The sequence below is a fragment of the Streptomyces sp. CA-294286 genome (assembly GCF_050947155.1).
Lineage (GTDB): Bacteria > Actinomycetota > Actinomycetes > Streptomycetales > Streptomycetaceae > Streptomyces.
In genome coordinates this window covers 395670-453090 of record NZ_CP192004.1, presented here as the reverse complement: position 1 = coordinate 453090, position 57421 = coordinate 395670, and the positions used below count along the sequence as shown (strand labels likewise).

Below are 57421 nucleotides of genomic sequence, written 5' to 3'. Positions count from 1 at the left end.
AGAGACTCCCTGACGGCCCGTAGGTCCGCATCGGTAGCCAAGCCCGCGTGATACAGCCGGAGTTCGTTGGCACCAAGGGTCTGTGCGCGTCGGACGTCGGCAACGAGCGTGTCCGGACTGCCACCCATCCCGGCGACCACGGAGAAGTTGGCCGCGATGACGGAACCTTGTTCGCGGTGGGGAACGAACGGCGGAAGTACCGTTTCAGCTCCGCCCCCACCGCAGGGCAGCACCGCGCCGTCGGCGATGGAGAGCAGGTGCGCCGGGTCTGCGCCCGGGTTGGGGCCACTGCGATACGGGGCGGGGTCGGCATGCAACAGCACCTGGAACCCCGGAGCCGCGGCGGCTCGCACGGCGCCGACCACCAGTTCCTGAAGGCCACGGGCCGTCCCGGTACGCCAGGTGAGGGTGGCAGCCGCGAGACGGGCGCCGAGCAGGTCCACCACGGCGGGCCATCCGGCTGCGGACGTGCCGCCCGCGGACCAGAGCGGTTCCAGGCACTGCCGCACGGTGCAGGCCAGCAGGTCGGGGTCCACACCGTGTTGGGTATATCCGATGCGGCACGCCGTACAGAAGCAGAGGGACATCAGGTACTGGGCGGCATCGCCCAGCGCGACGCCGCCCGTCTTGTCGTGGGCGTGCAGGTGCGCCAGTCCGTACCAGCCGCAGGACTCCAGCTCGGTTCCTCGCGCGCCGGGCCGCACCGCCGCTTCGGCCGCCAGAGCGGCCAGATACGCCTGGACTTCCGGACGGGCGATGCAGGGCGCCCACGGGTAGCGGTCGCCGTAGGCGTTGCGTACGACGATGTCGGGGTTCTCCGTACCCAAGCGGGAGTTGTGCGCCAGAACCACCCAGCTGTGCACGTCGATGCCGGCGCCTCGCAGGGCGTCGGCCGCTTCGGCATACGTATCGCCGCAGGCCCACGCACCCGCCGGATACGGCCGCAGGCGGTGGCCCGACCAGCGGGCGGCGTCCGGTTCGTAGAGCACCGCGGAGTGGTCGGCGGTAACGATCCGATGGCGTGGGTGGCGGGGGGTGAGGGCGCGAGTGGAGTGGTACGCGGCGGCGAGAGTCACCTGGTGCACACCCAGATCCGCGATGCGGGCTGCGGCGTCGGGGTCGTCGACGACGTCCCAGGGGTAGAGGAAGACGGCTGTTCGCATATCGGCTGACGGTCCTTTCACAAGGGGCGGTTCACATCGATCCGCCTTGTCACGGTCGCTGTTGAGGAGTGCTTCCTCACTTGACGGGAGTAGAAAGCGCTCTCTACCGTCTGCACCCATCCGACCCCGCCGCAACGCCCAGCGCAAGGAGTCTCCGTCCATGCCCGTCCCCCGCACCGTCCTGCTCACTGGTGCCGCCGGAGGTCTCGGCACGCTGATGCGGGACCTGCTGCCCGCATACGGGTACCGGCTCCGGCTCCTCGACCTGCGGCCCGTCCCCGGCGAGCCGGACGCAGTCGTCGCCGACCTCGCGGACGAGGACGCGGTCCGCGAGGCGGTTCGGGGCGTGGACGCGATCATTCATCTCGCGGGCATCTCGCAGGAGTCCACGTTCGAGAGGATCGTGCGCGCCAACATCGAGGGCACGTACCACCTGTACGAAGCCGCCCGCGAGGCCGGCATTCCGCGTATCGTCGCCGCCTCAAGCAACCACGCGGTGGGCTTCACCCCGCGTCCGCGCGGCAGCACGGCCCCCCTCTCCCAGGAGGCCCTGGTGCCCGTCGGCACACCGCATCGCCCGGACACCTTCTACGGGCTGTCCAAGTGTTTCGGTGAGGACCTGGCACAGCTCTACTGGGACCTGCACGGCCTGGAGACCGTCTCCGTGCGCATCGGCTCGTGCTTTCCGGAGCCCACCTCGGTACGGATGCTGTCGCTGTGGCTGAGCCCGGCCGACTGCGCGCGGCTGCTGCACGCCGCGCTCACCGCCGACAGCGTGCAGCACTCGATCGTGTACGGCTCGTCCGCCAACACGCGTACCTGGTGGGACCTTTCGGAGGCGCGGGCGCTGGGATACCTGCCGCAGGACGACTCCGAACCGTACGCCGCAAAGCTCATCGCCGAGCAGGGCGAGCTGTCGGACGAGAACCCGGCGCACGCGCGGCTGGGCGGGCACTTCTGCACCGAGCCGACCTGGTGGCCGTACTGAGCACGCCCTGAGCACGTCCTGATTCCGTCCTGACCACGCACGGACCCGTGCACCGATCCACCGACTGACCGGGTCGTGGGAGAGATGACGCACGCAGGCCGGCGTACGCCGTACCTCATGCGCGATTCCTCATACATCGTGCAGGAGACGTCATACATCGCGCCTCATGCACCGTCGTACCCCACGCCACGCGTGGATGCCGCATCTCAGCGGATCACCCGGTTCGGAAGCAGTCGCTGGGTGCGCAGCTCGCTCAGTACGAGCTGCGCGTACTCGGTCGCGCCTCGCACTGAGGTGTGCGTGTTGTCCCGCTTCTCGGCGGTGAGGTAGAGGGCTTTGGATGCCTCCGGGCCGAGTTGCTCGACGCGTGCCTTCGTCAGGGCGGTGAGGTCGATCAGCGGCGCACGCAGAGTGGCGGCCAGGGCGCGGATCTCGGCCGGGTGGTCGACACCGAGGCCGTTGACGAGCAGTGCGGTGTCGTTGTTGAGGGTGCCGTCGGTGTGGAACCAGCGGCGGACGATGGGGGTGACCAGGACGGGATTGCCGCCTCGTGCGCGTACTCCCTCGACGAGCGCGGCGAGGTTCGCCCGGTAGGTCGCCGCATCGGTCTGCTTGTCGTTGTGGGCGAGCTGGATCAGGGCGAGATCGCCACGGCGGATCTTCTGCTGCACGGTGGGAAAGAGTGCGGGGTTCTCCCGGTACGACACCGAACTCTCGCCGGAATCGGCGTAGTTCGCCACGGAGAAGCCACGCTTCAGGTACTGCGGAAGCTGCTGGCCCCAGCCCGAGTACGGCTCGCCGGGCTGGTCGCACACCGTCGAGTCGCCGAGGAGGAGCAGTTGACGGGCATGGCCTGCCGGGCGTACCCGGATCGAGGAGAGGGCGGGGGCAGAACCACCGAAGGTGAGGTCGAGGCCGGGAGTTCCGGCGGGGCCGGTCGGCTCACCCTCCGGGGTACGGACGTCGACAGTGAAGGTGCGGCGGACGGCGACACCCGGGGCGGTCGCGGTTTCGTGGAGCACCGTGCGCCGGGCTTCGGCCTGGACGGAGGTGCTGGCCGCTTCGGCGCCGCCGAGGGTGACGGTCACGTCGTACGTGCCGGGGGCGACATCGAAGTGGCAGAGGGTGGTCGCCGCCCCTGCGTTCGCTGGCCCGGCCGCGTCCGAACCTGCACCGGAAGTGGTGCAGTGATGCAGGCCGTGAGAGTGGGCGCCACGCGCGGGGGCAGCTACCGCAGGGGTGGTGGCGACGACGCAGGCAGCCACCGCGAGGGCGGCCACGAGGGCGGGGCGGGATCTCATACGTACTCCTTGGGTAGGGGCAACCGGTGCCGGAGGAGGAGTTCAAGAGCTACGCAGTCAGGCGAGGTGGAAGACCTCGGTCAGCGGGGTCATCGCTTCGTCCGGATTCCGGCCGTCGAGCTGTTCGAAGAATCCAGCCATCGACTTCTGCCAGCGGGCGTTGACCTCGGTGGAGGCGATAGCGGCCTGGGCTGCGGCGAAGTCGGGTGTTTCCAAGTAGCCGACCAGCAGACCGTCTTCGCGGAGGAAGAGCGAGTAGTTGTGCCACCCCGCGGCGGTGAGCGCGTCGAGCATGTCGGGCCAGACGGCCGCATGCCGGGTGCGGTACTCGTCGAGGCGGTCGGGGCGGACCTTGAGCAGGAAGCAGACACGCTGCACGGCGGTCACCGGCCTCTCCGAAGGGAATCACTGGACTGAAAGGATTCATCCGCGACGTCAGAAGGGAGGCTAGGTCCGGTCCGTCGGGAGCGTCAACCGATCGCACACGACTGCCGGACTTCAGACTTCTCGACAGCGGGAATCGCTGCGAGCAAGCTTCCGATGGGCACGACAGCAAGAAAATGGACATCGATCGACGACCTTAATGAAACGTTCAAGCACGGTCGGCGAGTGGCGATACACGCCGGGGCATACAGCAGGGCGCCCACTCCCCCGGGGGACGCGCGGGCCCGCGCATCGACCTCGACGAGCCTTGCACCGTGGACGACCACCACTGGAGCGCGGTCGCACAAACCTGCACACGCGTCGGCCGCCGACTGTGCTCTCGTTACCCGCACCGCCACCGTCCCCAGCGCAGCGAGCAGGACATCGGACAGGAAAAGGGCCGGGCGATAAGCCCGAGTGAGAGGCTCGTCGAGGGCGTCACGGGGGGAGGGAGTCAACCCGCGGACGCCTGGTCTTCGCAGGTTCTGGCTGCTTGCGCCGCTTCTGGGTTTCTCCCGGACTGCGGGGTACCCGCACCGACATGACGGGCAACGACAAGGCACACGAGCGCAACAAAGGGCACGTATCGGATAAATCAGACGTAGGGGATGGCCCTGGTTCCCCGCGCGTACCGGGACCGTCCCCCGAGCCGGGCACAACGCCTGAGCAAGGCACGACGTCTGAGCCGGGTACGACGCCCGAGCCGGGTACGACTCGCGATCCCGACGGGGAAGCCGATGCGCCCACCGATCTGCCCAAGCGCTCCTGGTGGGCAGTCATGCGGCGTACCGGCAAAGAGTTCCTGGACGACGAACTGCCGGACCGGGCGGCCTCACTCACCTATTACGGCGTACTCTCCCTGTTCCCGGCGATGCTGGTGCTTGTTTCGCTGCTGGGTGTGATGGGCGAGTCGGCGACGAAGACGGTGCTGGACAACGTCCAGAAACTCGCGCCCGGCGCGGTGCGGGACATCATCATGCAGGCCGTGCAGCAGCTCCAGAACAGCGGAGGGACCAGCGGTGTCATCGCGATCGTCGGTCTGCTGGCGGCGGTGTGGTCGGCGTCCGGTTATGTCGGTGGGTTCATTCGTACATCGAATGCCATATATGACATGCCGGAGGGTCGCCCGGTGTGGAAGGTGACTCCGCTGCGGGTGGGGCTCACAGTGATCTTGATGGTCATGCTGGCGCTCAGTGCGCTCATCGTGGTCCTCACCGGCTCCGTGGCCGAGTGGGTCGGCAAGACGGTCGGACTCGGCGAGGAGGCGGTGACGGTCTGGTCGATCGCCAAGTGGCCGGTGCTGCTGTTGCTGGTGGTCCTGATGATCGCGCTGCTGTTCTGGTCGGCGCCGAACGTCCGGGGCCGCGGGTTCCGCTGGGTGAGTCCGGGGAGCGTGCTGGCCGTGGTCCTCTGGCTGGTCGCGTCCGCCGGTTTCGCGCTGTACGTCGCGAACTTCGGCTCGTACAACAAGACCTACGGGACCCTTGCGGGTGTGATCATCTTCCTCGTATGGCTGTGGCTGTCGAACCTGGCGGTGCTGTTGGGCCTGGAGTTCGACGCGGAGCTGGCCCGGCAGCGTGCGATCAGCGGGGGGCTTCCGGCGGAGACCGAGCCGTACGTGGAGCCGCGCGACACGAAGAAGTGGCCGGCGAAACTGCGCAGGAACCGAAAGAAGCAGCTGGAGCAGGAGCAGGAGGCTGCACGGGCGTGACACTCCGATGCCTCCGCGAGCACGCCCGGTAGAGGTCGCCGGGGTGGTCGGGCCACCCCACACCCCACCGCCCCGGGACTCCGTACGTGGTCCTTCTCGCGCAGTGCTTGACACGTAGTGACGCAGGGCTTCGTACGCCATCCTTCAAACACAGTGCTTCCCACGCGATCCTTCATACGCAGTGCTTCGTACACAGTCCTTCATGCGCGGTGCTTCATACGCGAGGCACCGTGCACGATGCGCCCTACGCTCCGCACCATGCGCGGGACTCAGGCGCGCCGCCTGAGATAGACCCCCCAGGTGATCGCCAGGCACAGCACGTAGTAGGCGAGGAACGCCAGGTATGCCGCGTCGCCCGTCCCCTCGGTGAGGAAGGACTGGCGGAACGCGATGTTCACCAGCACCCCGCCCAGTCCCCCGACCGCGCCTGCGATGCCGATCACGGCGCTCGCGCGGCGGCGGGAACGGCTCTCCGCTTCGGCCGGGTCCGTTCCCGCCGCTGTTTCGCGTGCCGCCTTCGCGTGGAAGATGCCGGGGATCATCTTGTACGTGGAGCCGTTGCCGATCCCGCTGAACACGAACAGCGCCACGAATCCGGTCAGGAACAGGGGCAGCGAGCCCTCGCGTGAGGCGATCAGCACCAGCAGTGCGCCCGCCGCCATGGCCACGAAGTTCCAGAAGGTGACCTTTGCCCCGCCCCAGCGGTCCGCCATCGCGCCGCCCACCGGTCGGATCAGCGACCCGAGAAGGGGGCCGAGGAAGGTGAGGTACGCGGCGCTGACCGCCGTCGGGAAGTCGGCCTCGAACTGCACGAGCAGCACCTGACCGAACGCGAAGCCGAATCCGATGAACGAGCCGAAGGTGCCGATGTACAGCAGCGACATCACCCAGGTGTGCGGCTCGCGGGCGGCTTCACGCAGGGCGCCCCGGTCGTTGCGCAGCACGGGCAGGTTGTCCATGCGCAGGGCCGCCGCGACCGCCGCGAGCACGATGAGGGGGACGTAGATCAACGGGACCAGGCGGGGGTGGGCCGCGCCCGCCGTGGCGAGGACCAGCAGGCCGAGGAGCTGGACCGCCGGTACCCCGAGGTTGCCCCCGCCGGCGTTGATGCCCAGGGCGCGGCCCTTGAGGTGCTGGGGGTAGAAGGCGTTGATGTTGGCCATGGAGGAGGCGAAGTTGCCGCCGCCGATGCCCGCGACCGCGGCCACACACAGGAGTGTCGTATACGAGACACCGGGTTCGAGGACGTAGGCGGTGAGCAGGGCCGGTAGCAGGAGCGCAAGGGCGCTGATCACGGTCCAGTTGCGGCCACCGAAGATCGCCACGGCGAAGGTGTACGGGATGCGCAGGGCCGCGCCGAGCAGGGTGGGTACCGCGGTGAGGACGAACTTCCCGGCGGGGTCGATGCCGTACTCCGGGCCCAGGAAGAGGACGAGAACCGACCACAGGCTCCACACCGAGAAGCCGATGTGTTCGGAGAGCACGGAGAAGACGAGGTTGCGGCGGGCGACCTTCGCGCCGGTGGCGGCCCAGAAGGCGGGGTCCTCCGGCCGCCATTCCTCGATGACCGGGCGTCCCCCGGGAGGGGCCTGAGAGGGTTGCGGGGTGCGTACCGAGGTGGTCATGGCCGCCTAACTTGCTGAACCGACAGGGGCGTTGGTGGTACGGACGGGCCATACCGGCAGCGCCGCCGGTGAGCCGTCAGGGGCCTCCTCCTCGTCGAGGCAGGCGCCGGTGCGCAGGTCGAAGGCCTGCTTGTACATCGGGGACAGGACGACAGGGACGCCGTCCCGGCTGCCGAGGATGCCGCGCGAGATGACGTGCGCGCCACTGAAGGGGTCGCGGTTGCCGACGGCGTGGACGGCGCCCGTGCGGTCCCGGTAGAGGGCGATCTGGCGGCCGTCGACGAGGGCGGCGACGCCCCGGCCCGGAACGAGCGCGTCGTACGCGCAGACGGTGTACCACCGCTCGCCCACCGCCACTTCGACGACTGCCGTCTCCCCGGCGATGTCTTTCGTTCTCACCACTGCCGTGCTCATACGAGGCTCCTCACTTCCAGGGACGGGCCCGCGACGAAGGTCTGCGTCGAGGCGTCGGAGGCGTCGTGGGCCTCGGGGTGGGCGGGGCGGATCTGTTCGCGCTCCGGGACGAAGCGGATGGTGGGGTCAGGGGTGCCGGGTGCGTTGACGAAGGAGACGAAGCGGCTGAGCCGGTCCGGGTTCTCCAGGGTGGCGCGCCATTCGTCCTCGTAGGACTCGACGTGACGGCTCATCAGTTCGTCGAGTTCTGCGCAGATTCCCAGGGAGTCGTCGACGATGACGGCGCGCAGGTGGTCGAGGCCGCCCTCCATGCGCTCGATCCAGGGGGCGGTGCGTTCCAGCCGGTCGGCGGTGCGAACGTAGAACATCAGGAAACGGTCGATGGTGCGCAGCAGGGTGTCGCGGTCGGCGTCGACGAGGAGGAGATCGGCGTGGCGAGGTGTCATGCCGCCGTTGCCGCCGACGTAGAGGTTCCAGCCGGCGGAGGTGGCGATGATCCCGAAGTCCTTGCTCTGCGCTTCGGCGCATTCGCGGGCGCAGCCGCTGACGGCCGACTTGAGCTTGTGAGGGGCGCGCAGCCCGCGGTAACGCAGTTCGAGCTCGATGGCGAGGGCGACGGAGTCCTGGACGCCGTAGCGGCACCAGGTCTGGCCCACGCAGGACTTGACCGTGCGCAGGGACTTCCCGTACGCGTGGCCGGACTCGAATCCGGCGTCGACCAGACGCTTCCAGATGTCCGGGAGCTGGTCGACGGAGGCACCGAACATGTCGATGCGCTGTCCGCCGGTGATCTTCGTGTAGAGGCCGAAGTCGCGGGCGATCTCGCCGATGGTGATGAGGCCGTCGGGCGTGACTTCGCCGCCGGGGATGCGGGGGACGACGGAGTAGGAGCCGTTGCGCTGGAGGTTGGCGAGGAAGTGGTCGTTGGTGTCCTGGAGGGCGGCCTGTTCCCCGTCCAGGATGTGCCCGGAGACGGCTTCGCCGAGGGCGGGGCTGAGAGAGGCGAGGACGGACCCGACGACTGGCTTGCAGACGTCGCAGCCTTCCGCACCGGCCGCCGACTGGCCGTGGTCGTCGATGAGTTGGGCGAAGGTGGTGATGCCCTTGACGCGGACGATCTCGTAGATCTCGGCCCGGGTGTGGGTGAAGTGCTCGCACAGGCCCCGGCCGACCTCGACGCCCTGCGCGGCGAGTTCCTCTCCGACCAGGGTGCCGAGGAGTTTGACGCACGAGCCGCAGCCGGTGCCGGCGCGGGTGCATTTCTTGACGGCGGGGACGTCCGCGCAGCCCTGGTCGGCGACGGCCGAACGGATGGCTCCCTTGGTGACGTTGTGGCAGGAACAGACCACGGCCTCGTCGGGCAGGGCGACGGGGCCGGGCGCCGCACCGATCGAGGAGGGGAGGACGAGTTGCTCGGGCGGGGCGGTGAGAGGGGCGCCGTTGAGGGCGAGGGGACGCAGCAGGTCGTACGAGTCGGTGTCGCCGACCAGGACTCCGCCGAGGAGTGCGCCGTCGGTGCCGATGACGAGTTTCTTGTAGACGCCTTCGCGGCTGTTGGCGTACAGCACTTCGAGGGAGCCTTCGGTGGCGCCCTGCGCGTCACCGAAGCTGGCGACGTCGACACCGAGCAGCTTGAGCTTGGTGGAGAGGTCCGCTCCAGTGAACTCGCCATCGGCTGCCGTGATTTGACCAGCGACGGTCTCTGCCATCGCGTAGCCGGGGGCGACCAGTCCGTACACCCGGCCGTCGCAGGCGAGCGCGCACTCGCCGATCGCCCAGACGGCGGGGTCCTCGGTCCGGCAGGACGCGTCGACGACGATGCCTCCGCGTTCGCCGACCGGGAGGCCGCAGTCGCGGGCGAGCTGGTCGCGGGGGCGTACACCGGCGGAGAAGACGACGAGGTCGGCGTCGACGGTCGCACCGTTGGAGAGCACCATGCCGCGGACGGCGCCGTCGGCGTCGGTCTCGACGGTCTGGGTTCCCGCCCCGGTGTGCACGGTGACTCCCAGCTCCTGGATCTTGTCCCGGAGTACGGCGCCGCCTCCCTCATCGACCTGAAGGGCCATCAGGCGCGGCGCGAATTCCACCACATGGGTGTCGAGGCCCATCGCGCGCAGTGCGCCCGCGGCTTCGAGGCCGAGGAGGCCGCCGCCGACGACCGCGCCGGTGCGGGCGTCGTCGGCGGCGGCGCGGATGGCTTCTAGGTCCTCGATGGTCCGGTAGACGAAGCAGCCGGCCGCGTCGTGGCCGGGCACCGGCGGTACGAAGGGGTACGAGCCGGTGGCGAGCACGAGTGCGTCGTACGGGAAGACCTGACCTGATCGGGCGGTGACCGTGCGCGCCGTACGGTCGATCTTGTCCGCCGGGTCGCCGAGCCGCAAATCGATGCCGTTCTGTTCGCCGAACTCGCGGTCCCACATGGAGAGTTCGTCGGCGGTGGTGCCGGAGAACCACGAGGTGAGGTGAACCCGGTCGTAGGCGGGGCGTGGTTCCTCGGCGAGGACGGTGACGTGCCAGTCGCCCTCGGGTCCGCAGCCGCCCCGCTCGGCGAACGCTTCGAGGAAGCGCTGGCCGACCATGCCGTGGCCGACGAGGACCAGGTTCCGCGGGGTCTTCGGGGTCTCCGTCACAGGACTGCTCCTTCAAGGGGGGAGAACAGGTCGAGGGGGCGGGACGGCAGCGGCTCGCCCCTCTCGTAGGTGCGGGTGAGTTCGCCCACGGCGGCGAGGTCGCCGACGAGGATCGCGCCGACCAGCCGGTCGCCGCGCATCACGAGCTTCTTGTACGAGCCGTACGCGCCGCGGGTGCCGTCGGCGAGCCGCAGGGCGTCCCCGTCGGTGTCCGCGACCTCGCCGAAGGCGGCCACTTCGAGGGCGCCTGCGGTGAGTCGGGCCACTCCGTGCACTCCGGTGTACGTGGCGTCGGGGTCCGTTCCGGAGAGCCGGGCGGCGAGCACGTCGGCCTGCGCCCAGCCGGGTCCGGTGAGTCCGTGGACGGCGCCCCGGTGCTCGGTGCAGTCGCCGATCGCGTACACGCCGGGTGCGGAGGTGGCGAGGGTGTCGTCGACGACGATGCCGCGGCGCACCTCGATCCCGGCGGCTCGGGCGAGTCCGGTGCGGGGGCGGACCCCGCAGGTCAGGACGACGAGATCGCAGTCGAGTACGTGGCCGTTGGCGAGCCGGACGCCGGTGACGGCGGTGTCCCCTTCGACGGCGCGGGCCCGGTTTCCGGTGTAGACGGCGGCCCCCATGCCTTCGAGGGCGCGTCGTACGGTGGCTCCGGCTTCGTCGTCGAGGTGGCGCTCCATCAGATGTGGTGCCTGATGTACGACCTCGACGGGGAGGCCGAGGGCGGCGAGGGAGCGCGCTGCGCTCACCCCGAGGACGCCGCCGCCGACGACGACGGCGCGTCGGGCGTCGCGGGCGGCTTCGGCGAGGCGGACGCAGTCGGCGAGGGTGCGGAAAGCGTGCACGCCTTCCTTGAGCTCGCGCCCGTTGGACCCGTGCCCGTCCGTCGCGTGCAGCCCGCGGATCGGTGGCAGTACCGGGTTCGCACCGGTGGCCAGGACCAGCGCGTCGTACCGGACGCTCTCGCCGAGGTCGGTGCGCAGAGTGCGGGCGCCCGTGTCGACGGCGACGACCTCGGTGCCGGTGCGGACGGTGGCTCCGCCGGTGGGGAGGGCGAGGGCCTCGGGGGCGTAGCGGCCGTCGAGGACTCCGGCGAGCAGGGCACGGTTGTAGGGAGCGTGCGGCTCGTGCCCGTACAGCGTGACGTCGATTGCTTCAGGCGGTAGTTGAACGAGCGTCTGGCGGGCGAGTCGAGCGGCGGCCATACCGGCGCCGACGACGGCCACTCGGGTGCGTACGGTCATGACGCCTTCTCCACTCGTACCGCGCACACCTTGAATTCCGGCATGCGCGAGGTGGGGTCCAGGGCGGGGTTGGTGAGGGTGTTCGCGCGGCCCTCGCCCGCCCAGTGGAACGGCATGAACACGGTGTCCGGGCGGATCGTGCTGGTCACCCTCGCGGGTGCGCTCGCCCGTCCGCGTCGGCTCGTCACCACGACCACCTCCCCTTCGCTGACGCCGATGCGGTCCGCGAGACGGGGGTGCAGCTCGACGAACGGGCCGGGGGCGGCGCCGTTGAGCGCCGGGGTGCGACGGGTCTGGGCACCGCTCTGGTACTGGGCCAGGACGCGGCCGGTGGTGAGGTGGAGGGGGTAGTCGGCGTCCGGTTCCTCGGCGGAGGGGCGGTGCGAGACGTCGGCGAAGCGGGCACGGCCGTCGGGGGTGGCGAACGCGTCGAGGAAGAGGCGGGGGGTGCCGGGGTGGGGGGTGGTCGGCCGTGGCGTGCCGGGGTCCAGGGCACCGGGGGGCGCGGCGTCGTCCTCCCGTACGGCGGGGCAGGGCCAGAAGACGCCGTCCTCCGCGCGTATCCGCTGGTAGCTGATGCCGGAGTAGTCGGCCTGGCCACCGGCGGACGCCTCGCGCAGCTCGGCGAACACTTCTTCCGGATCGTACGCAAACCCCTTGTCGCGGCCGAGGCGGGCGGCGAGTTCGTGCAGGATGTGCAGGTCGGTGCGGACCTGGTCGGGGGGCCGGATCGCGGCCTGGCGCAGGATGACGCGGCCCTCCAGGTTGGTCATGGTGCCGGTCTCCTCCGCCCACTGCGCCGACGGCAGCACGACGTCGGCGAGCGCGGCGGTCTCGGAGAGGACCACGTCGCAGACCACGAGGGCGTCGAGGGCGCGCAGCCGCTCGGTGACGTGGCGGGCGCGGGGGGCGGAGACGACCGGGTTGGAACCCATGAGGAAGAGGGCGCGGACGCCGCCTTCCGTGCCGAGCGTGTCGAGGAGCTCGTACGCGGAGACACCCGGCCCCGGCAGCTCATCGGCCGCAACGCCCCATACCGCGGAGACGTGTTGGCGCGCCGCGGGGTCGGTTATCGACCGGTAGCCGGGGAGTTGGTCGGCCTTCTGGCCGTGTTCGCGTCCGCCTTGCCCGTTCCCCTGCCCGGTCAGACAGCCGTAGCCGGACAGCGGGCGTCCGGCCCGTCCGGTGGCCAGGCACAGGTTGATCCACGCGCCGACCGTCTCCACGCCCTTGGACTGCTGCTCGGGGCCACGCGCCGTCAGCACCATCCCGGTCCCGGCTCCCACGAACAGCTCGACGGCGCGGCCAAGTTGGGCGACGGGGACTCCGGTGAGGGCTTCGACCCGCTCGGGCCAGTGCGCCATGGCCGCTTTGCGGGCCGCTTCGTACCCCGTCGTACGGGAGGCCACGAACTCCTCGTCGACGTGACCGCCCGCGATCACCAGGTGCAGCAGCCCGAGCGCGAGCGCCAGGTCCGTACCGGGTGCTGCGGCCAGGTGGAGATCGGCGAGGTCGGCGGTGCGGGTGCGGCGCGGGTCGACGACGATCAGCTTGCCGCCGCCCTCCTGCATCTCGCGCAGGTACCGGACGGCGGGCGGCATCGTGTCGGCGAGGTTGGAGCCGACGAGCAGGACGCAGCCGGTGCGCGCCACGTCCGCGAGGGGGAACGGCAGCCCCCGGTCGAGGCCGAATGCGGCCTTGTGTGCGGCCGCCGCCGACGACATGCAGAAGCGTCCGTTGTAGTCGATGCGCGAAGTGCGCAGGGCGACGCGGGCGAACTTGCCGAGCAGGTACGCCTTCTCGTTCGTCAGCCCGCCGCCGCCGAACACGCCGACCGCGTCCCGCCCGTACCGTACGCCCGCCGTGGTGAAGGCGGCCGCGGCCCGGTCCAGGGCCTCGTCCCAGCCGGCCTCCCGCAGCGGGCCGCCCTTCTCGTCCCGTACGAGAGGGGTGGTGAGGCGGACGCCGGGGGCCAACACGGCGGCGGCGTTGTGGCCCTTTCCGCACAACGCCCCCTCGTTGACGGGGAACTGGGGCCGCTCGACGATTTCCACCGGGATGCCGACGGTGTCCCCGGTGGGGCGCAGCCGCATCCCGCACTGCAACGAGCAGTACGGACAGTGGGTGTCCACCGGGGTGTCGACGGGTGCACCGGGGGTGGCCGTCGTGGTCGCGTTCATGGGCCCCACCGTGCCCGCGCGCCGTTACGCCCCCGCATCGCGCACGTTGCGCGGACGGTACAGACGACTCACTTTCCGCAGGTCAGCCTGCGAGATGCAGGACACATGCCCGTAGCGCAGGGCTAACCCCCAGGAGACACTTCGGCAACAGGGGCTTAACACGCCTCGTCCACTGTCGGTTCATGACAACAGCGATGCCCGCCACCCCCGTTCCGCCGGAGGGCTCACTGGCCGGACTGACGGTGGGAGTGACCGCCGACCGCCGCCGGGACGAACTTGAGGCCCTCCTGCGCCGGCGCGGCGCGAAGATCGTCTCCGCGCCCGCCCTGCGCATCGTGCCGATCGACGACGACAGCGTCGTGCGGGAGGCCACCGATGCCTGCCTGGCCCACCCCCTGGACTACGTGATCGCGACGACCGGCGTCGGCTGGCGCGGCTGGATCAGCGCGGCCGAGGGCTGGGGGACGGGCGCGCGGCTCGTCGACGCGTGCCGTGCGGCGACAGTGGTCAGCCGGGGCCCGAAGGCCACCGGTGCGATCCGGGCCTCCGGGCTGCGGGAGAGTTACGCGCCCGCTTCCGAGGCGGTCGACGAGATGCTGGAGTGGCTCCTGGAACAGGAGTTGGACGGCAGACGGATCGCGATCCAGGAACACGGAGCACCGCTGCCGGACTTCACGGCGGCTCTTCGCGAGCGCGGTGCGGAGGTCGTCGAGGTCCCGGTGTACCGATGGGGGCCGGCGGTGGACCCGGACGCGGTGCGGCGGCTGGTGGAGTCGACGGTACGGGGCGAGGTGCACGCGCTGCCGTTCACGAGCGCCCCGGCGATCGAGGCGTTCCTGGCGACGGCGGACGAGATCGGCCGCCGGGAACAGGTACTGGACGTGCTGCGTACGGACGTGCTGGCGGCCTGCATCGGCCCGGTCTGCGCACGGCCGCTGCTCGCGGAGGGTGTGCCGTGCGTGTGGCCGGAGCGTGGGCGGCTGGGCGCCCTGGTCCGTACGCTCGACCAGGAGCTGCCCGCCCGGCACCGGCAGGAGTGCACCTTCGAGGGTGGCCGGCTGCTTCTCCAGGGCGGGGTCGTATCCGGTACATCAGGCACGGTGCACCTGACGCCGCTGCCCGCCGCGATCCTGCGCGCGCTGGCTGAACGCCCCGGCACCGTCCTGAGCCGTGCCGAACTGCTGCGGCGGGCGTGGCCCACGGACACCCCCGCTGCTGCTGTTGCTCCGCCCCCCGCTTCCTCCGCTGCGGCCGACGCTGCGTCCGCCTTCGCGTCCGACGCCGTTTCTGTCACCGGCGCCGCTTCCGCCACTGCCTCCGCCGCGCCTCGTCCGGCGGACGAGCACGCGGTGGAGGCAGCGGTGGGCCGACTGCGGGCGGCCCTCGGACCGTACGCCGCCCTGATCCGTACGGTCACCAAGCGGGGCTACCGGCTGGCGGTGGACGCGGAGTGAGGCACGGAGCAGGGCGGACGGGATTCCGGGCGGGACACGACGTCCGGGCCGCGGACTGGTGCGGTGCCGGAACGCCGCCGTTGCTCGCCGTCGCCCACGGCACGCGCGATCCGTCGGGCACGGCCACCACCGAGGCGCTTCTCGACCGGGTGCGGGAGCTGCGGCCCGGACTGCGCGTGGTACTGGCGTACGTCGACGTGGCGCGTCCGAGCCTCACGGACGTGCTCGCGGAGCTGTCGGGGGAGGTCGTTCTCGTACCCCTGCTGCTGGGGACGGGATTTCACATCCGGGTCGACATCCCGGAAGTGCTGGCGGCGGCACCGCAGGTCGAGGCCCGGGTGGCGCGCGCGCTGGGTCCGGACCCGCTGCTCGCCTCGGCGCTCGCGGACCGGCTGGCGGAAGCGCGGGAGCCGTCGTCCGGGCCCGTGGTACTGGCGTCCGCCGGCTCGACCGACCCGGTCTCTCAGCGGGCTGCCGTCGCGATGGCGGACCTGCTGGCCGAGCAGCTGGGCCGGCCGGCGGTCGCCTCGTACCTGTGCGCGGGCTCCCCCACCCCCGCCGACGCGCTGGCTGCGCTCCGCGCGCAGGGCCACCGGGACGTGACCGTGGCGAGCTACCTGATGACGCCGGGCTTCTTCGCCCGCCGGGCGGCGGAGGCGGCGGACACCGCCGGTTCGGTGGTCTCGGCGCCACTGGGTGCACACGGGGCGGTGGCGCGGCTGATCGTGGACCGGTACGAGGAGGCTGCCGCACGCCCGGGTACGCCGGTGGGACGGGCGTCTGCGGCTGCCGGGTAGGCAGTGCGACGCGGGTTGCTGGTCACTCGTCGTGCGGGGGTCCGGTGCATGCGGCAGGGCTCGTGCACGGTGCGGCACGGGGTGTTTGTCTCTCGCGCGGCTGACGGTGCGACACGACGCGGGTCGTTCGTCACTCGTGCGTGGGTCCGATGTCCGGTGCACGTGGCGGGGTCCCTCGTGCACGATGCGGCGGGGTGCGGGGCGGCGAAGTCTCGTATACGGCACATCGCGTCTCGTACGTCATGTCCGAGGCCTCGTGCACCGTGCGCCGTGCATCGTGTCTCATATATCGCGTATGACGTCTCGTACACCCTCAGCGCCGCGCACGCCCCCCGTCCGGCCGTGCCAGTACCAGGGCCGCCGCGTCGTCGCAGAGGCGACCGCCGGTGTGGTGGCCGAGGCCGGTCAGGACCGCGTCCTTGACCGCCACCGGGTTCCTGCCGAGGCCCTGCTCGCAGAGCGCACCCCCGAGGTCGAAGAACTCCCGCCGGTCGTCGCGCGCCTCGGTCACCCCGTCGGTGACCAGCAGCAGGGAGGAGCCGGGAGCGAGGGTGCGCGAGACGGTGGGAAGGGGGTCGGTGAGGAAGTGGTCGAAGAGACCGAGCAGGACTCCGGACGGGAGCCGCAGCTCGTGGGCGCTGTCCCCGTCGACGTACCACGGCGGTACGTGGCCGCAGTTGACCAGCCGCAGCAGTCCGTCGGGCCCCGCCTGGACGATGAGGGCGGTCGCGAACCGCCGGTCGCCGGTGGCTTCCTGCCGTCGGGAGAGCGCGAGGTCCATCCAGTGGGCGATGGCCTCCGGCTTCTCCTCGCGGTACGCCGCCTCACGGAAGGCGCCGAGCAGCGTGACGGTCGCGTCGACCGCTGCCAATCCCTTTCCGCTCACGTCGCCGAGCACCACGCGCAGTCCGTACGGTGTCTCCAGCGCCTCGTAGAAGTCGCCGCCGACCCGGGCGTCGGACTCGGCCGCCTGGTAGAAACCCGCCACCTGGTAGCCGCCGGTCAGCGCCGGAATCGGCCGCAGCACCGCTTGCTGTACGCCGCCGGCCAGGGAGCGCATGTGCCGGATGCGTTCCTCGCCGCGCTCGCGCGCCACGGAGGCGATCGCGCCTGCCGTCGTGATGCCGGTCATGGCGATCAACCGGGTCAGCGACCCGACGGCGCTGTACGTGGGGTCGAGCCATACGAAGACCAGCTGCGTGCCCCAGGCGAGCACACCGGACGCGACGACGGTTCGCCAGCCGTGTGCGATCGCCACCAGAGGCGGCACCACGGCCAGGACGGGACTGAGCCGGATGTCACTGCCCGTCGCGAACTCGACGACCACCGTGATCGCCCAGAGCAGCCAGGGCAGCAGACGCAGCCGGGAGACGCGGGTTCTCTCGCCCGGACCGCCGAGCAGCGGACCGGAAAAGCGTGAAGGCATGAGCGGGGCCTCTGAACAGGGGAGAACGGGCGGCGGACGACATCAGAAGAGCGGAACGGGGAACAGGCGGGGGGCCGGGGACGGACGGTGGAAGAAGGGCTGACACCATCGCGGCGGCTGCGCATACGTGCGCGTGCGCGGCGAAGGCGTCCGGCCCTCCCCGACTGCGCTGTCGGGGGACCCATCCCATGGTGACCGCCCCGCCACTGCACAGAACGGGCCTTTGGTACTCGACAGGGCAGGTCCTTGGTACTCGGCGGCTCGGGCGCGAAGGCCCGGCCCCACACGTCGCGGATCCGCTGCTACGAGCAAGCTCGACCCCGCACGTCCTGATTCCACTGCCAGGAAAAAGCCCGACCCGCAACCCCGACCCGCATACCCCGACCCCCACACCGCGACCCCGTACGAGGAGCAAGCGTGGACGACAACGTACTGAACCTGTGGCGGCACGAGCTGGCCACGGTCCCCGATCATGTGTGGCACCGGACGGGCCTGCGGACGCTGATCCTCGCCGACAACGGGCTCACCGAGCTGTCCCCCGAGATCGGCCGGCTGCGTTCTCTCACCACCCTGGACCTGGGCCACAACGCCCTCACCACCCTCCCCGACGCCCTGGGCGAACTCACCGGTCTCACTGACTGCCTCTACCTGCACGACAACCGGCTCACTCAACTCCCGTCTACCCTGCGCAACTTGACACGCCTGCGCTATCTCAACACCGGGCAGAACCCCCTCAGCGCACTCCCCCACTCCCTCGGATGCCTGTCGTCCCTCGTCGAACTCCACGCCCAGTACGCCGGCTTGACCGCCCTGCCGGACTCCGTCGGTCTCCTGCACCACCTTCGAGAGCTGCGGCTGCGCGGCAACGCCCTCGCCGCACTTCCGCCCACCTTCGCGGCTCTGAACGAGCTGCGTCACCTGGAGCTGCGCGAGAACGCGTTCACGGACCTTCCTGCATCCCTGAGGGGGCTTCCTCTCCTCCGGCAACTCGACATGCGCGGCAACCGTCTGACCCGACTACCCCACTGGATTGTCGCCCTGCCCGCCTTGGAGCGCCTTGACCTGCGCTGGAACAGTCTCTCCCCCACCGATCCGCAGGTGGCCGAGCTGGAACGAAGGGGTTGCGTCGTATGGACGTGAATCGTAAACAGTCGTAAACCGTGCAGTCGTGCAGCATGTGACCGCGACCGCGAGCAGTGGGCCCGCAACCGTGAGCCCGCGAGCAGTGGGCCCGCAAACCGGGGGGCCGCAGGCCGGGGAATCGTACGCCGGGCCGCGCGGGTGCTCGCCCTCATGTGTCGCGGCAGCACTCCCGGTTCGCAGCGCTACCGGTTCGCAGCGCTACCGGGTTCACAGCACGACGCGGTAGTGCGTCGTCAGGCGGTGGGTGTCGTCGAGGACGTGGTAGGCGATGCCGGGCGGCTGGTCGCGGTCGACCGCCCCTTCGCCCTCCCAGGGCATGCGCAGCGTCCAGGTCACGGCCGGACCCACGAGGAGCGGCCGGCCCGCGAAGGTGGACGCGGCGGCGGTGTGCGCGTGGCCGGTGAGGACGGCGACGATCCGGGGGTACGCGGCGAGCACGGCGGCCAGGTCCTCGGGGTGCTCAAGGCGGCAGGAGTCGGGCAGTGGGTGGTGGAGGTCGACGGGCGGCTGGTGGAAGGCGAGGAGTGCAGGGGTCTCGCGGGGCAGGCCGTCGAGGGAGTCGGTGATCCAGCGCAGTGTCGAGGCGCCGAGGCGGCCCTCGTCACGGCCGGGGATGGTCGAGTCGCACATGAGGATCGCGGTGCCGGCGATGTGGTGGAGGCGGTTGACGGGGGCGTCGGGGTCGGTGTCGGTGTCGGCGGGCCCTTCGCCGTCGTTGCCGTCCAGCAGGCCCTTGCGGTAGGCCGCCCGTACGTCGTGGTTCCCGGGGCACGGCAGGACCGGGAAGGGGGCGTCGAGGATGCGGGCCGCCTCCTCGTACTCGGCGAGATCGCCGTGGTCGGCTATGTCCCCGGTGACCAGGACGGCGTCCACAGGACGCGGCAGCGCACGCAGGTGTTCCATGACGCGCACGGCGCGTTCGGTGGCACGTGGGCTGCCGTCCAGATGGAGGTCACTGATCTGTGCCAGCACAGTGGTCATCGCTGCCTGCCTTCCTTCTTCCTAATGGAACATTTCCGATATCCCGTTAGGGACCGTAGAGTACGCACCGTTCCGTGATCAAGGGGTACGGAACTTCCCGCCCGCACAAGGGAGCCCGATGGAGCGGTACTTGGCACTGGAACTGGTCAGTACGATCCGCCACGACGGAGAAGGCGGGGTGACCGACGACCTGTGTGACGTCGCGGGCGCAGCGCGCTGGCTCGACGCCCAGGCGGAGCTGTTCGCGGGCAACGGCCCCCTGGTGGAGCACGCCGGACGCCTCTCCGTCGACGAGACCGCACGCGGCGAACTGGTCGCGCTCCGCCAGGCCGTACGGACACTGTTCGCACGGGCGGTGAGCCCCGGGCCGCCCAGCCCGGCGGACGTCGGCCGCCTGCTTCCCGTACAACAGGCCCTGGACCGGCTGAACACGGCAGCCGCACGGGAGCCGACGGTTCCGCAACTGCGCTGGTGCAAGGACGAGTTGCCCGTGGCCCATCTGCTCCCGTCAGCGGACAGCGACCCGCTCGTACGGCTCAACGCCGCCCTGGCGCGTGCCGCCATCGCCTTCCTCGCCGGCCCCGAACGCGAACTCCTGCGCGCCTGCACCGCACCGCGCTGTGTGCGCTACTACGTCAAGCGTCACGGCCGCCAGGAGTGGTGCAAGCCCTCATGCGGCAACCGCGCCCGGGTGGCCCGCCACTACCACCGCCGACATGCCGAGAGTTGAACGAAGTCGGGCCGGATCCGCAGACCGTCGGGCGCGGCCGGGGATCGAGTGACACTGTCCGGGCGCGGCCGCCGCCCGCCTGCCTGCCTACCTGGGCAGGCAGGAGACCCGTCTCAGGACCCCGTCCCGCTGTCCGTCTGCGCCGACACCCAGTCCAAGTACGCCGTACTGCCCGCCACCACCGGCACGGCAACGACCTCCGGGGTGTCGTAGTCGTGCCACTCCCCCAGACATGCGGCCAGTGCGGCCACCAGCTCTCCGCGCGTCTTGAAGTCGATGCGCCACTCCTGCGCCCGCTCGACCGCCCCCTCCCACCGGTAGACCGACGCCACCGGATACACCTGCGCACAGGCCGCCAGCCGTTCGTCGACCGCGCGGGCAGCTAGGGTGTGCGCCTTGCCCTCGTCGTCGGTGGTCGTGGTGACCACCGCGTAGAGGGCGGGGACAGATGCGGGTTCGTTGCTCGTCATGCGGCGAGCGTACGGACAAAGCCGGGCGACGCAAGGCACGGCCCGTCCGTACGTTCGGACGCTGGGTCGCGCCGAGGGAGCGGGAGCAGGTGCTCGGAGTCGACGGTCGGCACCTTGCCGACGCGGGAGTTCGACGCATATCGAACGCCCCCACGCCGTCGAGAACGCGGTGTCGTGCCAGGGCGGACACCGCTGCGGCTACCTCCCCGAGGGGGCCTTGGACGCTTGCCACCGCTTCGGTGACGGCCGCCACCGCGACGAGCACCTGCACGCCCGTCCGGCGATGGATCCCGTCTCCGGACGGAAGCAGGGCCGGGCGCCGGTTCAGCCCCGGCTGGTGTCGATGACGCAGAAGAGGTTGCCCTCGGTATCGGCGAGGACGACGAAGTCGGGGTCCTCCGGGTAGTCGGCCCAGTCGACGCGTCGCGCCCCCAGCGACACCAGCCGCTCGACCTCGGCCGTCTGCGCGGCGGCATCGTCCGCGTAGAGGTCGAGGTGGACACGCGGATGTTCCTGGAGCGGCGTACGGCTGAGCCCCAGCGCCAACTGCACTCCCGAGGAGCCCTGCGGGGGTGTCAGGACCACCCAGTCGTCCTTCGTCTTCTCCCGCGGTACGTATCCCAGCGCGGCCGTCCAGAAGGCGGCGGCGCGCGGTACGTCCGAGACGCCCATCACCACGGATCCGATACTCAGCATGCTGACGATCCTGCCCGACGGGACGGCGGCAAACAGCGTCGGGGTCCCGCAGTCGGCCGGATCGTTGAGCGGTCCGATGGGCGGGTCGGTGGCCGGTGTGCGCGGAATCCGCGACGGTCGGTGCGGTGGCCACCCTGCGGGACGTCAGCGCCGACCGAGGCGGCCACCGCACGAGACGGCAGCGCCGACCGACGCGGCCACCGCGCGAGACATCGGCGTCAGCGACCGACGCGGCCATCGCGCGGGCCATCGGCGTCAGCGACCGACGCGATCACCGTGCGGGACATCGGCGACCGCCAGGGCGGCCGCGTAACCCGGTCGCACCGCCAGGTCCGTCAGTTGCCAGCCGGGGACCTCGCCCGGGTGGAGGCCCGCGCCGACGTAGGTGCCGTCGAGGGGGACGGCCAGACCCGTGCCCGTACCCTTGAGGTAGGCCTCCTTGCGGCACCAGCAGCGGCCGAACGCGGCCAGCCGGGCGGCGTCGTCCGCACGCAGTTCGTCGAGTTCGGCGCGCTCGTCCGGGTGCAGGACGGCAGAGATCTCGTCGGCCTGACGGACGTCGACGAGGAGTTCCACGTCGATGCCCACCGGAGTCGGAGCGAAGGCAAAGAGGACCAGGTCACCGCTGTGGGAGAGCGAGAAGTGGAGGCCGGAGCCGGGGACGGCGGGGCGGCCGTGGGGTTCCGGCCCGGGTCCGGCGCCCGGGTCCCGGTCCGGTGCGGGGCAGAGGGGGCAGGGTTCCCTGCCGATGACGACCGAGGACGGCTGCCGGCCGAGGTACGCGCCGAGCAGGCGGCGGAGGCCGACGTGGGCCGCAGCGTAACGGTCCCGGTCCTCGGGCTTGCGGAACGCGGCGTGCCGCTCGCGTTCGGCGACGTCGAGCAGCCCCCGGTCCCCGTCGGTGACCCGGTACTCGGAAATCGCCAACTGCCATACGTCCGCGCCTCTTTGCGGAAGGACGAGGCTGTCTCCGCCGGCCGGGGGCCCGGGGCGAAGGGCGCGCGGCACGACAAGGGGCAGCTCCGGCCCGGCGCTTCCCCCCGGCACCGGAACATCTCGCGGCGGCACGGACGTCATTCGGGGCCTCGCAGATCTCTCGGTCAGAATGCGAACGACGTGCAGCATCGCACGTCGGGAATCGGCGTCGGACAGCGGACGGCACGTCCTGCACACGGGACATCGAGCATGAGAGACGTCGCGCCGAGGTCTCGTACACGAGACGTCCCGCATGAGACGTTCCGCATGAGGCGTCGTACACGAGACGTCATGCACGAGACATCCTGTACGAGACAGCATGTACGAGCCCTCGCGTAGGAAACGTCGCACGGAAGGCCGCCTGCACTGTGCAGGAGACCTCGTACCACCTCGTACACGGGACGTGGCGCGGTAGTCGTCACCGGCGCACCGCCTCTCAACGCCACACGGGGCTGTCCGTGCCCCACCTGCTCACCGACCGGCTCCAGTCGCGCGGGGAGCCCTCGTACCGCACCGGCGACAGAGCGTGGTCGAGCATTCCGTACGGCGAGGGGCAGGTCGTCATCCAACGTCGGGGATCGTATCGGCCTTCGGCGGGCACGGTGGGCCGCAGGCCGTGCATCAGCCAGGACGCGGTACCCGCCAGCGAGAACCGCAAGCGACGGCCACGACCGTCGCACTGACCCTCCGTCAGTGCGCGCAGCACCCCGCTTGCGACGAGGTAGCCGGTGCTGTGATCCAGTGCCTGCGCGGGCAGTACGCCGGGCCGTCCGCCTGCGGTGCCGTCCTCGTTCTGCCCCTCGCCCTCGCCCTCGATCGAGGCGATGCCGGTGCGCACCTGGACGAGGCTGTCGAAACCGCGTCGCATCGCCCACGGCCCGCTCCAGCCCCAGGCGCCGAGCTGGGCGACGATCAGCCCGGGGTGGCGTTCCAGCAGCGTGTCCGGGGCCAGGCCCAGGCGGTCCAGGGCACCGGGGCGGTACGCGCAGAGGACGACGTCGGCGGAGGCCAGCAGCCCGTCGAAGACCTCGCGGTCGCCGGGCTCCCCGACGTCGAGCAGGGCGGAGCGTTTGCCCATTCCCGTGTCGGTGTGGGTGTCGGCGTCCTCGCGCAGCTGGGGCGGGTCAACGCGCAGTACGTCCGCGCCGAGCAGGGCGAGCGTCCGCGCGGCCAGCGGCCCGGCGAGTACGCGGGTCAGGTCCAGGACCCGTACGCCTTCGGCCGGCAGTGCAGCGGCGGGAAGCCGTCGTCGCCCGGCAGCGGGGGCCCGACGTACCTCGGCGAGCGGCAGCGACGGACCGTCCGACGAGGCGGGGGCCGGAGCCAGCGCGACGGCGAGCCCGCCTGCTTCGTATACGAGATCCTGTACATCGGATGCCGTACGCGTCACGAGTTCGCTCGCCAGCACCTCGGCGAGGGCGTCGTCGTCACAAGTCCCGTCGTCCGATATGTCCAGTGCGGCGAGCAGTCGGGCGCGGTGGTGCGGATAGTTGGCGTGCGTGCGCACCCAGCTGTCGGCGGTGCGCCAGAAGCCGGACAGGGGGGCGAAGTTCGCCGGGGCGCGCCCGTCGACGCGCAGCAGCCGTTCGCTGTGGAAGGCGGTGGCGACGGCCCCTTCCGATACGCGCACTGGAGGTACGTCCGCCGCGTCCACGACATCGGCCTCGCCGTTCCGTACAGCGGAAAGCTCCGCAGCGGCCAGTGAGCACGCGCCTACCGCCGCCCGAGCCAAGTTCCGCACAGGCAACCGGGCTCGGAGCACATCGCCGGCGTCCTGCTCGTACGAAACCCGTGTCACGAGTTCGGGCCGGCCGCCGAGGGCCGCCCATGCGTGAGCGGTCGCAGCGTCGCGGCCGGAGGCGTAACGCCCCGCACTGCCGTTGCCGTACATCGTCGTCATCGGGCCAGCATGCCGCACCCGACGGCCGCCGGACGGACGCTGTGTTCGACGCCCACGCCACCGAAGGGGTGCCGGTCAGGCGAAGGTCACCGCCGGGTACCCCACCAGCATCCATGTGCCGAAGCCGAGTTTCAGCACGGCGTCCGTCACGCCCAGCGCGCGCAGCGGGGCCCACTTGGCGACGTACAGGCCGACGAGGGCGTTCGCGGTGGACGCGAGGCCGAGGACGGTCATGAGGGGGCCGTGGGCGATGCCCATGACGAGGAAGTGCAGGCCGACCACGAGCAGGATGCGGAGGATGAGCGTGCGCTCGTCGGAATCGGAAGGCGACGATGACCCCGGCTGGAGATCCTGCTGGTACTGGTGGCGCTGCGGTGTCGATTGCGCCTGTTGACGCTGAAACGGTTGCTTGTGCGGCGACTCATGCGGAGGCTCTGCCTGCTGCCGCTGGAAGTGGCTGATGACCAGATAGATCAGACCCATTTCCAGGACGAACGAGGCGACCAGGCCCGCGATCTGCGCGAACGACGGTGTGCCGAGCGAGGGCAGCAGCGCGCTCAGTCCGCTCGCGGCGAAGCCTGCGACGCCACCGCCGATGACCAGCGGTATCCAGCGGCGCTGGTAGATCCAGCCGAGCAGGAAACCAAGACCCACGAAGAGGAGGAAGAGGCCGCCTCCCCGGATGAGCGGGTACGGGTGGGAAACGTCGGTGAGGGCGAGGAACGTGGAGGCGTTCATCGTCCGGACCGCGTCAGAAGCGGGGCGAGGCGGGGCGTCATGCGAACAGGCTAGGTGCCGAAGAGCCCGATGGATTCGGTCTTGAGTACGAGATCCCGGCGCGCGGGGCCCCGCCGTTCGGAGTCCCGCCGTTCGGAGTCCCCTGCACCGGGTCCCGTGCGTGAGGTCTCATATACGGGACCACATGCGCGGGACCACGTGTACGGGACCACATGTATGGGATCTCACGCACGACATCGCATGCACGAGATCTCACGCACGGGATTGCGTGTATGAGATGCGATGTACGGGATGCCGTGTACGAAGTCCTGCGGCTGCGGCCTCCGACGGCCGCGGCCCGAGCAGCGCGTCCAGGAATTCGTTCCGCGCGGTGGCGTCGGACGCGAACCGCAGGCTCAACCGGTGGTCGGCGTCCGCGAGAACGATCCGGGTGTAGTGCGCCCGGGACGCACCCAGCGCCTCGTCCACGCTCTCGGTGACGGCCGGTGGGATCACGGCGTCCACCGCCGGGGTGGCGAGTACGGCGCGAACGCCGGCGGGCAGCGCCCGGAACGCGTCGAGAGCGGGGGACTTCCGCCAGCTCTCCGGCGTACGGATGATCCTCGTGAAGCCCGCACCGAACGCGACCGGCCATGCCTCGGCCGCGTATACGGCCGGTGCGCCGAGTCCGACGGCGGCGATGCGCGGGCCGTAGTGCGTCGCCAGGTCTGCGACGGTCTGACCGCTCATGCTGTAGCCGACGAGGAGGAGTGGGGAGTCGACGGGAACGTGGCGGTCGACGACCGCGCGGGCCTGCTCGAAGCGGCGGCGCAGGCTGAGTTCGCCGAGCTTGCCCGTGCTCGCGCCGTGACCGGAGAAGTCGAAGGCGAGGGCTCGGTGACCGCGGGCGGCAAGGTGGGCTGCCAGGATGCCGGGGCTCTGCTTGTCACCGTTGCCGGCACCGTGCAGGACGAGGGCAGAGGGGCCCGGGGCAGGTACGTCCGGAAGGGCGCCGGCCGGGAGGGCGGGGCGGGGGGCAGCCTCCGTACAACTGAGGATCTCGCCGTCGCAGGCAAGAGTGAAGTGACGGACGAGCGGGCCGAGTTCGGCGGCTCCGGGCGCTGCGGAGGCGTGTACTTCGGCCGTTTCGCCGACCGAGGCTGCGTCGGCGTGGGGGCCGTCGGCGTCGGTGCCGTCGGTGCCGATGCCGGGGCGGTGGGTCCGGCTCGTATCGCTCATACGGTCTCGACCTCCACGAAGGGAAAGCGCTGCCCGGACCGGGCGCGAGCGCAGACTACCGGGGCGGCGGCACACGCAGCCGTCCCACGGTGACGACCGACCACGGCGGCGGCGGCGTCGGGTCGGGAGGCGGCACAGGCGTCGTTCGGCGACGACAGGGGCGGCGGCAGGGGCAGCGGCACGGCGGACGTCAAGCGGCTCGGCGGCGGGGGGCCAGCGCGTTCGGCACCTCAGTCCCCGTCTCCCGCCCGCACCCCCGCCTTCCCCGTTCGCACTGCCGTCGTTCGCACTGCCGTCGTTCGCACTGCCGTCGTTCGCACCGCCGTCGTTCGCACTGCCGTCGTTCGCACCGCCTCGGTTCGTGCTGCCCCAGGGCGCGCCTCTCCAGTGCGCACTTCCCGCATCTCCGCGTCTCCTGGGTCCGTCTGCGCCGTGCCTGTTCGCGCCGTGCCCGTTCGCGCCGTGCCCGTCTCCGCGCGCTTCGCCGCGTACCGCCTGGCCTTCGTACGGTTGCCGCACACCCGCATCGAGCACCAGCGGCGGCTGCGGTTCTTGGAGGTGTCCCAGAAGACCCAGGCGCAGCCGTGCTCCGCGCAGCGCTTGAGGCGGACGACATCGCCGGTGACGACGAGTTCGGTCCAGGCGACGGCAATCGCGGCCAACGCCCTTCGCGTGGGGCCCAGTCGAGGCGAGGGGATCAGGACTGTACGGGGGGCCGGGCGGGCCGTGGCGAGCAACGGCAGTTCGCTCAGCGCGTCGTCGGCAGCGTGCAGCAGGGCCGGTTCGGGGGCGTCCGCGTGCATGCCCAGGCCCTCACGGATGCCGCCTCGCAGCCGGAGGGCCAGGTCGTGGTCGGCGGCGGTGACCCGGGGGGCCGACGGGATCAGTCCGTGAGCGGTGAGCCAAGCGGAGAGGTGGGCCGGGGCAGTGAGGTCGTCGGTGCCGAGTTCCACGTCCACGGTGTTGGCGAACGCTTCGACGAGTTGAGCCGATGGCGGGGCTTCCATCATGCGGGGTCCCTTCGGATTCCAAGGGGACGAAGGGGCGAGGGCTTCCGTCGTTCCACTCCCACTCTAACCGGTTAAACCGTTGACCGGTGCGTGTCGACTCTGTCAGTCTGCGGTCAGCAGTAACCAGCAAAAGCCTTAGACGGTTACGGATGGATGGACCGAGGGGGTACGTATGGCCGGCGCCACGGATCACAGACGTGCGCAGGATCGGCAGAGCGCCGAGACCGCGCCACCGCGTCCAGCCGCGAAGCGAACAGGCCCGAGCGAGGTCGGTCCGAGCCAGGCACGCCCGAGCCAGGCACGCCCGAGCCAGGCGGGCCCGAAGCAGACAGGCACCAACCCGACAGGCGTCAACACAACAGGCCAAGAGCAGGCAGACCTGCTCCGGCCAGGCCCACCGCAGGCGGGGCCGCCACCACCGGGGCACCCGGAGAGCGGCTCGACGCACCCGCCCTCCCCCACGAGCAACGATTCCCGCGGCACCCGCAACACCGTCGTCCTCCTGGCCCTCAGCGCCCTCACCAACCTCGCCGACGGCATCGCGAAGATCGCCCTGCCGGTGCTGGCCACCCGCCTCACCGACTCCCCCGCCCTGATCTCCCTCGTCGCGCTCACCCTCACGCTTCCGTGGCTGTTGCTCTCCCTCCCCGTCGGGTTACTCGTCGACCGCGCGGACAGGCGTCGTCTCCTCTGGCTGGCCAACGGGGTACGGCTACTGGCGATCGGCCTGCTCGGGCAGGCGGCCGTCAGCGACTCGCTCTCCATCGCCACGCTCGCCGCCGCCGGCGCGGCGCTCGGTGCCGCCGAAGTGGTCGCCCAGACCTCGGAGAGCGCTCTGCTCCCAGCTCTCGTGCCGCGCGCGGGCAGGGAACGTGCGAACGCGTGGATCACCGGTGTCGAGACCGCCGCCAACGAGTTCTGCGGTCCCATGGTCGGCGGCCTGTTGCTTGCCGGCGGCACCGGTATCGCGCTGGGGGTGAGCTGGATCGCGTACTTCTCGGCCTGCCTGTTGCTCTTCCTGCTCGCCGGACGGTTCCGTGCTGCCCCGAAAGCGGTACGGGTGGGCGAAGGGCAAGCCGCCGAAACCCACGTCCCCTCCCCCAAGGGCCAGCTCACGGAGGGGCTCCGTTACCTCTGGAGGCACCGGCTGCTGCGTACCATGGCCCTCATCCTGACCGTGCTGTGCGCAGCCTGGGGCGCTTGGCTCGCGCTCATGCCCCTGCTGGCGAAGGAGCTGCTGCACCTCACTCCGCAGGAGTACGGAGTCGTCCTGAGCGCCCTCGGCATGGGCGGCTTGACCGGCGCCCTCACCGTCACCGCCGTGAACCGGCTGCTCGGCCGCCGTTGGGCGATGTTCGCGGACCTCCTCGGCACGCTGGCGATGATGGCGGTGCCCGCGCTCACCACCCAGGTGTGGGCGGTCGCGACGGCCGCGTTCCTCGGCGGCATGGGTGGCACACTGTGGACGGTCAACGCCCGCCTCATCTCGCAGAACATCGTCCCCGACGCCCTCATGGGCCGGTACAGCAGTGCGGCCCGGCTGCTCACCTGGGGCGGCATGCCGTTGGGCGCGGCGCTGATCGGTCTCCTCGCCGAGTGGTGCGGAACGCGGACCGCTTTCCTCCTCTTCGCCCTGGCAGTGGCCGGAACCGTCCCGGCGTTCCTCCGCAACATCACCAAGGCGGAACTCGGCAGGGGCACGCATCAGGGCGTGACGGGCCCAGGCATGGCGGACACGAACCAAAGCATCACGGGCACGGGTGTGGCGGGCACCGACCCGGGCGAGGCGGCACGGAGCTAGACGAGACAGCCTCGGGATCAGGCGAGAACGCCCGACGTCCGGAGTGCGCCGGTCCACCGCTCGCGCACCGTTTCCCATTCCTCCGCGCACCCGGCGGCCCGTGCGGCGGGGAGGGTCCGGGTGTCCGCCGACTCGCGGTCGCGCCCGGCTGCGGCCCCGTACGCGTAACAGAGTTGGGCGGCGGCGCGCTGTCCGTCGGTGGCGTGCTCGTCGCCCGGGGTCTCCTCGTACACTTCGGCGGAAGTCCGCCAGGCGTCGGCTGCCGCACGGAGTTGGTGTTCGCCCGGAACGCCCCTGCGCAGCAGCATCAGTGCCGCGAACTGGTCCGCGGCGTCCTCCTCGTTGCCGGGCAGCTTCAGCTCAAGGGCGTCGACGAGTGCGTGGGCGGCCTCGTGGAAGAGCGTTTCGAGTTGTACGGCGTGCACGGCGTCGTCGGTCGCTCCGCGGCGACCTCCCTCCCGGAAGAGTTCGCGGGTCTCGGTGACCTCCTCGTAACAGAGGTCGATGCGCCGGGCTTCCGGATCGTACGAAGAGCCCTGGCCGTCGCAGGACTTGACGACGAGCGCCACCGGCTCCCGGGCTCCCCATCCGAGGAAATCGGCAAGGTCATCGGCGGCGCCCTCCACCGTCCTGCGCCCCTCCAGGAACGCGGCGGCGCGCCGGTCGGCGGGTGACGGCTTCTCGTACCGGACATCGAGCACCCGTGCCCCCGAGCCGGACGGGGGAGCAGCGGTGGGGGCGGGCGTCTGCGGCTGCGCGACGTGCGGGGGCCGGGCGGGCTGCTGGCATGCGGACACGCCGAGCAGGACGGTCGCCAGCGCGGCTGCCGCAAGCACCGCCCGCAGGACCTCTCGTATGCCATATATCTCTCGTACGCCCGCGATCATGGAGTCATTCTCGCCGGTCCGTCCAGAAAGCGTCGTGGTTGCCCCGGCAGCCCGGCGCCCCAGCAGCCCGGCGCGCCGGCAGTCCGGCAGTCCGGCAGTCCGGCAGGAGGGCAGGAGGGTGCTCGCCGACGCGTGGGGCAAACTCGCGAAGGAGGCCCCAGCCCGTCGACGACGAGGAGGCCGCGCACCGTGCACGCGTCGAGAAGGCGCTGAGCGAGCGGGGAGGGCGAGGCCGGCAGGCATCGGACGTACGGAGGCCCCGCAGCCCGGGGGGTGGGCTGCGGGGCCTCCGGGGTGCTCGGCGGGCTGGGGGGGGTGCCTGCCAAGCTCGGGTCGTGGTTCTTGTGCCCGGTGTGCGGACGCGTATGCGTACCCGGTCGCATGTTTTCCGCGGAGGTGATCCTCAGGCCCTGCTGTCGATGGTTCCGGCCGCGTCCTCCAGGCGAACCGCGGCACGTTTCCTCAGCCGCGGTTCGCCGCCTTCACCAGGCGCTCGATGGTGCCGGAGGTCCGTGTGGTGGCGGGGACCCCGGTCAGCCGCTCGACCTCCGCGTTGGGATTGCCGGCCCTCGACGCGTTCCCGCGGACCACGCACAGTGCGAGACCCTCGTGCAGGGCCACCAGGTCGACGTCGCCCTTCTTGTTCGTCCAGGGCAGGGGGAGTTGAACGGGCCGACCGCCGTCGAAGAAGGTGAAGGTCTCGCGGTACGTGCGGCTGTCCACGTGGCCCTGGAACGGACTGCCGTCGAGGGCTGCGACCAGGGAGTCGAGACTGCGGACCATGGCGACCTCGGTGTAGCCGGCCTCCGCTTCGAGCTGCCTGCCCGCCGCGGCGACGACGCCCTCGGGGTCGTCGGCGGCGAACAGCACCGTCCCGTTGGTCTGGAACGACCTGACCGCGCGTCCTCCGGCCGCGGTCAGCGCCCCTTCGAGCGTCGCCCGCACCGGGCTTTTCGGGTGGCCGAGGTTCATGAACCGGTAGAAGACCACGGAGAGAGAATCCATGGGCGGCACCCTACGAGCCCACCGGCCGGAACGCAGCGGCTCGGGCCGAGAACGATCCGCAAGGGGAACAACGATCCGCAGGGGGAACATCGTGTACCGCTCCCCCGCCCGGCCGTCACTCCGTGTCGATGCCGGAGATCGCCGCGGGACCCATGGGTGCGCTGTTCTCGTCGAGCCCGGCGGAGGCCAGTGCCGCGGTGCCGATGCGGCGGGCCTCCGCCTCGGCCTCACCGCTGGTCGCCGCCTGCACTTCGAGACGGATGACGAACGTGGAGTTCCCCTCGTCGAGCGTGAACCGGTCGAGGTCCTCGTGCTCGCCGAGGGCGGTGTGCCGGGGATCGGCGGGGCTGAGTTCGCGAAGGAGTTCCGTGCGCGCGGCGGGGGTGAGCTCGCCGAGCAGGGTACCGGGGAGTGCGACGAGATAAGTGGTCATTCCGGGACGGTACCCGGGCACGGCGGGATAACTCGGTACGGTCGCGGGTCGCGGCGGTCCGCGTCAGTCGGCGACGGCGACCCCCACGCCGATCCCGATGAAGAGGCAGCCGGTGATGCGCTCCCAACGGCGGCGCACCGAGGGGCGGTCGAGGAAGGCGCGGAGCCTCGCTGCGACGGGGACGACTCCCGCCCAGTAGACGACGCCGACGGCGACGTCGAGTGCGCCCAGGAGAAAGATCTGGCTCGTGGTCGACGGACCGCCGGGCACGATGAACTGGGGAAGGACGCTGAGGAAGAACAGGGCGGCCTTGGGGTTCAGAACGTTGGTGAGGAAGCCCTCGGTGAAGCCGGCGCGGCGGCTGAGCGAGGTGGGAGCGGGCGCGGCGCCGGGCCCGTCGGATGCGCGAGCGCTCCCGGAGCGGGCGGACAGCAGGGCCCTTGCCCCCAGGTACACCAGGTACGCCGCGCCCGCGAGTTTGATGGTGGTGAAGACGGCGGCGGACTGGGCGGCAAGCACCGACAGGCCGAGAGCCGCGGCCAGCACGTGGACGCACAGACCGCTCTGCGCGCCGAGTGCCGCCGCGCGGCCCAGCGCGGGACGCTGAGCCGCGGCCCGTACGACGACCAGGAAGTCCGGGCCGGGCACCACATAAGCGATCAGGACCACGCCGAGAAATCCCGCGAGATTGGCCGACACTGCACGACTCCGATCACACACGGCGGTATTGGGAGGAGGCGAAGGGATGTGGGGGTAGGGAGTCGGGGGTCGAGGACGGCTGCTCTTCCGCAGGCGGCACGCGTGCGGTGGGAGGTCGGGTACCTCGATCGCGAACGACCAATCAGAACTTCTCACTCCTCTGCCGACACCCCGACATCCTCGTCACCCCCTCACCCCCTCACCCCCGCCGTCCCCCGTCCTCCCCTCACCCCGTCAACCCCGCCGTCCTCGTCACGCCCTCACCCCCGACAGCCCTCAGCCCTCAGCCCTCAACCCACCGCCTTGGGCGGATTCCCGGCTCTCGCGCCCGCTCCCCCTGTCTCCCGGGCAGTGACGAGACCCGATTCGTAGGCGGCGATGACGGCTTGGGCACGGTCGCGGACGGCGAGTTTGTCGAAGATGCTGGTGATGTAGTTCTTGACCGTGGAGAGACTGAGGTCCAGGGTGCGGGAGATTTCGGTGTTGTCGAGGCCGGTGGCCATCAGGTGCCATACCTCGACCTCCCGGGGGGTGAGTGCACCTGCCGGGGCAGCAGGCGCGGGCCGGGCGCCGGCCGGGGAGCGTACGTAGGTGGCGATCAGCCGGGTCAGCAGGCGCGGAGCCACGGCGGCCTCGCCTGCGTGGACGGTACGGATGGCGGCGCTCAGGTCCTCCGGGGAACTGTCCTTGGGCAGGAACCCGTACGCTCCGGCGCGCAGCGCACCCACGACGTACTCGTCCAGGTCGAAGGTGCTGAGGGCCAGGACCCGGCAGTCGGGCACAGCGGTGGCGAGTTCCCTGGTGGCGTCCACTCCGTCGAGGACCGGCATGCGGATGTCCATCACCGCGACGTCCGGGGCGAGTCGGCAGGCGAGGGTGACGGCCTGCTCACCGTTCTCGGCCTCACCCACTACCTCGAAGGCCGGGTCGGGGGAGAGAATCAGCGACAGACCTCGCCGGACGAGGGGCTGGTCGTCGACGATCAGCACCCTGATCCTCGGCGGGGACGACGAGTGCGGCGGAGGGGTCGCTGTCGGGTCTGCCCCGGCCCCGATTCCGGTACCGGTACCGGTCCTTGTCCGGTGAGTCCCTGCTCCCGTCCCTGTCGGGCCTGCCCCGTTCGCGGTCATCGGTGCGCTCCCTCGTGCGGTGCGGCTGTTGCGGCTGTTGCGGTGGTGGCAGTGCCGGGCGTCGGATCGTTCCGGCGGTCGGTAACGGGGCCTGTGCCGGTTCCACTGCCCGTGCCGGGCACCGTGCCGAGGCCCGTCGGCTCGGGTCCCGCCGAGTCGAGGCCCGCCGAGTCAGGGCCCGCCAGCGGGAGGGCGGCGACCACCGCGAACCCGCCGTCGGCCTGCGGGCCGGTCGTGAGGGTGCCGCCGTGCAGGGCGACGCGTTCGCGCATGCCGGGGAGGCCGTGGCCCCCCGGGGTTGCCGACGACGGCCCCTCCTGCGGCGGTGCGCCCGCGCCGTCGTCCCGCACCTCTACGGTGACCAGTTCCTGACCGTACGTCAGTTGCACGGTCGCTCGCGCGGACCCCGCGTGCTTGCGGGTGTTGGTGAGGGCCTCCTGGGCGATACGGAAGACCGTGAGCCCGACGGTCGGCGGCAACGGACGGCGCTGTCCCCGCACGGTGAACCCGGTCGGCAGCCCCGCCGCGCACGACTCGGCCACCAGCCGGTCGAGGTCGTCGACGCCGGGCTGGGGCAGCGGAGGTACGGTCTCCGGCTCGTCGCCGGCCCGCAGCACGTCGAGGAGTTGGCGCATCTCGCTCAGTGCCAGCCGTCCGGAGGACTCCAGGGTGACCAGGGCTTCGCGGGCCACTTCCGGGCGGGCGAGGTTGGCGCGGGCCCCGCCGGCCAGCAACTGCATGGTGGTGATGTGGTGGGCCACGATGTCGTGCAACTCCCGTGCGATGCGGCGGCGTTCGTCGGCCACGGCACGGTCGGCGAGCAGTCTGCGGTTGGCCGCCACCTCCCGTTGCCAGCGGTTCACCACCAGGGCGGCACCGACGACGATCAGGGTGGTGAGGAAGGGCGAGACGGCTTGCTGCCAGGGCGGAATGCGGCCGTAGTGCTGGCTCAGCAGCATCAGCGACGCCGTGCCGACGGCCGCGACCGCGGTCACCCGGCCCGTACAGGCCCGCGCGACCGCGTACAGGGCGACCACCAGGACCGCGCCGAAGTGGCTGGGCAGCGGAATGACCACGGCGGCCGTCACGTCGAGTGCCAGTACGGCGGCGAGTGCCGGCACCGGGTGGCGGCGCCGGGCGAGCAGCGGCACGGCGGCCAGCGCGACGAGGAGGAACCCGGCCGCACTGACGTCGTGCCGGTCGCCGGCGTCCTTGAAGAACACGTAACTGAGCAGGTTCAGCGCGCACGCCCCGCCGGCCACCAGTGCATCGTCGCGGGACCACGGCACCTCGGGACGGTCGAGGGGCATGGGGCCGTCGGGTTGTCCGCGGCCGTCGGGACGTGCCGGTCCCCGGGCGTCGCCCCCTGCTCTGCGTCGGCTCCTGAGCACGTCTTTCCCCCGCTTCCCGGCCGTTCCGGCCCCGGGACAGGGTGACACAGCGCTCCCCCGCGACCGTACCGGCGGCGCCGGCTCCCTCCCGTGGCCCCGGCCCGCCCCCGTGGTGTTTTTCGCGGTCCCGCAAGAGGGCCGCCGGCCTCCGGGCCCCCCGACCGGGGCCCTGCCTCCGTATCACTCCCGCCCTCGTGCTCCCCGTATCCCCGACGTCGCCCCGCGCCCCGTGTCCCCTCCCCCAGCACTGCCGAAGCCCGGCCCTCGCCCCCGGCCACCGCTGCCCACGCCCCCGGCCAGGACCGTGGGCCCGGCCGACCGCCGCTCCAGGACCCAGGTCCCCCCTGCGCCTCCTTCTTCGCCCCGACGCCCGGCCCTGCCTTGCGGTGATGGGGTGGAGTCCTGTCGCCGGGGCTCCTCGGCAGGCGTCCGCAGTCGAAGTCCGCCCTTTGGAGGACCACGTGATCCGCGCCCTGACCGGCTATGCCATCCGGCACCCGTGGAAGGTCATCGCCCTCTGGGCGGTGACGGGTGTCGTGCTGAGCGCCTTCGCCCCCTTGCTGATCTCCCGCGTCACCCAGCACGGGACGGAAGACTTCCTGCCCCGCGGTGTGGATTCCGCCGCCGCACAGCGGATCGCCCTGGAACGGTTCGGGGTGGACCCCGGCGCCACCACGGTGACGGTGCTGGTCGCCCGTACCGACGGCAACGCGCTCGGCGACGGCGACCGTGAGCGGATCGCGGCCGGGGCGGCGAAGCTGGCGCGGAACCGGGTGGCCATGCCCCGGGACGAGGAGGACATGCCGGCGTTCCTGCTCCCGGACCGCTCGCAGACGCCGAAGGTCGCTCCGGCGATGACGGCCCCCGACCGGAGCTTCGCACTCCTCTCCGTCCAGCTGACCGGCAACCCCACCGACAAGGGGGTCCAGGGCGTCTACCGGGCCTTCCGGGACGCGGCCCGTGCGCAGTTCGCGGAAGCGGGGTTGCGTACCGGGTTCACCGGGTCGCTCGCCGAGACCGTCGACACCACCGACGCGCACGAGACCGCGGCGACGGTCGGCAGCGCGCTCGTCATGGGGGTCGTCGTGCTGCTGAACGTGCTGGTGTTCCGCAGTGTGCTGGCCGCTCTGCTGCCGCTGCTCGCGGTCGCCTTCGTCGGCGGGGCCGCGGCGGGAGCCGTCGCGGGCGCCGCGCTGCTCACCGGGCGCAAGCTCGACGCGGGCACCCCGGGGCTGATCAACGTGGTCCTGCTCGGCATCGGGATCGACTACTTCCTCTTCCTGTTGTTCCGTTTCCGCGAGCAGTTGCGCGAGCGGCCCGAGCAGTCCGCACGCGAGGCGGCCGCGCAGGTCTCCGTCCGGGTGGGTACGGCGATCACCTCGGCGGCGCTGACGATCGTGGCGGCGTTCGCCACGCTGGGCCTGGCGTCCTTCGGGCAGTTCCGCTCCCTGGGTCCGGCGGTGGCCGTCGCCGTTCTCGTCATGCTGGTCGGCAGCCTCACCTTGATGCCGGCGCTGCTGGCGGCCGCCGGACGTGGGATGTTCTGGCCGTCCAGGTCGCTGCTCGCCAAGCCGCGCGGGGGCAGCGCCGCGCGGCTGGGCACGCTCGTCACCCGGCGGCCCCTGACGATGCTGGCGGCCTCGGTGACGCTGCTCGCCGCGCTGGCCGCCGGGCTGATCGGCCTGAGGATGGACTACGGGCGCGGCGACTCCGGCAGCGGGACGCCCGCCGCCGCCACCGCGGCCGAGATCGCCCGTGCCCTGCCCGCCGGGGTGTCGGATCCGACGAGCGTGTACGTCACCGCCGACGACAGGGCCCTCAGCGCCACCGGTCTGCGCGACCTGTCCCGTGCGCTCGCGGAAGTCGACGGTGTGGGCCAGGTCGCCCGTACCGTCCTCAGCGAGGACCGGCGGGCCGCCCGTATCGATGTCCACCCGACCGTCGGCGCGCAGACCCAGCAGGCCCGCGATCTGGTCTCCGGCCCGGTCAGGGAGGCCGTCGCCCGACACGCTCCGCCCGGCACGGCGGCGCATGTGGGCGGTACGGCGGCGATCTTCGCGGACGTGGCGAGCGCCGTCGACCGCGACCTGCGGATCGTGTTCCCCGTCGCGGCGGCGCTGATCGCGCTGATCCTCCTGCTGCTCCTGCGCAGCCTGCTCGCGCCGCTGGTGCTGCTGCTCTCCGTCGGGCTCGGGTTCGCGGCCACGCTGGGTGCGGCCACGCTGGTGTTCCAGCACGGGCTCGGGGAGCCGGGCGTCGGTTTCACCCTGCCCCTGGTGCTGTTCCTGTTCGTCGTGGCGCTGGGCACCGACTACAACATCCTGATCGCCGACCGGATCCGGGAGGAGATGCGGCGCCCCGGTACGTCCCGCGCCGCGGTGGCCCGCGCGGTACGGCACACCACACCGGCCGTCGCGATGGCCGGCGTGGTGCTGGCCGCCTCCTTCGCGACGCTGGCCACGACCCCGGGGAACGCACAGATGGCCTTCGCCATGGCGCTCGGCATCCTGCTCTCCGCGCTCGTCCTGTCCCTCGTCCTGGTCCCGGCCCTCGCCGCGCTCCTCGGCCGCGCCCTGTGGTGGCCGCTGCGTCCGCGCGCCGGTTCGGAGGCACCGCGGCAGCGCCGGACGGAGCCGGGGCGTGGACTCCCGTGTCGGCAGCCCGGCTGCACCTCCTGAGCGGGACGGCACTCCACATCTGCGGGGGAAATCCCGCAGCAGCGGATCCCGCACCGGAGACGCAAGGAGCCGCTGCCGTCTCCCGCGCCTGCGCAGCACGGACAGCACGGACAGCACGGACAGCACCGCAGCCGACGCAGCCGACGTGCACCGCGCCGCCGTTGGGGCCGGGGTCGGGAGCGTCCTCAGCCGAAGAGCCGGCGGCCGACGTCCTGGGGCACCTCGTCGTTGACCGGGGTGCTGCCGGGCCCCGGGAGGCGGCTGCCGGGGACCGTGATGTCCGGGGTGGGTCTCTCCAGGAGGTGGACGCCGTGTTCCTGGTAGACCGTGCGGTAGCCGTTGTCCTCCAACAGGGCGACGCGGTCGCGTTGTTGCTGGACGTCGGTGAAGGGGAAGACGCGTTTCCCGGTGCTGACGATCACCCAGTCCGCGTTGCGGGGGACACGGTCGAGGAGCATCACTTTCGTACGGGCGGTCAGTCGGGGCGCTATGTAGTTGTCCGCCTCCACCGTCGCCCCGCCGGGTACGAGTGCGGCTGCTTCGAGCATGGCCCGCGCGGGTTCGTCGGGCTTCCAGCTGCGGGGGTTGGCGAGGTCGCCCACGCCGGAGACCAGCAACCCGGCCAGGACCACCGGTGCCGTCGCCGCGGCGGCCGCCCGGCCGGCCGATCGAGCGGAACGGCCGACGTCCCAGCCCTGCTCCTGCGCTCTGCGCAGGATCTTTCCGGCGGTTTCCAGGGAGGCCGCCACGAGTACGGGCCAGAGGAAGGCACCGTAGTGGTTCACCGCCTGCCAGTGGTTCTCGTTGTCCGAGAAGAGACGCTCGGCGAGGAGAGGGAGCGCGCAGAGGGTCAGGGGCGAGCCCAGGGGGAGGAACAGCAGGCTGCCGAACGTCCACAGCAGGAGGAGGGATTTGGTCAGGGGGGTGAGTGCGATGCCCAGCGTGTCCAGCGGTTGCAGGACGATGAAGGCCAGGGCTTCCGACGGGCCGGAGCCCAGCCGCCCGTACTGCCAGTAGAAGCCGGGGCTGCCGCCCATCGCGGGGACGACGACGGTGATCGCCAGCAGTGAGGCGAGGAACCCGGCGCCCAGCAGCACCAGCCCGCACCGGAACCCCGCACTGTCCCCGCTCCCCTTTCCGCCTCGCCGGGACCGTACGGCCAGGACCGCGCCGAAGACGGCGACGACGAGCCCCAGGTCCTCCTTGGTGAGGCAGAGCAGTGCGCCCGCCCACAGGGCGTGCCCGTACTGCCCTCGCCCGGCCCGCTCGAAGAGGAGGAGCAACAGCGGCACGGCGAAGGCCACTTCGTGGAACCCGGCGCGCCCGGCGAAGAGCAGCGGGGCGCCGAGCGCGTACACGAGGCAGGCGGCCCGTACACAGTTGCGCGCCGCCCTCGGCGGGAGCAGCCTGCCCGTCTCCGCGCGGGCCAGCCGGGCCACCAGCGGAACACCCAGGGCGAAGAGGAGTGCCTGGGCCAGCAGCAGGACCCGCGGGTCGTTCCACAGCCAGTACAGGGGGGCGAGGAGAACGAGGATCGGCGAGAAGTGGTCCCCCAGGAGGGAGAACTCCGGAGGGTACTCGTGGTGCACGTTCTTGATGGTCGAACGGGGGAGCTCGAAGCGGGCGTAGGCGCGGACGGCCTGGTCGAAGAGGCCGAAGTCGAATCCGCCGAGCCTGAGCCGTTCGTACTGCTGGAGCGCGACCGCCAGCCCCAGCGCGAAGCAGAGGAGGGTGATCGCGAGCACGCCGCCACGACCGGACCGCAGGCCCCGTCGGGCCCTGGTCGTCCAGGAGTTCCGGAGGTCCTCCGCGGTGCGCCGGCCCGGCCCGCCGGGCGCGGCGTGCGGGTCGGCATGCCTGTGCGGCCCGGCGGTACGCCCTCCCGGTCCGTCCCGTACGAGGTGCCCGCCCCGTCCCGGGCGCCCGTCCCGTACGTGCCCCGCGTCCCGTCCGTCGCCCCCGTCCCGTACGTGCGTGGACGCGTGCCCCTCGCGTCGTTGGTCCATGCCTGTTTCCCCCACGCCGTCCCCGCTCCCAGCACCCGGTGCCGAGTACCCCGTGCGGAGCACTCCGTACCGAGTGCTCCGTACCCCGGTGTCCGACTGCGGAGAATACCCGTCGACGCTTCCCGGCCCCCCTCATATCCTCGGCGCATGACACCCTCCGCACTGCCCGTGTACCCGCCCAAGCCCGCTCCCGGCGACCGTGTGGCGATCGTCTCCCCCTCCTCCGGGCTGCCCGGGGTTTTTCCGCTGCCCTTCGAGCTCGGGCTCGACCGGCTGCGCAAGGAGTACGGACTGGAACCGGTGGAGTATCCGGCGACCCGGAAGATGGGGGCCACGCCGCAGGAGCGGGCCGACGATCTGCACGCGGCGTTCGCCGATCCGACGGTGAAGGCGGTGATGGCGAGCATCGGCGGCGACGACCAGATCACCGTACTTCCGCTGCTGGACCGGGAGTTGATCCGGGCGAACCCGAAGCCCTTCTTCGGCTGGAGCGACAACACGAATCTGCTGCTGGCCCTGCGCAACCTCGGCATGGTCACCTACCACGGCGCTTCCGTGATGTGCGAGCTCGGCCGCCCCGGTGCCCTGCACCCGCTGACCGCCGACTCGATCCGCGCGGCGCTGTTCACCCACGGCCCGTACGAGATCCGCCCCGCCGACCGCTTCCGCGACACCGACCAGGACTGGTCGAACCCCGCCACCTTCACCGCCGAGCCCGAGATGCGGCCCGCGGGCGGCTGGATGTGGCACGGCCCGCGGAAGGTGGTCGAGGGCCGGGCCTGGGGCGGGAACCTGGAGACCCTTTCCCAGCTGCTGATGGCCGACCGCGAGATCGAGCGCGACCCGGCCGCGTACGAAGGCGGCGTCCTCTTCCTGGAGACCTCCGAGGAACTCCCCGCCGCCGAGGAGGTGTTCCGCATCCTGCGCAGCATGGGCGAGCGCGGCCTCCTCGCCCGCTTCGCCGCACTCCTGATGGGCCGCCCCAAGACGTGGTCCTTCGACCGCCCGAACACCCCTGCCGAGCAGGAGGATTACGCCACCGGACAGCGCGAGGCGGTGCTGCGCGCCCTCGCCGCGTACGCCCCGCAGACGCTCGCCGTCCTCGACGTGGACCTCGGCCACACCGACCCGCAGGTGGTGATTCCGTACGGCGGCGAGGTACGGGTCGACGGGTACGAGCGGCGGATCACGGTCACGTACTGAGGGCGCCCGTCCCGGGGCATGCGAAAGGCGCCGCCGAGCGGGCTCGGGGGCGCCTTCGTGTGCGCGAGGCACCGATCCGGTCCCGGCCGGCGGGACCCGGGCGTTCTACTCGGCGTTCTTCTCCGCGTTCTTCTCCTTGATGCGGACCGTTTCCTTGCGGACCTCGGCCTGGACGGCGCGCTCCTTCTGGAGCCACTCCGGGTTCTCGTCCTTGAGGGCGTCGATCTGCTCGGTGGTCAGCGGCTCCGTGACACCGCCGCGGGCGAGGCCGGAGATGGAGACGCCGAGCTTGTTCGCGACGACCGGGCGGGGGTGCGGGCCGTTGGCGCGCAGGTCCTGGAGCCACTGGGGCGGGTCGGTCTGGAGCGCGTGCAGCTCGGTGCGCGAGACGACACCCTCCTGGAACTCTGCGGGGGTGGCCTCAAGGTACACACCCAGCTTCTTCGCCGCGGTGGCGGGCTTCATGGTCTGGGTGCTCTGGTGCGACGTCATGCCGTCAAGGGTATCGAGCATGTGCGCTACCGCTTACCACTCGGGCTGCCGCCGCCCGGTCCGCCCGCCCGCCCTCCGAGGTCGCTCCGCCGTGGCTCCGCCGGGCCCTCCGGCGGTCGTCGCCCCGCCCGCGGCCGGTAATCTGGCCACGTGACAGGCTCGGAAGCACCCTCCTCCCCCACCGCCCCCGCCTCCCCGGACGCCGCCGCCGACACCTCGCCGGCCGGCCCTTCGTTCCGGTTGGCGTACGTCCCCGGCGTGACGCCCACGAAGTGGGTGCGGATCTGGAAGGAGCGGCTGCCCGACGTCCCGCTGACGCTGGTCGCGGCGACCCCCGCGGAAGCGTTCGAGGTACTGCGCGGAGGCGGCGCCGACGCCGGTTTCGTACGGTTGCCGGTCGACCGTACGGACCTGAGCGCGATCCCCCTGTACACGGAGACCACCGTCGTCGTGATCCCCAAGGACCACGTCATCGCGGCCGTCGAGGAGATCACCGCGGACGACCTCGCCGACGAGCTGGTCCTCCATCCGCTGGACGACACCCTGGACTGGGAACGGCCGCCGGGCGTGCCCGCGAACGAGCGGCCCGAGACCACCGCGGACGCGATCGAGCTGGTGGCGGCGGGCGTCGGCGTACTCGTCGTACCGCAGTCGCTGGCCCGTCTGCACCACCGCAAGGACCTCACGTACCGCACGGTGACCGGCACCCCCGAGTCGCGCGTCGCGCTGTCGTGGCCGCAGAGCGGGTCGGGCGAGCCGCCGGAGCTGGTGGAGCACTTCATCGGCATCGTCCGGGGCCGTACGGTCAACAGCACCAGGGGCCCGTCCCTGCCCGCCGCACCCGCCGGGTCGAAGGGCGCGGCGAAGGGCAGGGGTTCCGACGGCAAAGGTTCCGACGGCAGGGGGGGCGCGAAGAAGTCCTCGGCCGGGAAGTCGGCAGCGGGCGGCGCCAAGGGCGGCAAGCAAGCGCGCGGTGCTTCCGGCGGCGGCAAGGGCGGCAGGCCCTCTGCCAGGAACAGTGCCAAGGGCGGCGGCGGCAAGGGCGGCGCGAAGCGCGGCAAGCCCCGCCGCTAGAGCCGCTTCCGCAGGATCCGGTTCCGCTCGATCTGGGCCCGCTGGATCCCGTTTCGCTCGATCCGCCTCCGCTGGAACCGGTTCTGGTTGATCCGGCGCCGCAGGATCCCGTTCCGCTCGGTCCGTCTCCGCTGGAACCGGTTCTGCTGAATCCGGTTCCGGAGCGCGCGCCGAAGGCCGGAACCCAGCCGCCGATGCCCCCTCTCGGCGCGGCCCCCGCCGCGGGCCTCATCCCAGACTCGCCGCCTCCAGTACGCAGAACAGTGCGACGGACGCGTTGAGCGCCGAGAAGGTGGAGGCGGCGGTTCCGGCGGCAGCGACGAAGGTGGCGGTGGCGATGCCCGCGCCGGTGAGCGCGGGCGGCCAGCCGTTGGCCGGCGGGAGGGGGCCGAGCAGGGCCGCCACCCGGCGCGGCACCGGTCCGGTCGCGGCGAACGCGGGCAGACCCGGGAAGGCGGTGCGGCCGGGGCGGGTGCGCGAGCTCGGACGCGGTGTGACGAGGGCGGCCTTGGCCACGGCTCGGGCGGTCGTCCGCCGGTCCCCCGTAGCCGCCGCGGCCTCTTCGTCGGCCCAGCGTTCGGTGCAGTACGCGACGGCCTCGCGCAACGGGCGCAGCAGCGGGTTCGCGCAGCCGGCCAGCTGCACGGCGAGCAGCAGCCGGTGGTGACGGGCGACGAGGTGGGCGCGTTCATGGGCGAGCAGGGCGTGTCGCTCGGCGTCGGTGAGGGCGGCGAGCATGCCGGTGGAGACCAGGATCCGGCCGGGAGGTCGGGGCGCACCGGGCTGTCCGCTTCTGCGGGGCGCGCCGGGCAGTGCGTACGCATACGGCTCGTCGTCCCGGAGGACCGCGACCTCCGAATCCGTCCCGAGGCCCACCAGCGCCCGGTGTGCCTTCGCCCGGTAGCGGCGGTGCCGGAGCAGCACGCCCGCCCACGCGGTCAGGACAGCCGCGAGCGCTCCGATGGACACCTTCCCGGTGACCTCGTCGTACGGTACGGCCGCCCGCACCTCCGGGTCCGACCAGCTGTCGGGCAGTGGGTTGCCGGGCAGCTGGGCCGTGCCGACGACGACGAGCAGAGCGAGACACACCGTGCTGCACACGGCGAGGATCGCGGCCACGGCGGTGAGCAGGCGGGCGGCGGTACGCGGGTGCAGGTGCTGCTCGGCGAGCCGGGCCACGGGCAGCGCGGTGAGCGGCAGCACGAGCGGCAGATAGACGAAGACCCCCACCGGCTCAGCGCCCCCGACCCTGCGAACCGCCACGCCCGTGGGCTTCGCCTCCGCTGCCGCTCCCGCCGTCGCCGCCGCTTTCCGCGAGCAGGGAACGGAGCAGCCGTTCGTCCTGCGTCGACAGTCCCGACACGAAGCTGGACAGGACGGCGTCCCGGTCGTCCTCCCGGTCGAGCAGCTTGCGCATCCGCAGGGCGACCAGTCCGGCCCCGTCCGCGACCGGCGTCCACTCGAAGGACCGTCCGGCGCGGGAGCGCGTGACGGCTCCCTTGTCGTACAGCCGGCTCAGGATCGTGATGACGGTGGTGTAGGCGAGGCCGCCGCCGAGGCGCTCCTGCACCCATGCGGCAGTCACCGGAGCGGCGGCCGTTCCGAGCACGGCGAGCACTTGGCTCTCCAACTCCCCTTGCCCTCGTCTGCGTTCTCGCGCCCGCGCCCCTTCGGCGGTGTCCGTGCCGCCCGCGACGCGCGCACCGCCCCTGCCGTCCGTGCTGCTCGCACCGTCCGTGCCGTCTGTCATACCGGTGCCTTTCTGCTGCTCTGCCGTTGCGCTGTTGCTGCTGTGTCCCGCTCGGTCCCGGTATTCGTCTCCCCGTACGGACATCGGAGCATCGTACTCAAGCCGCCCGGGGACGGGGCCCGGCCGCGGGTCCGCCCTGCGCATCCCTCTGCCGCAGCTGCACCGGACCCACACAGGACACGGTCGGCCGACCTCTTCCGACCATCCCATGACACCATCCTGCGCCAACATCGCCTTGCCATGGCATCAAAGTGGTGCCACACTGGCGGCACGAGCAGGAGGCGTCCTCGTGACGCCCAACTCGCCCCTTTCCCCTTGCACTTGGTCGCGTCTCAGCGGCCGATCCCTCCGGAGGACCCGTGCAGAACGAGCCCGTGACCCTCCCCACCGCACGTGCCGCCGGCTGTCCCTTCGACCCGGCCGCCGGACTGGACGCACTGCGCGCCCGGGACCCCCTGGTAAGGATGAGGTTCCCCGACGGGCACGTCGGCTGGCTGGCCACCGGGTACGCCACGGTGCGGTCGATCTTCGCGGATCCCCGCTTCAGCTCCCGGTACGAACTCCTGCACTACCCGTACGGAGACATCGGCGAGCTGCCGCCCGCGCCGGTCGGGGACATGACCGGGATGGACGCCCCTGAGCACACCCGCTTCCGGAAGCTGCTGACGGGAAAGTTCACGGTCCGCCGGATGCGCGCGCTCTCCTCGCGCGCCGAGGAGATCACCACCGAGTGCCTGGACGCGATGGAACGCAAGGGTGGCCCGGTGGACCTGGTGGAGGCGTTCGCGCAGCCCCTGCCCGCGCTGATGATCTGCGAACTGCTGGGGGTCCCGTCCGCCGACCGGGGCTATTTCCAGCAGCAGGCCGAGCAGTTGACCACCCTGGTCACCGACCAGCAGGCGCAGGCCGACGCGATGAACTCACTCATGGGGTACATGAGCGAGCTCGTCCTGGCCAAACGCGCCGCGCCCACCGACGACCTGCTCGGCGATCTGACCACCACCGATCTCACCGACGAGGAACTCACCGGCGTCGGCGGCTTCCTGCTGGGCGCGGGTCTGGAAACCACCGCCAACATGCTCGCCCTCGGCACGTTCGCCCTGCTCAGCAACCCGGACGAGATCGCCGCCCTGCGCGACGATCCGGCTCTCGCGCCCCAGGCCGTCGAGGAGCTGATGCGCTACCTCACCATCGCCCACACCACCATGAAGTCGGCGCGCAAGGACGTGGAGCTGGACGGCAAGGTCATCAGGGCGGGCGAAACCGTCGTCATGTCCATCGACGCGGCCAACCGCGACCCGCTGCGCTTCCCCGACCCCGACACCCTCGACCTCAGCCGCAGGGCCACCGGTCACCTCGGCTTCGGGCACGGCATCCACCAGTGCCTGGGCCAGCAGCTCGCCCGCGTCGAGATGCAGGTGGCCCTGCCCGCGCTCGTCACCCGCTTCCCCACCCTGCGCCTGGCCACGGATCCCGCGCAGGTCCCCCTCCGCACGGACCGCAACATCTACGGGGTGCACAGCCTCCCCGTCACCTGGGACGAGGTGTAGGCGAGATGGCCACGGACGACCTCGCCGGAGCGCACGCAACCGCCCGGCCCGTTCACCTCCTCGTACTCGCCGACCGAACCCGCTGCGTCGGCTCCGGGATGTGCGCGCTGACCGCCCCCGAGGTGTTCGACCAGGACGAGGAGGAGGGTCTCGTGGTCCTCCTCCGGGCCCGCCTGACCCACCCGTCCCCGCACGCCGACGCGGCCCGGGAGGCGGGGGGACTCTGCCCGGCGGAAGCAATCAGGGTCGGGTGAGGGGCGCGGTCGGATGGGAGCGGTCACGGTCGGATGGGGTGAGGGTCGGATTGGAGCGGCCACGGTCGGATGGGATGAGGGCGCGGTCGGATGGGGTGAAGGCGCGGTCGGACGAGAGCGGTCGCGGGTCGTACCGCACGGGCGATGTCCCGTACGCCGCCCGTATGCCGTCCGCAGCCGGCCGTGTCCCGTACCGCGGCGAGCCGCATCCCGGCCCGCGGCAGGACCGAGTTCTCGTACCGCGGCAGACGCGCACCCGTGGCGCACTCCCCCTTTCCTGTGCGGGAGCGGCCTTTCGCATGCGGGGGTGGCCTTCCCCGTGCGGGGGTGGGCTTTCCCGTGCGGGCGCGGACGTGGGGTCTGCGCACCGCCGGGCCGCCAGTCACTCCGCGTTCGCCGCTGCCTCCTTCGCCACCCCCTCCAGCCGCTCGCGGTACTTCTCCCACGACAGACCCGGGGGAAGGTTGTCGTTGGTCTCCTGCAAGCCCGCGGCCCCGTCGATGAGTTCGCGGACGATGTCGGCGTGGCCGCCGTGCCGGTTGGTCTCGGCGAGCATGTGGATGAGGATGCGGTGCAGCGTCACCTCGTTGCGCTCCGTCGGCCAGTGCGGGACCCGGCCGACGGAGTTCCAGTCGAGGGCCTCGATCGTGGCGTCGGCGTGCGCGCACGCCTTGCGGTACAGGCCGACGATGTACTCGCGGGGCTCGTCGGCGCGCGCCCACATGTCCACGGTCGGATCCTCGTCGAACTCCTCCAGCCACGGCATCGGTTCTTCGTCGAACGGCCTCCCGAAGGTGTCGCCGAAGTACCCCGTCTCGCAGCCGGCCAGGTGCTTGAGCAACCCCAGGAGGTTGGTGGCTGTGGGGGTGAGCGGTCGGCGGACGTTGTACTCCGACAGCCCCTCGACCTTCCACAGCAGGGCCTCCCTCGCGGCCTTGAGGTAGTGGTGGAGGTCCTGCTTGGGGTCCGTTCCGGCGGAGTCGAGTCCGGCGCGTGAACCAGTCGTGTGCGTCATGCCGTACACCTTCGCACCCGCCACTGACACTCGGCCCCGAGCAGACTCCCGCCGCGGATCCGGGCCCCTTCGCACGCACCGTCCGCCCCGGCCGCGCGAGCGCATCGCCCGCCCGGTCGGCCCCTGCCCCGGGCGGACGACACAGGGCGCGGTTCCCGGCGGTAAGGTCGGGTCGGCATCGCACCGGCACGACATCGGACCAGCACGGAAGCAGGGGGGTGGCGCGTGAAGCGGCGGCCGACCATGGCGGACATCGCCCAGCGCGCCGGAGTCTCCAAGGTGGCGGTGTCGTACGCGCTGAACGACCAGCCCGGGGTCTCAGCGGCCACCCGCGCCGCGATCAAGTCCATCGCGGAGGAGCTGGGCTGGCGCCCCAACAGCGCCGCCCGCGCCCTGACCGGGGGCCGGGCGCAGACGGTCGGACTGACCCTGCGCAGGCCCCCGCGGACCCTCGGGGTGGAGCCGTTCTTCATGGAGTTCATCAGCGGTGTCGAGAGCGTCCTCTCCGCGCGGTCGTACGCCCTGATGCTTCAGATGGTCGACTCCCAGGACAAGGAGATCGAGGTGTGCCGCCGCTGGTGGGGCGAACGGCGGGTCGACGGGGTCCTGTTGACGGATCTCCGCGCCGACGACGACGCGCGCGTGCCCGCGATCGCGGCCCTCGGGCTGCCCGCCGTGGCCATCGGGCCGCCCGAAGTGTCCGGTCCGCTGCCCGCCGTCTGGTCGTACGACGGCGAGAGCGTCCACGAGATCGTCCGTTACCTCGCCGTCCTCGGCCACCGCCGGATCGCCCGGGTGGCGGGAGCGGCGGAGCTGGCCCACACGCGGGTCCGCGACGCCGCGCTGAGCGCCGCCTGCGCGGAAGCCGGCATCCCCGAGGCCACCGTGATCCACACCGACTACTCCGGCGACCAGGGCGCCCGCGCCACCCGCGCCCTGCTGATCGCCGCCGAACGGCCGACGGCGATCGTCTTCGACAACGACATCATGGCGGTCGCCGCGCTGTCCGTCGCCCAGGAGCTGGGGCTTTCCCTCCCCGCCGACCTGTCGGTCGTCGCCTGGGACGAGTCGGCGCTCACCCAGGTCGTCCGCCCGATGCTGTCGGCGGTGACGCGGGACATTCCGGCGTACGGGGAGCGCGCCGCGCGAGCTCTGCTCGCGGTGATCGAGGGCGAGGAGGTCGCCGACATCCGCGAGGGGTACGCCCGGTTCGTGCCCCGGGGAAGCACGTGCCCGCCGCCGGACGCACCCTGAGCCGAACGCACTCCCCCGCCGGGCGGGCCTACTTGGTCGCGCCTCGGGCGAAGCCGTTGTAGATCCAGCGCTGGAGCAGCAGGAAGACGATCAGCGTCGGCACGATGACGAGGATCGCGCCCGCCGAAATCGCCTCCCAGTGCGCGCCGAAGGGTCCCTTGAAACGGAACAGCGCGGTGGAGATGGTGCCGAGTTCCTCGGAGTGCAGGTAGAGGAACGGGATGTAGAAGTCGTTGTACGTCGTGATGCCCTTGATGATCACGACCGTGGCGATCGCGGGCTTCAGCAGCGGGAAGATGATCTTCCGGTAGATCGTGAACGCGTTCGCTCCGTCGAGGCGGGCCGCCTCGTCCAGTGAGGTGGGGATCGAGCGGATGAACTGGAGGAAGACGTAGACGGAGACGATGTCGGTGCCCATGTACAGCAGGACGGGCGCCCATCGCGTGTCCACCAGGCCGAAGCTGTTGATGACCTGGAAGGTCGCCACCTGGGTGGTGACGCCGGGGACCAGGGTCGCGACGAGGAAGAGGACCATCACGGGCCGTTTGCCCCGGAAGTCGAAGCGGTCGACGGCGTAGGCGGTCATCGAGCCGATGAGCACCGTCCCGCCGATGGCGAAGAAGAGGATGAACGCCGTGTTCCCGAAGGCCACCAGCATCTTGCCCCGGGTGAACGCCGTGACGTAGTTGGACAGGTTCAGCCAGTTCCCCGGGAGCGACAGCGCGTTCCCCCCGCTCACCTCCTGCGAGGTCTTGAGGGACGTGAGGAACACGACGGCCAGGGGCAGCAGGACCACGAAGGTCGCGAGCACCAGCGAGAGGTACGTCAGCGCGGTCCCCGTCGTGGGTACGCGTCGCCGACGGGCCGGGGCCGCAACGGCCGCCGCGCTCCGTGCGGGAGCGGGGACCGGAGCCCCGGCCGCCCGGCCCGTCGTACGGTCCGGGCGGTCGTTCGTCTCGGGGCCCGTCGTCGTGAAGCCGGTCGTCGTAGGGCCGGTCGTCGTAGGGCCGGTCGTCGTAGCGTCCGCGGGCCCGCGGTCCGTGGTCATACGAGGTCCACCTTGTCGTCGGGCACGAGCCGGCGCTGGATCCACGTGATCAGCAGGATGATCGCGAGGAGCACCACCGCCGCGGCCGAGGCCAGGCCGGTCTTGTTGAACTGGAAGGCGAGCTTGACGGTCTGGATCACGAAGGTCGACGTGCCGGTGGCGCCGCCGGTCATGATGTACGGAATCTCGAACACCGACAGCGAGCCGGAGACCGCCAGGATGACGCTGAGGCTGATGACCGGCTTGATGCTCGGGGCGATGAGGTGGCGGAACTGCTGCCACTTGCCCGCCCCGTCCAGTTCGGCGGCCTCGTACAGCTCCCCCGGCACGGACTGGATCGCGCCCAGGAACAGGACGAAGTTCAGCCCCGTGAACCGCCACATGGAGACCCCGGCGAGGGAGACGTTGGCGGAGGTGGGGTCGCCGAGCCACGCGTGGTCGCTGCCGAACCCGGCCCAGGACAGGACGGAGTCCAGCGTTCCGCCGTCCTGGAAGAAGTACAGGAAGACGAAACCGATCGCGACGCCGTTGATGAGATAGGGGAAGAAGAGGATCCCCTTGAAGAAGTTCCGGAAGCGGAGGTCGAAGCTCAGCACGGCCGCGAAGTAGAGCGCGACCGCGATCTGGACGGCCGAAGCGGCGAGGTAGTAGCCGCTGACGAAGAAGACCCGGAACAGCTCCGGGCGGGTGAAGATCCGGACGTAGTTGTCGACACCCGTGGAGTCGCGGGTGGGACTCACGCCGTCCCAGTCGGTGAAGCTGTACGAGATCATGCTCGCCACGGGGACGTACGTGAACGTGACGAGCAATGCCAGCGGAACCGCCAGGAACAGCCACGGTGTCAGCTGCCGGAGCGGCGACCGGTGCCAGAAACGCCCGGTTCCGGCCCCGGAGTCGGGTCCGCCGGAACCTCCGGCGCCCCGGCGGCGGCCCCCGGAGAGCGCTCCGGCCCACCGCGTCTTCTCCGCCCCGGGCGACCGGCTCCTCCCGGCGGGCCCGGAGGCGGGGTGCGTGGTCTCGGTCATGTCGGCGTCTCAGTCATGTCGGCCTTTCGGGGTCCGGGCCCGGTCCGGTGCGGTGCGGTCCGGGACGGCCGGTTCGGGGTGGGGGACGGGTGGCCGAGAGGCCGGGAGGGGGAGCGAGTGACTCGGAACGAGCGGTGGGGACTGACGGTCCCGGAACGACCAGGGGGTCGCCGTTCCGGGAACAACGGGGCCGGCACGGGGAGGGGCCGAGGGCAGGACGCCGGGGCGGTGCTCGTGCCGGGTGCGGGGGGCGGGGGCGGTGCTCGTGCCGGATACGGGGCGCCGGGGCGGCGCTGCTCGTGCCGGATGCGGGGCGCCGGGCCGGTGCTCGTGCCGGATGCGGGGCCGTCGACAGAGCCACGCACACGGCAGGCACTCGCGTCCGGTCGTGTATCGCCGCGGGTCCTCGCGTCATCGGTGCCCGACCGCGCCGGGGCGTGCGCCTGGGCAAACCCCACGTGCCTCCCTCAGGAGCCCGCCGTCCTCGCCGCCTCGTCCCACTTCTTGTTCAGGTCCGCGAAATAGTCCTGGAGCGTGCCGCCCCCGACGCCACGCGCCGTGTCGACCAACTTCTGCCGGTAGTCGGGCTTGTTCAGGCCGATCTCGGCCGCGTTGTCGATGTCATTGGTCTGCGCCGTCTTCGTCTCGGAGCGCTCCACGAAGGTGACATCGTTGTCAACGAAGTCCTTGAGCGTGCTCGGCATGGGTGCCGCCCTCACCACCGGCACCGCGCCCTCCTTCTCGGAGTAGCCGGACCTCTCGGAGAACCAGTCGACCCAGGCACGGGCCGCCGCCTTGTTCTCGGAGTGGGCACTGACCGCCTGCTGGTAGTCGGACGTCACGGTCGCGCAGAACTTCCCGCCGTGCTGCACCGGGAAGGGCATGAAGCCGATGTCGGCAGGCGAGCCGCCGTCCTCCTTCGCCGCGTTCTGCATCTGGGTGATGGCCCAGGAGCCGAGCATCATCGAGGCGATCCGACCCTTGGCGAGGAGGGCTTTGGACGCCTCCCAGTTGGTGGTGGTCGGGTCCTTCTCCACGAGGCCCTGCTGCACGGTGTCGTGCAGGAGCGTGTCGACGGCGTGCAGTTCACCGCCCTCCTTCCACGGGGAGACCGCCCCGGCGAGCTTGTCGGCGGCCTTCGCGTCGCAGGTCACCGAACCGACGTTGGACGTCCACTGGACCAGCGGCCAACCGTCCTTGAAGTTGGTGTAGTACGGGATCGCACCGGTCTTCGCCTTGACGGTCCTCAGCGCGGCGAGGAACTCCTGGGGCGTCTTCGGCCACCCGGTGAGGCCGGCCTTCCTCCAGACGGCCTTGTTGTAGACGAAGCCGTTGGCCGTGCCGAACTGGGCTATGCCGTAGACCTTGCCGCCGACGTCGGTCTTGTCGCTGAAGCGGTACTTCTTCGACAGTTCGGCGGTCGGACCGAAGGGCGCGAAGAACTTCGGGTAGTCGTTCTTGGCGACCACGGCGGGGATCATCAGGACGTCGCCGTACTGATCGGTGTTCATCCTGATCTTCACCTCCCCCTCGTAGTCGGTGATGCCTTCGAACGTCACCTTCACTTTGGGGTAGAGCTTGTTGAACTCCTGGGCGTACGCCTTCATCTCCCCGTTCTGCACGAGGTCGGTGCGCGGCGTGAGGACCTTGATCTCGCCGGCCACCGAACCGGGGTCGGAGGGCGCGGCGGCCGTCTCGCCGGTGACGCCGCCTCCTCCGCTGCATGCCGCCGCGGTCAGCATCGCGGCACTCGCGAGCGTGCCCGTGAGGGCTCTCGTCTTCTTCCCCATTGCCCGACTCCTTCAGGGTTGCGGCTCGGGTCCACTGGCTCTGTCGGTGCTGCCGGTGGGTTGTCGGCACTATGGCAGCCGTAAGTGAACCGGTAAAGTAGAAGTTTCGTCCGCGATGCTCAATCGTTACCGGAAGCGTCCCAACGTCCGTTCCACAGAGAGCATTTCAGGATATCTCCACACCCGAGGCCAACTGGCCCTCTACTTCACCGGTTCATGGACAGACGGGTGAGCAGCCAGCTAGCCTGCCGCTCCACACGCACCGTCCCGCCCCCCGGCCGGCGAAGAGGAGCCGCACACCATGAAGGACGTCATAGAGCTGACCGAGGGCTGGAGCCTGCGCCACGGAGAGGCACTGCTCCCGGCCCGCGTCCCCGGCTGCGTCCACGCCGACCTGCTCGACGCCGGGGTGATCCCCGACCCGTTCATCGGCCGGAACGAGCACGAGATCACCTGGGTGGGCCGCCAGGAGTGGTCCTACCGCACGGAGTTGCCGCACGACATGGGGTCGGCACACGGGAACAAGGCGGCTCACGTCACGGAGCCGGCGCGCGACGCGGACTGGTCGTACACCAGCGCACCGGACACCCCGCCGCCGGTCCCGCACGCGCCCGGAACCCCCGAGCCCAGAACCCACCGGAGCACCGGCCGCGACAACACCGGCCACCAGAACACGGTCCACGTGCGGACCGACCGCGAGCCCACCGCCGACGAGCGCACGACCGGCGAACGCACGGCCGACGAACGCACCGCCAGTAAGCCCACCCCGGACGAACGCACCGCCAACGGGCACACGACCGTCGGTCGCACGGTCGGCAAGGCCACCCCCGACGAACACACCGCCAGCAGGCGCACCACCGGCGAGCCCGTCGTCCACGAACGCACCGACCTCGTCTTCGACGGCCTGGACACCGTCGCCGAGATCCTGATCGACGGCGAAAGCCTCGGCACCACCCGCAACATGCACCGCACCCATCGCTTCGACGTCACCGGCCGTACGGGGACGCTGGAGGTCCGCTTCGGTTCGGCGTACGAGGAGGCCGAACGGGTCCGCGCGCTGACCGGTGAGCGGCCGAACGTCTACCCGGAGCCGTTCCAGTACATCCGGAAGATGGCCTGCTCCTTCGGCTGGGACTGGGGGCCGACCGTCGTGACGGCGGGCATGTGGCGGCCCGTACGGCTGGAGAGCTGGTCGACGGCGCGGATCGCCGAAGTGCGTCCGCTGGTCGGCGTCGCGGACGACGGGACCGGTACGGTGGAAGTGCGGCTGCGGGTCGAACGCACCGAGCGCGGCGCGGGTCGGCCGCTGACCTGCCGGGCCTCCGTCCGCAGCGGCCGGGACACCGGGGCGGTATCCGGTGCCCGCTGCGACGTCACCTTCGACGGCGACGAGGCGGTGCTGCGTCTGGAGGTTCCCGAGGCCAGGCTCTGGTGGCCGCGCGGGTACGGCGAGCAGCCGCTGTACGACCTCGATGTCGACCTGTCGGGCGACGCGGGCGTCCCCCTGGATCGCTGGCACCGCCGCATCGGCTTCCGTACCGTCGACATCGACCGCTCCCCCGACGCCCACGGCACCGGCTTCACCTTCGTCGTCAACGGAGTGCGACTCTTCGCCCGCGGCGTGAACTGGATCCCCGACGACGTCCTGCCGTCCCGCATGACGCCCGAGCGGTACCGCACCCGGCTCACCCAGGCCGCCGAGGCCAACGTCGACCTGGTGCGCGTCTGGGGCGGCGGCATCTACGAGGACGACGCGTTCTACGAGGTCTGCGACGAGCTGGGCCTGATGGTGTGGCAGGACTTCCTCTTCGCCTGCGCCGCGTACCCCGAGGAACAGCCGCTGCGCGGCGAGGTCGAGGCCGAGGCGCGCGACAACGTTGTCCGGCTGATGCCGCACCCGAGCCTGGTCCTGTGGAACGGCAACAACGAGAACCTGTGGGGCTTCCGCGACTGGAACTGGGAGCAGCCGCTGGCCGGTGACTCCTGGGGCGAGGGGTACTACCTGGGTCTGCTTCCCCGGATCGTCGCCGAGCTCGACCGGACCCGTCCGTACGCGGCGGGCAGCCCCTGGTCCGGTTCCTGGGACCACCACCCCAACGACCCGCGGCACGGCACGTACCACTCCTGGGAGGTGTGGAACCGCCAGGACTACGCCGAGTACCGGGCCCACACCCCCCGTTTCGTGGCCGAGTTCGGCTGGCAGGCGCCGCCCGCGCTCGCCACGCTCCGCCGCGCCCTGCCCGGTGAGGACCTCGCCCCCGACTCCCCCGGGATGCTGCACCACCAGAAGGCCGAGGACGGCAACGGCAAGCTCGACCGGGGCATCGAACGCCACTTCCGCCTCCCGGTGTTCCCGGGCGGGGACTTCGACCGCTGGCACTACCTCGCCCAGGTGGTGCAGGCCCGCGCCGTGTCCGCGGGCATCGCGCACTGGCGGGCGGGCTGGCCGCTGTGCGCGGGCACGGTGGTCTGGCAGCTCAACGACTGCTGGCCGGTGAGTTCCTGGGCGGCGATCGACGGCGACGGCCGGCTCAAGCCGCTCCACCACGAGCTGCGCCGGGTGTACGCGGACCGGCTGCTGACGCTCCTGCCGAACGGTACGGACGACGGGGGCCCGGTGGTGGTCGTCGACAACCAGTCCGCCGGCCCGTGGCACGCCTCGGTCGCCCTGCGCCTCCTCTCCGCCGACGGTACGGTCCTGCGGCGGGCCGTCGTCGACGTGCCGGCCGGCCCCCGGTCGGTCGTACGGACGCCCGTACCGGCGCCGCTGCGGCCCGCAAGGGGTTCCGTCAAGGAGTTCCTGGTGGCCGACGCGGACGGACTGCGGGATGTGCAACTCCCGGTGGTGGACAAGGAGTTCGCCTACCAGTCGGCCCGCTACGACGTACACGTCCAGCCCGTTCCCGGTCGGCCCGACGCACTCGACGTCCTGGTCACCGCCGGGTCCGTCGTACGGGACCTCCTCCTCCAGCCCGACCGGCTCGGCGCCGCCGCCCGCGCGGACCGCGGCCTGCTGACGCTGCTGCCCGGCGAACAAGCCCGGATCAGGGTCTCCGGCCTCACCGAGAGCGAGACCGCGACCACGGTCGACGAGAGCAAGGTACGCACCGCCCTGTTCGCCGTGAACGCGGTCTGACGAGTGACCGCGCACGCCGCCACCCCGCGCCTCACCATCAACGACGTCGCCGCACGGGCCGGGGTGTCGAAGGGTGCGGTGTCCCTGGCGTTCAACAACCGGCCCGGCGTCTCTCCCGCCACCCGCGAGCGGATCCTCGCTGCCGCGCGGGACATGGGCTGGGCACCGCACCGGTCGGCCCGCAGTCTGGCCGGCCGCCGGGTGGACATCATCGGACTCGCGGTGTGCCGCCCGGCCCGGCTGCTCGGGCTCGAACCGTTCTACATGGAGTTCCTCTCCGGCATCGAGAGCGTGCTGACGGAACGTTCCTGCTCGCTGCTGCTGCGCCTGGTGCGCGATCTCGACGAGGAGATCGCGCTGTACGAGGAGTGGTGGCGGGGCACGATGATCGACGGGGCCGTCCTCGTGGACTTCCACCGGGAGGACCCCCGGATCGCCCCGCTGCGGGCGCTCGGGCTGCCCGCCGTCGCCGTCGGCCACCCCTCCCTGACCGGCGGATTTCCTTCCGTCTGGACCGACGACGCGTCGGCGGCGGCCGATGCGGTGCGCTATCTCGCGGCCCTCGGCCACCGGCGCATCGCACGCGTCGGCGGTCCGGCCGGGCTGGGGCACAGCCGCATCCGGGCGGACGCGTTCGAGGCGACCATGACCGAACTCGGGCTGGACGGACGCCGTCAGGTCTCCACCGGATTCGCGGGAGAGGAGGGGGCACGGGCGACCCGCGCACTTCTGACGCTGCCGGACCGGCCGACAGCCCTGGTGTACGACAACGACATCATGGCCGTCGCGGGCGCGGCGGTGGCATCCGAGATGGGGCTCGCCGTACCGGACGACCTGTCCCTCCTCGCCTGGGACGACTCCGCACTCTGCCGCCTCACCCACCCGCCGCTGTCGGCCATGAGCCACGACGTGCACCGGTTCGGCGCACAGGTGGCACGCACGCTGTTCGGGATCATCGACGGCTCCCCTACGGGCTCGCTCCAGGTACCGACCCCGTCCCTGACACCACGCGGCTCGACGGGTCCGCCACGACGGGGATGAGACGGCTGGGGGGACGGGGCAGGGCCGGAGGGCTGCCCCGATGTATGAGGGAACGTACTTGCTGTATGAGAGGGCGTGCTTGCTGTACGGACGAGCGACTTTGCCGTACGAGGGGCGAGCTTGCTGTACGAGGGGGGGAGCCCCGCGGCACGGGGATGTGCTCGCCTGCACGTGGGCATGTGCCTGCCGTACGAGGGGCATGCCGACGGAAGGTTCCCGGGGCCTTGAGCGGGGCGTCGCGCGGAGTGCCCCGGCCACGTCTAGGTCAGGGGCCGACGCGGCCGGGGCGGTCCAGAGTTCCGCGGTTGACGGTCCGTCAGCTGCGTCCACAGAGACGGCCGTTGAGGGCGAAGGTCGCGGGTATGCCGTTGTCGCCGGCCGAGTTCACGGAGATGCCGAAGCCCACCGTGCCGCCGGCCGGGATCGTGCGGGTCCACTGCTCGTGCGTGACGCGCACCTGCCTACCCTGCTGCACGGCCTTGGCGTTCCACACCGAGGTCAGGGTCTGCCCGCCGGGGAAGGCGAAGTCGAGTTGCCAGCCCTCGACCGCCCGGCTGCCCGTGTTGCGGACGGTGACGTGGGCGTTGAAACCGGAGCCCCAGTCCTCCAGCCGGTAGTCGACCGCGCAGGTGCCGGTGGCCGGGCCGTCGGCGGTGGTGAAGGTGACCGTGGCCGAACGCGGGGAGCGGTTGCCGGCCGCGTCGCGGGCGTACACGGCGTAGGTGTGGGCGGTGGCCGGAGCGAGCCCGGTGAGGGTGGTGCCGGTGGTCACGACGCTGGACACCGGCGTCTCGCTCGTACCGTTGACCCGGACGACGTCGTACGTGGTGACGCCGGTGTCGTCGGTGGCGGCGGTCCAGTCGAGGCGGGCGCCGTCGGACGTCACGGCGGAGACGGCGGGCTTTCCGGGAGCGCTGGGCGCGGAGGTGTCCCCGCCCGGTGAACCACCGAAGACGCTCGCCTCACGGGAGGTCTGTTTGATGCCGTCGGGGCCGTTGAAGAGGCGCTGCCCCCAGGGGGTGAGTCGGGCCGCGTCGAAGTCGGTGGCCATGTCGAGGTATTCGACGCCCCCGCCGTTGCCGCTCCAGGACCAGCCGAGGTAGCCGAGATTCAGCGTACGGGCGGCGGCGAGGATGGCATCCTCATCGGGGTTCCCGTCCGAGTGGTCGTGCCCGAACTCGCCGACGACGAGGGGGAGTCGGCGGGAGACGAAGCTGTTGAGGTAGTCCCGTACCTCGGCGGCGGTGTCGTAGACGCCGTACATGTGGACGGAGAAGACCGTGTTGTGCAGCGGGTCTGCGGCGAGGACTTCAGGGGCGCCGTTCCGCATGGTGGAGGTGTGGTCCTGCCCCCAGTTTGGGGCGTCGACCATGATGCTGTGCCGGAAGCCGGCGGCGCGCAGGCGGGTGACGGCCGTCTTGGTGTCGGCGGTCCAAGCGGCGTGACCGGTGTTGCCGTGCGGCTCGTTGCCGATGTTGAGGACCACGTACTTCTCCTGGCCCTTGAGCGCGTTCTGCACCTCGGTCCAGTAGTCGACGGCCTTGG

At 71.5% G+C, this 57421-nt stretch carries 46 protein-coding genes and 1 pseudogene (2 of these 47 only partly in view); 15 read left to right on the top strand and 32 right to left on the bottom strand.

The annotated features are described in order from the left end of the window. A protein-coding gene (locus ACQPZG_RS02010; RefSeq protein WP_433544008.1) for a hypothetical protein crosses the window boundary here: on the bottom strand, positions 1-1163 show its 5' portion. 16 nt of this gene lie to the left of the window's left edge; 1163 of the gene's 1179 nt are visible here — the first part of the coding sequence; the start codon lies at positions 1161-1163; the stop codon falls past the left edge of the window. 160 nt (positions 1164-1323) lie between these two features. Here ACQPZG_RS02010 and ACQPZG_RS02005 point away from each other — a divergent pair, with 160 nt between their 5' ends. After that, complete coding sequence (locus ACQPZG_RS02005; protein ID WP_433544007.1) at positions 1324-2151, top strand: NAD-dependent epimerase/dehydratase family protein; 828 nt, start codon at positions 1324-1326, stop codon at positions 2149-2151. A gap of 206 nt (positions 2152-2357) precedes the next feature. Here the strand turns inward: ACQPZG_RS02005 and ACQPZG_RS02000 are convergent, their stop codons facing one another. Both ACQPZG_RS02000 and ACQPZG_RS01995 read right to left on the bottom strand, forming a co-directional pair. Next, positions 2358-3452, bottom strand: a complete 1095-nt coding sequence (locus tag ACQPZG_RS02000; protein WP_433544006.1) for a rhamnogalacturonan acetylesterase — start codon at positions 3450-3452, stop codon at positions 2358-2360. Between the two features lie 57 nt (positions 3453-3509). Beyond that, positions 3510-3830 carry an L-rhamnose mutarotase gene (locus ACQPZG_RS01995; protein ID WP_433544597.1) on the bottom strand — a complete coding sequence of 107 codons (321 nt, stop codon included), beginning with the start codon at positions 3828-3830 and terminating at the stop codon, positions 3510-3512. A 586-nt stretch (positions 3831-4416) separates the two neighbouring features. Here ACQPZG_RS01995 and ACQPZG_RS01990 point away from each other — a divergent pair. Then, the gene (locus ACQPZG_RS01990) at positions 4417-5586 is read left to right on the top strand and encodes a YhjD/YihY/BrkB family envelope integrity protein (RefSeq protein WP_433544005.1); all 1170 of its coding nucleotides are present in this window, start codon (positions 4417-4419) and stop codon (positions 5584-5586) included. A 269-nt stretch (positions 5587-5855) separates the two neighbouring features. On the opposite strand, the gene ACQPZG_RS01985 is transcribed toward ACQPZG_RS01990, so the two are convergent. The 5 genes from ACQPZG_RS01985 to ACQPZG_RS01965 are packed head-to-tail and all read right to left on the bottom strand — an operon-like array spanning position 5856 to position 13676. After that, positions 5856-7211, bottom strand: a complete 1356-nt coding sequence (locus tag ACQPZG_RS01985; protein ID WP_185035477.1) for a nitrate/nitrite transporter — start codon at positions 7209-7211, stop codon at positions 5856-5858. A 6-nt stretch (positions 7212-7217) separates the two neighbouring features. Continuing rightward, a complete protein-coding gene (nirD, locus tag ACQPZG_RS01980) occupies positions 7218-7625 on the bottom strand; it encodes a nitrite reductase small subunit NirD (protein ID WP_433544004.1) in 408 nt (135 codons plus the stop codon). After that, a complete protein-coding gene (nirB, locus tag ACQPZG_RS01975; RefSeq protein ID WP_433544596.1) occupies positions 7622-10204 on the bottom strand; it encodes a nitrite reductase large subunit NirB in 2583 nt (860 codons plus the stop codon). Before nirB ends, nirD begins: the two co-directional genes overlap by 4 nt. A gap of 47 nt (positions 10205-10251) precedes the next feature. Then, a complete protein-coding gene (locus tag ACQPZG_RS01970) occupies positions 10252-11496 on the bottom strand; it encodes an NAD(P)/FAD-dependent oxidoreductase (protein WP_433544003.1) in 1245 nt (414 codons plus the stop codon). Then, positions 11493-13676 (bottom strand): molybdopterin oxidoreductase family protein, encoded by a 2184-nt coding sequence (locus tag ACQPZG_RS01965; protein WP_433544002.1) that lies wholly within the window; start codon positions 13674-13676, stop codon positions 11493-11495. The genes ACQPZG_RS01970 and ACQPZG_RS01965 overlap by 4 nt, the downstream gene beginning before the upstream one ends. A 182-nt stretch (positions 13677-13858) precedes the next feature. Between ACQPZG_RS01965 and ACQPZG_RS01960 the strand changes: the two genes are divergently transcribed. Together ACQPZG_RS01960 and ACQPZG_RS01955 are read left to right on the top strand one after the other, a co-directional pair. Further along, the gene (locus tag ACQPZG_RS01960) at positions 13859-15130 is read left to right on the top strand and encodes a uroporphyrinogen-III synthase (protein ID WP_433544001.1); all 1272 of its coding nucleotides are present in this window, start codon (positions 13859-13861) and stop codon (positions 15128-15130) included. Beyond that, positions 15127-15927: a sirohydrochlorin chelatase gene (locus ACQPZG_RS01955; RefSeq protein WP_433544000.1), complete on the top strand. Its 801-nt coding sequence runs from the start codon at positions 15127-15129 to the stop codon at positions 15925-15927. Before ACQPZG_RS01960 ends, ACQPZG_RS01955 begins: the two co-directional genes overlap by 4 nt. Positions 15928-16240: 313 nt before the next feature. On the opposite strand, the gene ACQPZG_RS01950 is transcribed toward ACQPZG_RS01955, so the two are convergent. Beyond that, positions 16241-17353: a PP2C family protein-serine/threonine phosphatase gene (locus ACQPZG_RS01950; protein WP_433543999.1), complete on the bottom strand. Its 1113-nt coding sequence runs from the start codon at positions 17351-17353 to the stop codon at positions 16241-16243. 417 nt (positions 17354-17770) lie between these two features. On the opposite strand from ACQPZG_RS01950, the gene ACQPZG_RS01945 reads away from it, so the two are divergent. Then, the gene (locus ACQPZG_RS01945; RefSeq protein ID WP_433543998.1) at positions 17771-18493 is read left to right on the top strand and encodes a leucine-rich repeat domain-containing protein; all 723 of its coding nucleotides are present in this window, start codon (positions 17771-17773) and stop codon (positions 18491-18493) included. 210 nt (positions 18494-18703) lie between these two features. Here ACQPZG_RS01945 and ACQPZG_RS01940 read toward each other — a convergent pair whose 3' ends face one another. Then, entirely contained in the window at positions 18704-19477 is a 774-nt protein-coding gene (locus ACQPZG_RS01940; RefSeq protein ID WP_433543997.1) for a metallophosphoesterase, read from the bottom strand. A gap of 118 nt (positions 19478-19595) precedes the next feature. Here ACQPZG_RS01940 and ACQPZG_RS01935 point away from each other — a divergent pair, with 118 nt between their 5' ends. Next, positions 19596-20207, top strand: coding sequence for a CGNR zinc finger domain-containing protein (locus ACQPZG_RS01935; protein WP_433543996.1), 612 nt, complete (start codon positions 19596-19598; stop codon positions 20205-20207). Positions 20208-20320: 113 nt separating this feature from the next. Here ACQPZG_RS01935 and cutA read toward each other — a convergent pair whose 3' ends face one another. The 7 genes and pseudogenes from cutA to ACQPZG_RS01900 all read right to left on the bottom strand — a co-directional run. Beyond that, positions 20321-20677: a divalent-cation tolerance protein CutA gene (gene cutA / locus ACQPZG_RS01930; protein WP_433543995.1), complete on the bottom strand. Its 357-nt coding sequence runs from the start codon at positions 20675-20677 to the stop codon at positions 20321-20323. Between the two features lie 324 nt (positions 20678-21001). Continuing rightward, positions 21002-21373: a VOC family protein gene (locus ACQPZG_RS01925; protein ID WP_433543994.1), complete on the bottom strand. Its 372-nt coding sequence runs from the start codon at positions 21371-21373 to the stop codon at positions 21002-21004. A gap of 255 nt (positions 21374-21628) precedes the next feature. Continuing rightward, positions 21629-22300: a 4'-phosphopantetheinyl transferase family protein gene (locus ACQPZG_RS01920; protein WP_433543993.1), complete on the bottom strand. Its 672-nt coding sequence runs from the start codon at positions 22298-22300 to the stop codon at positions 21629-21631. A gap of 484 nt (positions 22301-22784) precedes the next feature. Then, positions 22785-24248, bottom strand: a complete 1464-nt coding sequence (locus ACQPZG_RS01915) for a CoA transferase (protein WP_433543992.1) — start codon at positions 24246-24248, stop codon at positions 22785-22787. A 75-nt stretch (positions 24249-24323) separates the two neighbouring features. Then, on the bottom strand, positions 24324-24986 hold the full coding sequence (locus ACQPZG_RS01910) for a DUF6609 family protein (RefSeq protein WP_433543991.1): 663 nt from the start codon (positions 24984-24986) through the stop codon (positions 24324-24326). Positions 24987-25238: 252 nt separating this feature from the next. Further along, a complete protein-coding gene (locus ACQPZG_RS01905) occupies positions 25239-26204 on the bottom strand; it encodes an alpha/beta hydrolase (RefSeq protein WP_433543990.1) in 966 nt (321 codons plus the stop codon). Between the two features lie 470 nt (positions 26205-26674). Further along, a pseudogene (locus tag ACQPZG_RS01900) lies at positions 26675-27214 on the bottom strand (CGNR zinc finger domain-containing protein); the annotation flags it as partial. A 172-nt stretch (positions 27215-27386) separates the two neighbouring features. Between ACQPZG_RS01900 and ACQPZG_RS01895 the strand changes: the two are divergent. After that, entirely contained in the window at positions 27387-29015 is a 1629-nt protein-coding gene (locus ACQPZG_RS01895; protein WP_433543989.1) for an MFS transporter, read from the top strand. A gap of 17 nt (positions 29016-29032) precedes the next feature. On the opposite strand, the gene ACQPZG_RS01890 is transcribed toward ACQPZG_RS01895, so the two are convergent. The 6 genes from ACQPZG_RS01890 to ACQPZG_RS01865 form a co-directional block, all read right to left on the bottom strand. Next, a complete protein-coding gene (locus tag ACQPZG_RS01890) occupies positions 29033-29902 on the bottom strand; it encodes a DUF4344 domain-containing metallopeptidase (protein WP_433543988.1) in 870 nt (289 codons plus the stop codon). A 462-nt stretch (positions 29903-30364) separates the two neighbouring features. Then, entirely contained in the window at positions 30365-30907 is a 543-nt protein-coding gene (locus tag ACQPZG_RS01885; RefSeq protein WP_433543987.1) for a DUF1697 domain-containing protein, read from the bottom strand. A 115-nt stretch (positions 30908-31022) separates the two neighbouring features. After that, a complete protein-coding gene (locus ACQPZG_RS01880; RefSeq protein ID WP_433543986.1) occupies positions 31023-31340 on the bottom strand; it encodes a hypothetical protein in 318 nt (105 codons plus the stop codon). A gap of 63 nt (positions 31341-31403) precedes the next feature. Continuing rightward, positions 31404-32039 carry a LysE family translocator gene (locus ACQPZG_RS01875; protein WP_433543985.1) on the bottom strand — a complete coding sequence of 212 codons (636 nt, stop codon included), beginning with the start codon at positions 32037-32039 and terminating at the stop codon, positions 31404-31406. 290 nt (positions 32040-32329) lie between these two features. Continuing rightward, positions 32330-33028: a response regulator gene (locus tag ACQPZG_RS01870; protein WP_433543984.1), complete on the bottom strand. Its 699-nt coding sequence runs from the start codon at positions 33026-33028 to the stop codon at positions 32330-32332. Between the two features lie 137 nt (positions 33029-33165). Then, positions 33166-34479: a histidine kinase gene (locus tag ACQPZG_RS01865; RefSeq protein WP_433543983.1), complete on the bottom strand. Its 1314-nt coding sequence runs from the start codon at positions 34477-34479 to the stop codon at positions 33166-33168. A 542-nt stretch (positions 34480-35021) separates the two neighbouring features. Between ACQPZG_RS01865 and ACQPZG_RS01860 the strand changes: the two genes are divergently transcribed. Then, positions 35022-37238, top strand: coding sequence for an MMPL family transporter (locus tag ACQPZG_RS01860; RefSeq protein WP_433543982.1), 2217 nt, complete (start codon positions 35022-35024; stop codon positions 37236-37238). A gap of 185 nt (positions 37239-37423) precedes the next feature. Here the strand turns inward: ACQPZG_RS01860 and ACQPZG_RS01855 are convergent, their stop codons facing one another. Further along, entirely contained in the window at positions 37424-39244 is a 1821-nt protein-coding gene (locus ACQPZG_RS01855; protein WP_433543981.1) for a DUF2079 domain-containing protein, read from the bottom strand. 147 nt (positions 39245-39391) lie between these two features. On the opposite strand from ACQPZG_RS01855, the gene ACQPZG_RS01850 reads away from it, so the two are divergent. Next, entirely contained in the window at positions 39392-40447 is a 1056-nt protein-coding gene (locus ACQPZG_RS01850) for a S66 family peptidase (protein WP_433543980.1), read from the top strand. Between the two features lie 105 nt (positions 40448-40552). Here the strand turns inward: ACQPZG_RS01850 and ACQPZG_RS01845 are convergent, their stop codons facing one another. Then, a complete protein-coding gene (locus tag ACQPZG_RS01845; protein ID WP_185035498.1) occupies positions 40553-40939 on the bottom strand; it encodes a DUF5997 family protein in 387 nt (128 codons plus the stop codon). 150 nt (positions 40940-41089) lie between these two features. Here ACQPZG_RS01845 and ACQPZG_RS01840 point away from each other — a divergent pair, with 150 nt between their 5' ends. Then, a complete protein-coding gene (locus tag ACQPZG_RS01840) occupies positions 41090-42013 on the top strand; it encodes a substrate-binding domain-containing protein (RefSeq protein ID WP_433543979.1) in 924 nt (307 codons plus the stop codon). Positions 42014-42241: 228 nt separating this feature from the next. Here the strand turns inward: ACQPZG_RS01840 and ACQPZG_RS01835 are convergent, their stop codons facing one another. Both ACQPZG_RS01835 and ACQPZG_RS01830 read right to left on the bottom strand, forming a co-directional pair. Then, the gene (locus ACQPZG_RS01835; protein WP_433544595.1) at positions 42242-43243 is read right to left on the bottom strand and encodes a M56 family metallopeptidase; all 1002 of its coding nucleotides are present in this window, start codon (positions 43241-43243) and stop codon (positions 42242-42244) included. A 4-nt stretch (positions 43244-43247) separates the two neighbouring features. Beyond that, positions 43248-43763: a BlaI/MecI/CopY family transcriptional regulator gene (locus tag ACQPZG_RS01830; protein ID WP_433543978.1), complete on the bottom strand. Its 516-nt coding sequence runs from the start codon at positions 43761-43763 to the stop codon at positions 43248-43250. Positions 43764-44122: 359 nt separating this feature from the next. Here ACQPZG_RS01830 and ACQPZG_RS01825 point away from each other — a divergent pair, with 359 nt between their 5' ends. Together ACQPZG_RS01825 and ACQPZG_RS01820 are read left to right on the top strand one after the other, a co-directional pair. Continuing rightward, a complete protein-coding gene (locus ACQPZG_RS01825; RefSeq protein ID WP_433543977.1) occupies positions 44123-45313 on the top strand; it encodes a cytochrome P450 in 1191 nt (396 codons plus the stop codon). Positions 45314-45318: 5 nt separating this feature from the next. Further along, positions 45319-45567 (top strand): ferredoxin, encoded by a 249-nt coding sequence (locus ACQPZG_RS01820; RefSeq protein ID WP_433543976.1) that lies wholly within the window; start codon positions 45319-45321, stop codon positions 45565-45567. Between the two features lie 382 nt (positions 45568-45949). On the opposite strand, the gene ACQPZG_RS01815 is transcribed toward ACQPZG_RS01820, so the two are convergent. Then, entirely contained in the window at positions 45950-46582 is a 633-nt protein-coding gene (locus ACQPZG_RS01815; protein WP_433543975.1) for a DinB family protein, read from the bottom strand. A 243-nt stretch (positions 46583-46825) separates the two neighbouring features. On the opposite strand from ACQPZG_RS01815, the gene ACQPZG_RS01810 reads away from it, so the two are divergent. Next, positions 46826-47836 carry a LacI family DNA-binding transcriptional regulator gene (locus ACQPZG_RS01810; RefSeq protein WP_433544594.1) on the top strand — a complete coding sequence of 337 codons (1011 nt, stop codon included), beginning with the start codon at positions 46826-46828 and terminating at the stop codon, positions 47834-47836. Between the two features lie 28 nt (positions 47837-47864). Here ACQPZG_RS01810 and ACQPZG_RS01805 read toward each other — a convergent pair whose 3' ends face one another. The 3 genes from ACQPZG_RS01805 to ACQPZG_RS01795 form a co-directional block, all read right to left on the bottom strand. Then, complete coding sequence (locus ACQPZG_RS01805; RefSeq protein WP_433543974.1) at positions 47865-48884, bottom strand: carbohydrate ABC transporter permease; 1020 nt, start codon at positions 48882-48884, stop codon at positions 47865-47867. Then, positions 48881-49909, bottom strand: coding sequence for a carbohydrate ABC transporter permease (locus ACQPZG_RS01800; RefSeq protein ID WP_433543973.1), 1029 nt, complete (start codon positions 49907-49909; stop codon positions 48881-48883). Before ACQPZG_RS01800 ends, ACQPZG_RS01805 begins: the two co-directional genes overlap by 4 nt. 467 nt (positions 49910-50376) lie before the next feature. Continuing rightward, positions 50377-51699, bottom strand: coding sequence for an ABC transporter substrate-binding protein (locus ACQPZG_RS01795; RefSeq protein ID WP_433543972.1), 1323 nt, complete (start codon positions 51697-51699; stop codon positions 50377-50379). Positions 51700-52000: 301 nt separating this feature from the next. Here ACQPZG_RS01795 and ACQPZG_RS01790 point away from each other — a divergent pair, with 301 nt between their 5' ends. Both ACQPZG_RS01790 and ACQPZG_RS01785 read left to right on the top strand, forming a co-directional pair. Continuing rightward, positions 52001-54835, top strand: coding sequence for a glycoside hydrolase family 2 protein (locus ACQPZG_RS01790; protein WP_433543971.1), 2835 nt, complete (start codon positions 52001-52003; stop codon positions 54833-54835). A 3-nt stretch (positions 54836-54838) separates the two neighbouring features. Continuing rightward, positions 54839-55876: a LacI family DNA-binding transcriptional regulator gene (locus ACQPZG_RS01785; RefSeq protein ID WP_433543970.1), complete on the top strand. Its 1038-nt coding sequence runs from the start codon at positions 54839-54841 to the stop codon at positions 55874-55876. Between the two features lie 316 nt (positions 55877-56192). On the opposite strand, the gene ACQPZG_RS01780 is transcribed toward ACQPZG_RS01785, so the two are convergent. Then, positions 56193-57421 carry the 3' portion of a cellulase family glycosylhydrolase gene (locus ACQPZG_RS01780; RefSeq protein ID WP_433543969.1) on the bottom strand. Its footprint extends 412 nt past the window's final position, so only the last 1229 of its 1641 coding nucleotides appear in the window; its start codon lies off the right edge, out of view — the gene reads right to left on this strand; its stop codon occupies positions 56193-56195.

Bases quoted from the DNA above. Each gene is read 5' to 3' on its own strand.
- ACQPZG_RS02005 (WP_433544007.1), top strand. From the start codon at position 1,324: ATGCCCGTCCCCCGCACCGTCCTGCTCACTGGTGCCGCCGGAGGTCTC.
- ACQPZG_RS02000 (WP_433544006.1), bottom strand. From the start codon at position 3,452: ATGAGATCCCGCCCCGCCCTCGTGGCCGCCCTCGCGGTGGCTGCCTGC.
- ACQPZG_RS01990 (WP_433544005.1), top strand. From the start codon at position 4,417: ATGACGGGCAACGACAAGGCACACGAGCGCAACAAAGGGCACGTATCG.
- ACQPZG_RS01985 (WP_185035477.1), bottom strand. From the start codon at position 7,211: ATGACCACCTCGGTACGCACCCCGCAACCCTCTCAGGCCCCTCCCGGG.
- nirD (WP_433544004.1), bottom strand. From the start codon at position 7,625: ATGAGCACGGCAGTGGTGAGAACGAAAGACATCGCCGGGGAGACGGCA.
- nirB (WP_433544596.1), bottom strand. From the start codon at position 10,204: ATGGTCGGCCAGCGCTTCCTCGAAGCGTTCGCCGAGCGGGGCGGCTGC.
- ACQPZG_RS01970 (WP_433544003.1), bottom strand. From the start codon at position 11,496: ATGACCGTACGCACCCGAGTGGCCGTCGTCGGCGCCGGTATGGCCGCC.
- ACQPZG_RS01965 (WP_433544002.1), bottom strand. From the start codon at position 13,676: ATGAACGCGACCACGACGGCCACCCCCGGTGCACCCGTCGACACCCCG.
- ACQPZG_RS01960 (WP_433544001.1), top strand. From the start codon at position 13,859: ATGACAACAGCGATGCCCGCCACCCCCGTTCCGCCGGAGGGCTCACTG.
- ACQPZG_RS01950 (WP_433543999.1), bottom strand. From the start codon at position 17,353: ATGCCTTCACGCTTTTCCGGTCCGCTGCTCGGCGGTCCGGGCGAGAGA.
- ACQPZG_RS01940 (WP_433543997.1), bottom strand. From the start codon at position 19,477: ATGACCACTGTGCTGGCACAGATCAGTGACCTCCATCTGGACGGCAGC.
- ACQPZG_RS01935 (WP_433543996.1), top strand. From the start codon at position 19,596: ATGGAGCGGTACTTGGCACTGGAACTGGTCAGTACGATCCGCCACGAC.
- cutA (WP_433543995.1), bottom strand. From the start codon at position 20,677: ATGACGAGCAACGAACCCGCATCTGTCCCCGCCCTCTACGCGGTGGTC.
- ACQPZG_RS01925 (WP_433543994.1), bottom strand. From the start codon at position 21,373: ATGCTGAGTATCGGATCCGTGGTGATGGGCGTCTCGGACGTACCGCGC.
- ACQPZG_RS01915 (WP_433543992.1), bottom strand. From the start codon at position 24,248: ATGACGACGATGTACGGCAACGGCAGTGCGGGGCGTTACGCCTCCGGC.
- ACQPZG_RS01910 (WP_433543991.1), bottom strand. From the start codon at position 24,986: ATGAACGCCTCCACGTTCCTCGCCCTCACCGACGTTTCCCACCCGTAC.
- ACQPZG_RS01905 (WP_433543990.1), bottom strand. From the start codon at position 26,204: ATGAGCGATACGAGCCGGACCCACCGCCCCGGCATCGGCACCGACGGC.
- ACQPZG_RS01895 (WP_433543989.1), top strand. From the start codon at position 27,387: ATGGCCGGCGCCACGGATCACAGACGTGCGCAGGATCGGCAGAGCGCC.
- ACQPZG_RS01890 (WP_433543988.1), bottom strand. From the start codon at position 29,902: ATGATCGCGGGCGTACGAGAGATATATGGCATACGAGAGGTCCTGCGG.
- ACQPZG_RS01885 (WP_433543987.1), bottom strand. From the start codon at position 30,907: ATGGATTCTCTCTCCGTGGTCTTCTACCGGTTCATGAACCTCGGCCAC.
- ACQPZG_RS01880 (WP_433543986.1), bottom strand. From the start codon at position 31,340: ATGACCACTTATCTCGTCGCACTCCCCGGTACCCTGCTCGGCGAGCTC.
- ACQPZG_RS01865 (WP_433543983.1), bottom strand. From the start codon at position 34,479: ATGCCCCTCGACCGTCCCGAGGTGCCGTGGTCCCGCGACGATGCACTG.
- ACQPZG_RS01855 (WP_433543981.1), bottom strand. From the start codon at position 39,244: ATGGACCAACGACGCGAGGGGCACGCGTCCACGCACGTACGGGACGGG.
- ACQPZG_RS01850 (WP_433543980.1), top strand. From the start codon at position 39,392: ATGACACCCTCCGCACTGCCCGTGTACCCGCCCAAGCCCGCTCCCGGC.
- ACQPZG_RS01845 (WP_185035498.1), bottom strand. From the start codon at position 40,939: ATGACGTCGCACCAGAGCACCCAGACCATGAAGCCCGCCACCGCGGCG.
- ACQPZG_RS01830 (WP_433543978.1), bottom strand. From the start codon at position 43,763: ATGACAGACGGCACGGACGGTGCGAGCAGCACGGACGGCAGGGGCGGT.
- ACQPZG_RS01820 (WP_433543976.1), top strand. From the start codon at position 45,319: ATGGCCACGGACGACCTCGCCGGAGCGCACGCAACCGCCCGGCCCGTT.
- ACQPZG_RS01815 (WP_433543975.1), bottom strand. From the start codon at position 46,582: ATGACGCACACGACTGGTTCACGCGCCGGACTCGACTCCGCCGGAACG.
- ACQPZG_RS01810 (WP_433544594.1), top strand. From the start codon at position 46,826: ATGGCGGACATCGCCCAGCGCGCCGGAGTCTCCAAGGTGGCGGTGTCG.
- ACQPZG_RS01805 (WP_433543974.1), bottom strand. From the start codon at position 48,884: ATGACCACGGACCGCGGGCCCGCGGACGCTACGACGACCGGCCCTACG.
- ACQPZG_RS01800 (WP_433543973.1), bottom strand. From the start codon at position 49,909: ATGACCGAGACCACGCACCCCGCCTCCGGGCCCGCCGGGAGGAGCCGG.
- ACQPZG_RS01795 (WP_433543972.1), bottom strand. From the start codon at position 51,699: ATGGGGAAGAAGACGAGAGCCCTCACGGGCACGCTCGCGAGTGCCGCG.
- ACQPZG_RS01790 (WP_433543971.1), top strand. From the start codon at position 52,001: ATGAAGGACGTCATAGAGCTGACCGAGGGCTGGAGCCTGCGCCACGGA.